Consider the following 57,671-nt stretch of genomic DNA (forward strand, 5'->3'; position numbering starts at 1 on the left):
ACACGTAGTATGGCGATTAATATTTTTATAAAATCATGTGCACATAATAACATATTTCCTCCTATCATTTTATATAATTTAAAATATAAATTTATTAATATATATGTTTCAATAAATTATATTCATTATAAAACTGCTAATTTGTTTAAAACTCATCTACTAACTACTATTAATATATAATTTTAATTGCAACTTAGGCATCTTCAAATAAATAACTAGTTAGTATACTAGTCTATTTTGACTTGTTATTTATTTTCACATGCCTTATATATTAAAAACCTAAAACTCATTATTTGTTAACCTTGTATTATGTCATATATATGCATTATAGTTTGATAATATTAGAAATATTATTTATATGATAAAATAGTAAAACAGCAAAATCTTAAACTTTGCTGTTTTCTAAACCCTCTTTTAATTACTTTTAATTACTTTTCATCTCTTAATTTTAATACTAACTTTTCAACAGTTTTTGCTGATACATAATCGTGGTCTTTTTTTACCAAAACTTTCTCACGACATTTCGAACATTTATGAATACAATCCTTTATTTCAAAACTTATCTCATTGTTCTTCAATTCTTTAACTAATTTATCATAATCTAAAGTATGCTTACAAACTTTAATTTTCCCCATTTCACGTCACCTCCACAAACAATATAATACAAGGTACAAGTCCCCCTGACATAGCTGAACTTATACATAAATCACATATAATTTATATATCCTAAATATTTTCGTATAACATGTACTTAAAAATTAAAAAATAATACTTATTTATGGTTTAATAAATCTTCAGCAAAACTTTTTGCATTTGCAAAATCTCCAGCATTTGGTCTACCTTTAGCTAGTCCACCAACTAATTTAAATGGCCCAAAAGTATCATAACCCTTACAATTAAAGCTACCTACTACATTAAAACCCTTATCTTCTAACTTTTCTTCAATAGACTTATTTAATTTAATCTTTCCCTGTCCACTTGTTGAAAAAACAAATGCTTTTTTATTATATACCTTTGGCAAATTATCCACTAGCTCTATTATGCTTTTATGTAATTTACTATAGTATATACCTGAAGCAAAGCCTATTAAATCATAATCATCTAATATATTTTCATTTACTTCTGATGGCTTAATTTTATCAGCATTCATAGTTTCTGCTATTACACTTGCAATTTTTTCAGTATTACCATGATGTACCGATGTATAAATTATTAAAGTCTTCAAATTTAATCCCCCTAAAATAGAATTTTAATATTATCTTTAAAGTCTTCTAAGCCCCTCAGCCTTATACCCATACTTTCCACTTAATGCATCATCAATTAAAGTAATTAACTTCTCCTTATCCTGTGGTAATGTTCCTCCTAAAGCTACATAATTAGATGCATGATTACTTCTAAAAATACAGTTTTGTACATGAATATTTCTAATAAGTTCTCTAGTTTCCATCATTACTTCCTCTGGATTTAAAAGTTTAAACTTTCCAGAATTAATACTATCATATATATCTGTGTTAGGCTCAACCATAAGCGTTAAAAGTCCAATGTAATCTGGATTTATATCATTAATAGCTTTTGCAGAATCTCTAGCATTTTCTTTCCATCTATATTTTCCTCCTATACCAGAAATAAAGGTGACTGAAAGCTTTATTCCACTATTTTTAACTTTTTGTCCCGCTTTTATTATTTCAAAAGAAGTTACACCCTTTTGTATTTCTTTTAATATTATGTCATTTCCGCTTTCAATCCCCATATATAATATCCCAATACCAAGAGATTTCAATTGTCTAAGTTCTTCAGAAGATTTTCTCAAAATATCCTTTGGTGCTGCATAAGCAGCAACCCTTTTACACTCTGGAAATAATTCTTTTATTTTAAGTAATATGTACTTTAAATTTTCCATTGAGAGTACCAATGAATCCCCGTCAGCTAAAAATATACGTTCTACATAATTATAATTTTCCCTAGCATCATATAGATCTTTATCTATTTCTTCTAGAGTTCTTATTCTAAACTTTTTATCTTTATACATACTACAAAAAGTGCATTTATTATGTGCACATCCTATAGTAACCTGAACTATTAGGCTATGTGCTTCACTAGGTGGCCTGTATACAATTCCTTCATATTTCATAGAAGTATCCTCCTTCTGTTAATATTACAATTTTTTCTCAAAGCAATAAAAAACACCTTTTTTGAATACTACTGTACCTACTACACTATATCCTTCTTTATCATATAGGCTACAAGCACGCTTATTATCAATAAATGTATCTAGTCGTATTGCTGAATACTTATTTCTTCTTCCGTATTCATCTGCATACTCTATAAGACTAGTTGCAATACCTTTTCCCTTATATTTTGGACTTACGCATAGTCTATGTATGACCAAATGCTTGCCAGCTTTATATTGCCAATCTAATTCAGCATATTCTTTATCCTGGTATTCATTTAATACAAAAAATCCTTTAATGATATTTTCATCTACATATATATATAGATTTTCCTCATTAATATCTTCAGTTATAATTTCTTCATTTGGGTAAATATCATCCCATTGGTATACTCCCTGATCTTCCATATCAGAAACAGCTAGTTTAATCACACTCATTATTTTTGGTATATCTTCAACTTTACCTTTTTTAATTTCCACTTAAAACACTCCCTAATATATCCACTGTACAAAGACTTATAAGTCCCTTGTCATGATATTATAATTATTCATCTATTATTATCTGTAATATTCTGAAAAATATTATTATTAATTATATATTAGGCACATTCAATAAATAACTAGTCAGTATGCTAGTCTATTTGACTTGTTATTTATTTTCATATGCCTTAGTTGAAAATAATTTCATATATTCATGTTGATAATTATATCATATATAAAGTTTTTATAATTTCATTATATATAATTATGCTGTATACATCAAATGTGCAACAACCTAAGTGTTATAATTTAAACATAATTTTCATGTAATATTGAATAAAATATAAATCATGCCTATAATTGAATTAGTATTATAATTTGGAAGGGAGAGTTTTAAAATGTTAAAATCCGACGCAAAAATAGGTTTTGTTGGAACTGGCGTAATGGGTGCAGCTATGGCTTCTCATATATTAGAAGGAGGCTACAAACTTTCAGTATATAATAGAACTAAAGAAAAAGCATCCGCTTTACTTAACAAAGGTGCAACTTGGAAAGATTCTGTAGCTGATTTGGCTAAAGACTCAGATATCGTTATATCTATAGTAGGTTATCCTAAAGATGTAGAAGAAGTATACCTAGGTAAAGATGGAATTGTTAATAATATAAAGCAAGGCGGTTATGTTATAGATATGACCACTTCAAAACCATCTCTTGCTAAAAAAATATATGAAGCTGCAAAAATCAAAAATATATTTGCACTAGATGCTCCTGTATCCGGAGGGGATGTAGGTGCAGCTGAAGGTACTTTATCAATAATGGTAGGAGGAGATAAAGAAGCTTTTGAAAATTTAAAACCAATATTTGGATTAATGGGGAAAAACATAGTACTACAAGGTAATGCTGGTGCTGGACAGCACACCAAAATGTGTAATCAAATAGCTATAGCTTCCACTATAATGGGTGTATGCGAAGCACTATCTTATGCAAAAAAATCTGGTCTTGACGCAGAAACTGTTTTGAAATCCATTGGAGCTGGTGGAGCTGCTAGTTGGCAGCTAAGTGCATATGCTTCAAGAATACTTAAAGGTGACTTTGCTCCGGGTTTTTATATTAAACATTTTGTAAAGGATATGAAAATAGCTTTAGAGGAAGCAGCTGAAATGGGGTTAGATACTCCCGCTTTAAGCCTTTCAAAAAAACTTTACGACAAGCTTATAGAACAGGGTAAAGAAGATCTTGGAACACAAGCTTTATATGAGTTATATTTAAATTAAAACATCTAAAATAGAGATAGAGCGCTTTCTTACTCTATCTCTATTTGATAAAAAAATTCTGTTGCTAATTTAAATTTGTAAAGATAAAAGCTTAGTGTAGATATCCTCAATTAAATTTAATCCGCCTCTATATCCTACATAAGTATGGTTTAATATAAGCCTATCCGTTATGGGAAGCCCTACACTCAAATGCAAACCATTTATCTCATTTGCTATATCCACATCCCATGAACTTCCTAATATTAAGGGATATGTATTGATTTCATATTTGCTCAATTTTTCATTTATAACTCCTCCATCTTGTGAAAAAGTAATATCAGAAATTATTCCCATATTAAAATCCTTAAAATATTCTGTAATCTTATCTTTAAATTGCTCAGGTACATCTTCGGTAATGAACTGGTGTCCTGGCAAAAGTCCCAGATCATTTACTAAGAACTTGCTTATCCCAAGTGCGTAGGAAGAATCATCTATCACAAAAAATTTCTTTGGTAAATCATATCTTGATGCCACAAGAAATTCACCAGAGCGAACTAGATAATAATAAAACTCTTCTTCCTTTTCCTTAATAACTTTATCCACTAATTCTTTATCAACCTCAGCGAACTCTGCTACTGTTCTTAAAAATTTACTAGTTTCCTCTCCACCTATGGGTAATACTGGATAATGTAAATATTTTGTTCCAAACTTTTTCTCCAAAAGTTTCGCTGCCTTCACACCTATCCATGGTGAAACTACAAGATTAAATTCTGCTTTTGGAATTTTATTTATTGCCTCTATTCCGCCACTATTATGACCAAATAATATGTTTGCCTCAAGTCCAATGCTTTTCAATAATTCTTTAATTTCATTTAAATCACCTTCCCAAAAAGGATCATGGGTAGGCACTGATGCAAATACATTTACAAGGCCTTTAATTTTCTCTTGTGAAGGTTTTAAATACTGTTTTATTATGGCCTCTAAAACCAATTCATGCCCTTTATAAGCATCGCCTTTAAATCCACCAGTTTCTACATGTACTATAGGCAATCCTCTTTCAGTAAATTCCTTCACTACACTTCCAACATCGTCTCCCACTATATCTGAAATGCAACCTGTAAGTACGACAAATAAGTCTCCATCCATTACTTTTAAGGTTCCTTCAATAAGCTTTTTTAACTTTTTTTCTCCACCAAACACTACATCTTTTTCAACTAAATTACTGCAAGGAATAGCATCTCCTCCTGAATATCCTGAACCTTGATGTCCTCCAGAGGAAGCCATGGCAGTAGTGAGTTTTGCACTACATCCTGGACCAGCATGAACAATTGGAATAGCTCTTTCAATAGCGATAACTGTCTGCTGAGCACCTAATGCACAAAAATGTCTAGGTTCTTGAAGTATTTCATTCATTAGCCCTCACCTCCTAAAAATTTAAAAGCATTTTGTTTTAGCCACCAATCAGTATAAGGAAGTTTACTATGTTTAGCAATGTTTTTTACAAGCATAGGATTACTTATAGTATCCAAAATAACCTCTCCATAATTTAATAATCCCTGATAACCTATTGCAAAATGTTCATCCCCCATTTCTAAAGATGGAATTCCTAATTTACTTGCCCATATTGTACTAGCATGTCTAGTAATAAATAAATCTGGTTTCAAATTATATAATGTATTAACTAATTCAAAGGATTGCTTATTACAAATTGATAATTTAAAATTACCATAATTCTCTACAACATGTTTAAGACTATCAGCTTTATCGTCGCCATTATCAAATTTAGCATCATGATGCCATGTGCATCCTCCTACAAGTTCCATGCCAAGTTCATTAACAATAGCCATCATACCATGGCCATGAGCGGCTCCAGCACCTATATATACCTTCTTACCTTTTAATTTTTTTCTTAACTCTTCTAATTTTGAAGCTATGCTCTTCTTTTCCTCTGCTATTAACTTTTCAACTTCTTTTTCCTTATGAACTACTTTCCCTAGTTCTCTAAACCAAGCATCCGTACCAGCAATTCCATAAGGTGGTGGTGACTTTACTTCTGGTACTCCAAAATGCTCCTCCAGTCCTGCTGCAAAATAAGTACCAAGGGTAGCACATATTTGGACAGTAGCTGCTGCTTCAGAAATATGTGATAGTTCTTCAATAGTAGTATATGGAACAAGATAATTAACCTTTAGTCCTAGCCTTTCGAAAAGTCCTGTAAAAATATCTTTTCCCTGAAAATTGATTATGTTAACTAAGTCATCTTTTTTCTTTACAGCTGGTTTTACTATTTTCCTAAGTATACCATGATAGGCTGCATCAAAACCCAATGCCCATATTTTAGATCTAAATCCTTCACAAATTATAGTAATAACAGGTATGCCTATTTCTTTTTCCATTTTATTGCATATAGATTCCACATCATCTCCAATTATTCCCGATGCACAGGTGGTAGTTACAAAAATTGCTTTGGGATTAAACCGTCTTTTAGCCTCTTTTATTGAAATTTCTAATTTTTTAGCGCCTCCATATATAGTATCTTTTTCAGTTAAATTTGTATTTATATAGTGTAAATTTCGAATTGGAAGCTTCCTCTTCTTTCTTCCTGATCTTCCAACCATATTTCTATTTGGTATATCTCCACTACACCCTGCTGGGCCATGCTCTACCACAGCAGCATCTTGTATATATACAAGCTGATTTTTCACTTGATTTGCACTGCAAGAAGTACACTGTGAAAATGATCTATCTTCATCTCTTAAACTGCCATCATGAGATTTTTTATATAGATCCTCAGCATCTCCACTATACCCTGAAACAGAACCCAACCTTTTTTCTCGGAGTGGCACAGCAGTATCTTTTAAATTAACACTCATATTTCTTCCTCTCTTTCTGTATTTAAAAATATAATTTCACTACATTTAAATTTTTAAGCATAAAAATAAGGCTTTGGGCAGAATATAGCATTCCGCACAAAGCCTCTGGTTTTCCAGTTAGCATTGTTTAAAACATCAAACATGTTAGTGAAAATATATCACAGCTTTTTATAAATGTCAATATTACATATATTTAATGTCCTTCTTACTTAATCCTCTTAAGTGTAATAAACCTATATGGTAATAAATTCTTGCCATTTTTTTGGTACTCTGTTTTTTCTACAACACTCCAAGCTTTATAATCTATATCCGGGAAAAAAGCATCTGCATTGAATTCCTTATCTATAGATGTTAAGTAAATCTTTTCTACATAGGGTAAAAGCTGCTTATATACCTCTGCACCACCTATAACAAAATACTCTTCATTTTTCTTTAATAAATCTAAAAGGTCTTCTATTGAGTTAACTACAGTTACGCGATTATCTTCTACCTTAAATGATTTATTTCTTGTAATTACGATATGATGTCTGTCAGGTAAAACTTTAGGTAAAGACTCAAAAGTTTTTCTGCCCATAATTATTGTATGTCCCGTAGTAATTTTCTTAAATCTTTTTAAATCCTCTGGTAAATGCCATAACAATTTGTTATCCTTACCTATAGCATTATTTTTTGCTACTGCTGCTATTATTGTAAACATTAGCCTATAACCTCCTAGAATCTAATAAATAACTTTAAATGATTTTTCTCCATTAACATTCTCTATTTTTTCTGAATATATTTCCTTTACCTTTATAAATCTATTCCCCTCTTGAATTTTTATTTTGAATGCATATATATTATCTTCTCCGCCTTGTACTTCAATTTCAACAGTTCCATCCTCACAATTTTTTACCCATCCAGTTAGATTAAAGTGATCTGATAAGTACTGAGTATGAAATCTAAAACCCACGCCTTGAACTCTTCCATAAACTTTAATAAAATATCTACTCATAAAATCCCCACTTTATAATTTTATTTTTGTAAACAAGCTTCCCAATTTATACCAGACTCTAAAATAGTAAAAGTTTTCTTATTACAGTCAATTTATGCCATAACATCATAAATTATAGTTATCAATAGTTAATTTACAGACTAAACTTATATTATTAAGGATGTTTTTCCCCTTCAATTAACTTTCACTTGCCCTTTTGTACCAAATTCCTTTTCTACATCATAAGGAAATTCAATATAGGCAGCATCTATTGTACCATGCTTTTTTATTACAGCATCAAATTCATAACTTTTCACTTTTAATCCTCTTCTCTCTTTAAATAATTTACTTTCTTTAATTGCAACATCTAATATTTTTACGTTTGGACATATTATTTCACTAGAGTCTAAACAATTATGTTCTATAGCAATCCATATTAGAAATTATAACATTAACTAAAAAGGAAATAATACCTATCAATTAATAACTAGCAATAAAATAAAAATAATTGAGGTTACTAAGATTTTTATTTTCTTAGTAACCTCTCTATTATTTATTCTCTTTTATTTTATCAATTCTTCTCATAATAAACTTTTCTATTTCAATAATAATAAATACTCCTATTCCCATTAATATAGGAAAAACCCAATGAGAAGGTTTCATATACTCTGTACCAAAAACTTCATTCATAAAAGGTATATATGTTATCGAAAGTTGTAAAATTATAAGCAGCGCTGATACTATAAATACAATTTTATTGGAAAAGAAGTCTCTATTGAAGGCAAATCTTCTTATAGTTCTACTATTGTATAAATGAAACATCTGAGTAATAACAATTGTATGCAGTGTTATAGTTCTAACCTCATTTAAATCATAGCCCCTATTTATAAGATTAACATTCATAAATAAAGTTCCTCCACCAATAAGTATGGATACAAATACAATTCTCCATATAAAATACCCGCCAAGGAGAGGTGCCTTAGAATTCCTTGGTGGCCTTTTCATAGCTCCCTTTTCCATTTTTTCAAAAGCTAATGCCATAGATACTGTTATAGAAGTAACCATGTTTACCCAAAGTATCTGTACCGGCGTAAGTGGTATAATTGTTCCAAACAAGATACTTGCCATTATGAGAAATCCTTCTGCTCCATTTGTAGGAAGTATAAAAAGAATTGTCTTTTTAAGATTGTCATATACCCTTCTTCCTTCTTCTACAGCATTGACAATAGTTTTAAAATTGTCATCCACAAGTACCATTTCTGAAGCATCTTTTGTAACTTCAGTTCCTTTTATACCCATGGCTATTCCTACATCTGCCCTTTTTAGTGCTGGTGCATCATTAACACCATCACCTGTCATTGCACAAATTAAACCTTTTCTTTGAAGAGCCTCTACAAGTCTTAATTTATGATTAGGACTTGTTCTTGCAAATATATTATATTTAACAGAAGCCTCTTTAAGTTCATCATCTGTCATATCTTCAATTTCTTTTCCTTCTAAAGCTTTATGGGAATTTTCAATACCCATTTGCCTACCGATAGCCTTAGCTGTATCAATATGATCTCCAGTAATCATCTTTACAGTTATACCAGCCTCAGTACATTCTCTAATAGCTTCTATAGCTTCTTCTCTAGGTGGATCAATTATTCCGGCTAGACCTAAGAATATTATTTCACCATTTAAGTCATCATGATCTATAGAATCTAAGCCATTGGATACCTTTTTATAAGCTGCACCAATAACTCTCTTTCCCGTACTTGCAAAGTCCTTCATTTTCTTTTCCCAGTATGACCTATTAAAATTTCTTTCTCCATCTTTACTAGCTTCTTTTTCAGCTATGTCAAATAATCTATCGGGAGCTCCCTTTATATAAACTATATTTTCTTCATTATATTTAACTAATGTTGCCATATACTTGTATTCAGAATCAAAAGGTATAGTAGCCTCTCTATTGAGATTATCTAATTTTATATTTGATTTTTCAGCTAATGTAAGTAAAGCTCCTTCTGTAGGATCTCCCTTCATAACCCATTCACCATTATTATCTTTTCCTAAGTGTGCATCATTACAGGTTTTAAAACATATAAGAGCATTTTTCAATATGTTTATATCTTCAATATTTACTTCTTTACCGTTTTCAATTATTTGTCCATCTGGTGAGTAACCATCTCCTTCAACATCATAATAGCTATCACTGGTAACTACTGCCTTTACTGTCATTTCATTTTTTGTTAAAGTTCCAGTTTTGTCGGAACATATTACTGAAACGGAGCCCAAAGTTTCAACTGAAGGTAAATTACGTATTATAGCTTTTCTCTTTGCCATATTTTCTACACCAATTGCTAAAATAATTGACAGAATTGCCGGTAATCCTTCTGGTATAGCTGCAACTGCAAGACCTATAACTGAAAGTAAAAGTTCTTTTGTTCCATAATCTCTAAAAAACAAACCAAAAATAAATATTAATATGGCTATAATTACAATAGAAATTGATACAGTTTCACCAAATTTTGAAGTTTGTTTAATAAGAGGTGTAGTTATTTTCTTTACATCAGCCATCATTTTATTGATTTTACCAATTTCCGTATCTTTTCCCGTTGCTATTATTACGCCAATACCCGTTCCCGTACTAACTGAAGTACCAGAAAACACCATATTAGTTCTATCACCAAGTACTGAATTTTCATCAATTGCATCAACATTTTTTTCTACTGAAGTGGATTCACCTGTCAATGCAGACTCTTGTACTTTTAAATTACTGGTTTTAATAAGTCTCATATCTGCTGGTATCTTGTCACCAGGATTTAAAATAACAATATCACCAATAACTAAATCTGATGAATCTATTTCTAACCTTCTACCATTTCTCATGACATGAGCCTTAAGAGATAGCATATTTTTTATTCCTTGAAGAGCTTTTTCTGCCTTATTTTCTTGAAAAAAACCTATGAGTGCATTTATAAAAACAACTGCAATTATTACTATTGTATCAATAAAATGTCCTAAGGCTGCTGTAATAACGGCAGACCCTAAAAGTACAAAAATAAGCACATCGTTAAATTGCATCAAAAACTTTTTAAAAGAGCTTTCTTTTTTTCCCTCTGGGAGTGAATTTTTACCTAATTTCTCAAGTCTACTTTTAGCCTCTTTTTCCGTTATTCCTTCTGAAATATTAGTTTCTAAATAGTCTATTACCTCATCAGAAACCATACCATGCCATTTTCTGTTTTCCAAGTCATAATTATGTTTCATAAATCATCCTCCTTTTAATTAAGATCCCCTTTCATTATGAATACGTTATAAATTTCTTTAAATTAATCACCCTCAAAACGCCCAAATTTACCATTTGTTTTTTAACCTTCAATAAATTAACATGTATTGATAGTTTATGATATTAATTTGAAATGTGTGAATTGAAAGATATAAAACCCCGTTAAGTTTTGTGAATTTTCTATCTATTTTAAAGTTAAAAAAAATATTCATACTATTTTAATTCTTATATATACAGAATTGAATGGTGAACTGATTTTTATAATTGTAAACTTATATTTTAGAATTTTTACAACTAAAATATTACAAATTAACAATTATAGATAGAAAAACTTATATACATAATAAGTTTTTCTATACTATTTTATAAAGTTTATAATATCAATATAACAAATTTATTAGGTTATTTCAAATTATTTTGAAAATTTAATTATTAATATTTGTTCATATTCTTCTCTTTCATATCTTCACTCAATCTTTTTTCCATAATATCTTTTATATCTTTTACTAGATGTATTGAAGCCTCTATTTCTATTTTTCTAATTGATAGACTTTCAATATTACATCCAATAGGTATGCCTTTATCTAATGCAAAATCTAATAATTCTTCAAATATACTTTTAGATAAGTCTATTGATTTATCTAATATGTCATTTGAATTTACTAAATCATTTTCTAGCCACTTTGGTATATTTATACCTAACCACTTCATAAACTCTAAAGTTTTTATAGACCCACAAGGTGTAAGTGTAAATAATATAGGCACCATGTCAATATTATTACCCTTACAATAATAAAAATAATCTGATAACAGATTTTTTGATGCTTCTACATTATAGATTACCTGGGAAACAAAAAATTTACATCCTCGTTTTGTTTTACTAACAATTCTCATATGTTCATCATTGTCTTTCGTATGCCTCTCTGGTATTATAATGCCTCCTAAAGTTAAATTCTCATCTAATTGGTCTTTTAATTTATAGGCTTCTGATAATTTTAGTTTGACCTCTTGATTCCTTGAAGCTGCGCCCACAAACACAGAAAATTTATCTTTTTGTATATCAGATGATATGGACTCTCTTAGTTCCTCAGCATTATATTTTCCAACGCAGCGATAAATAATTTTTTCTACATCCAATTCTTTTAGATACTCTTTGCTATATGTAGAAGGATCTATTGTTTCCAGAAATGGAAATGGTCTTTCCTCCTTTGATCTATCTGCTTCATCTTGTATGTCATATATAATCAGACCGTCAATATCTATCTTTTTTATTCTTTCCAGATGTTTTTGTGAAATCTCAGCAACTTTTTCTGGTGAATTATCTTTTTTTGGGTGGTGTTATAGAATAAGTTATTATTCCTGTATCTTTATTTAATATTTTATCTTTTAACATATTGTTCTCCTTTTCTATCTTAAAAATATTATAGATATTATTAAATTTAAATATCTTAAAAATTGTATATAAAAATTTTAGTTTTCATTTATAAATTAACTTTCCTATATATAATAACATATTTCATAAAATTTTATATTTTTATAATAATACAATTAACTTTATTAAATCATTTTTAATGGTAGAAATTTTAAAAGGTGGTGTCCCACAATCTGCAAAAATGTATTGTGAGACACTACCTTTCAATACTTAGTTTAATTTTTAGGATTTAATATATACTCTGATTAATTTCCTGCCATTATCATTACTTCTGTTGCCTTAATAACAGCACTAACTTTTGATCCTATTTTAATTCCAAGATTATTTATTGATGTAGTTGTAATTACTGCGGATACGATATGACCACATCCGATATCCACAATCACTTCACCTACTACATCACCTGCATTTACCTCAGTAACTGTACCAGGAAACTGATTTCTTGCACTAAAATCACTGTCGCTATCTCCTGTTTTTCTAATCATTACGGAAGTTGCTTTTATCACAACATTAACTCTTGATCCAACTCTAAGTCTGAGATTTCTTATTGATGTAGTTGTAATTACTGCGGACGCTAAATGATTACATCCTAAATCTACTAAAACTTCACCTACTACGCTTCCCATTTTTATGTCTGTAACTACACCTCGGAATCTATTTCTTGCACTTAGACCCATACCTGAATCTCCACTACCACTATCATTACCAACATTAGGTTCTTTAATAATAGGTTCATTTCTGTATGGATAGTACTCTTCATACATTCTTGGGTAATAATTTACAGGTTCACTATAATAACATCTTCTGCTATTGTAATACATTTTAAATCCTCCATTTATATTGTGTACATAATACTTTATACAATTAATATCTAACTTGTTCCATAATTTATATATTTTTTATACTCAGTTATATTATATAAAATTATAAAAAACACTCCTTATTAATAGAAGTGTTTTTTATAATTAATATACTTATTATATTTTATTATTACATTACATTTGAAACCATAAGTCGTCAGGATTATCACCAGTTCGCTGATCCTTATTTAGAGCATCTATAATTTTAACTTCTTCTTCAGTTAATTCGAAGTCATATACGCTAGCATTTTCTTCAATACGAGAAGGTGTATTAGACTTTGGTATTACAACATTTCCTTTTTGTAGGTGCCAACGAATAATTATCTGAGCAATTGACTTATTATGATGCTCTGCGATTATTCTAATAATAGGATCTTTAAGTACAGCACCTCTTCCTAGAGGACTCCAAGCCTCAAATGCAATATCATTTTTATCTACATAATCTTTAATTTTTGCCTGAGTTAAATATGGGTGGCATTCAACCTGATTAATAACCGGTTTAATATTAGAATTTTCAGCAAGTTCCTCTAAATGATGAATTTCATAATTTGAAACACCAATAGCTCTAACTAATTTTTCACTATATAATTTCTCCATTGCCTTCCACGTTTCAAAAAAACGTCTTTTACTTGGCCAATGAACTAGTAAAAGATCTAATTGATCCACACGTAAATCCTTTAAAGATTGTTCCACAGTACTAAGGGTACTGTCATATCCTTGATTATAATTAGCCACTTTAGTAGTTATAAATAATTCACTTCTTTTTACAGAAGATTCATCTAATATTTTTCCTAACAAAGCTTCGTTTTCATAAAATTGTGCAGTATCAAAAGCACGATATCCAACTTCTAGAGCCTTATTAATTGACTGATATCCTTTTTCTTCATCAGTAATTAAATATACTCCAAAACCATGTTGGGGCATTTTCACTCCATTATTTAAAGTTATAGTATCATTTATTGATTTAATCATAGTAAAACTCCTTCCTAATTATAACAAAAACTATTTATCTTGTATGAGTTAAATTATATTTATATAATGCATACAAGAGATATATGTAAGGTCGACGTCGACCTTACATATATTATATACATGAGTGAAAAAATTTTCAATGAACATTTTGTATATACTGGTTCCAATATCCAAATAGATATATTCCTATTTTTCAAAATCCTTATATAATAAGCTAGTTTGAATCCCATTATTCTTCTGGTACTTTCCCTTAGAGTATTTATCATAATTACCCTCTATAGAATGGTAATATATTTGACATATCTCAACATCCGCATATATTCTTATAGGCTGGATACAATGAATTTCTAAAGTCCAGTATCCGCAAAATCCAACATCTCCAAAGCCTGCTGTTACATGTACAAATAAACCAAGTCTACCCACTGAAGATCTTCCTTCAAGCATGGGAACAAATTTATCTGTTTCCGTATATTCTTTAGTTCTGCCAAGATAAAGTTTATTTGGCTCTAAAATTATACCTTCAGGTGGTATCATAATACTCTTAGCTTTATTTTCCTTCTTCATATCTAGAGTAAAATCTTCATATACCATTAATTCACTATGTAGTTTTAAATTATAACTATTTGGATTTAGTTGTTCTTCATTAAATGGTTCTATTACAATATCTTTACCCAGTTTATCTCTTATTTCTTTTCCAGATAATATCATCTTATTTTTTCTCCTTTGTCTACCTTATACTCTATATATCTACATCCAATTTTTCACGATAATTTCCAATACGATACAGTAAAAACAAGGTATTATAGTTTATTTTTATAATCTATATTTTAACATAACAAATTGCAAAATTATAGCACTTCAATTCATAGTGAATAAAAGTTCTTTGTTAGACTTTAAATTATTGCCATTCATCTTTAAGCAATCCAAAATAATTTTCATCTCTAAATTCTCCATTGAAATAAAATCGTTTTCTTAAGCAACCTTCATGTTTAAATGCTAATCTTTCAAGTATCATTTTAGAGCTTTTATTTTCATTATGTACTATTGCTTCAATTCTCTTCAAATGACTATTTTCAAATCCAAGCTTTATAATTTCATTAAGAGCCTTATGCATAAATCCTTGCTTCCAATAGGCTTTATTAAGTTCATAACCTATCTCTGCTCTAGTTGATTTATAATCAAAATTGTAAAATCCACAGGTACCAATAAGCTTATTGTTTTCTATATTAATGATTCCCCATCTTATTGATTTATGATCTTTATAATCATTAGCATATGTAAAAAACAACCTTTCTGTATCTTCAATATTTTTATGTGGTAACACATCATAATATCTCATTACCTCTTCATTGGAGAAAATCTCAAACATATCCCTAATATCATTAAAATTTAATTCTCTTAATATTATTTTATCTGTTTTTATTTCTGGGAATTCTTTGAATAAATTTTTTGTCATATTATTTTACCTCTCTTTTGTACAGCTATTTACTGTCAATTAATATTTAATAATTTTTTTACTTTAAGTATATAAAAATAAATAACAAGTCAAGTATACTAAAGAATAGTCCTTAACCTCTTTGATATATGTTTATAACAAAATACTTTAATTTCTACTAACTGTTCGTCTGGATAGAGTAAATAAAAAAAGTCCTGTTAGTACAATACCTGTTAGAGCTTCTGTACCAGTTAATAATCTAAATTGCTTTTTCGGAAGCAAATCTCCATATCCTAAAGTAGTAAATGTTACAATACTAAAATACAGTGAAGTATGAAAATCGGATTCTTTTATAACATCAAAATAAGAATATATAAAAGCATATATTACAATAGTAATCATTGAAGTTATAATTACTCGAAATGGCTTTTCACCATATCCAAATACCAATGAACATGCGTAGGAAAAAATCAACTGAAAAAAGCTTTTTATTTTTATTAAAATCCATAAAATTATAAATTGTAATAAATTATAGTTTCTATGAAGATACTTAATTAAAATTATGGAAAGACCACCCTTAAAATCTTTATAAAGTAATTTTCTATATTGTATACGTTCTCTAAAAGCAGCCCAACTTGCATCATCAATATTTCCTTCATTACTGAAATATTTTATTAATTTTCTATATATTGGTTGACTTTGTTCTGGATACTTTTCTAAAATTCTATATACAGGCAAAAAATTATTCCAACCAAAAAAATTATTTTTAGATAATCCCTTAACTGTAGTAAAATCATTATTGCTAAATTTAACATTAAAAAGTCTAGTACCCGTAAAGTCCGCATTATTTAAATCCACATAGCTTAAATAGCTAGATTCTAAATTTGCATTACCTAAATTTGCACTACTTAGAGAACCATAACTCAAATGTGATCTACTCAAATCAGCCTTATATAGATTGGCATTTGATAAATTTACACCGCCCCCAAAAAAGTTTTCCTCAATACTAGCACCACTTAGATATGCCCCCTCTAAAGAACCTTTATTGGAAATTTCTTTTTCAATGACATCTTTTAAATTATCTGCAAATCCAAAATACTCTCTTATTATATCTGCTTTATATTTCTCTTGTGTTTTTGAATGCCAAAAGCACATATCTGATCCTCTAAGCAGTTTCCTTCCACAATAACTATTAGTAAGGCTATAGTGATAACAACATCTATTTTCTGGAGGATTACCCCAGAATTCACTTAATCTATTAGCTAATTTTCTATAATCAACTGTAGTAATTGATGAATAGTACTTTCTTAGTAAATTTAATAAATTCATTATTTTTACCCTATCATTCCTTAAAAGCTTAATTTATTCCATAGTAGCAACACATAACTAGGAAATGTCACCTTATAGCTATTATGCCTTATTTCAGTAAAAATTATACAAAAAAACTTTAAAAAGCTGTGATATATAAATGTTATTTATCAAATACTCCACCCTGTTTAGTATTTTTAAATGCCCCTTGACTTTTTCCAATACTTTTGTCTGCTCTTTTAAGAGCACCTTGCTTTGAACTCTTTTTCTTTTTTTCTTCAATTATTTTTTTCATCATTTCAATATTTTTATCTGACATACTATCTCTCCTTTATATGTAATAATGTATTTGCGTTTAAATATAAATAATTCCTATATCACTTGTCACTATTTATATTAAGGCACATTCAAATAAATAACTAGTCAGTATGCTAGTCTATAATTAAACATTATAATATTTAATTTACCTACAATATACTAAGATTAATTATTACTTTTATACAATAGTATCATTTTATCCTATAATCTGCTATACTTATTCTCATATTAGAATAATAAAAAATATTAAGCTATCATTTTATAATATTAACAAAACTAAGGAGTACGCACTATGGAAAAAGATTATTTTAAAGATAGATCCTATGAATGCAAATTAGTAAACTCTATTAATATAGGTGACACTGTATATGTTTGTGAAAAATCCATGCAAAGATCTGCTTCTAAAATTGAAGATTTAGCAAAAGGAGTTGTCATTCGTAAACTTACAAGACACGATCATCCAAGAGGGATAAAAGTAGAAATCAAATCTTCTAATGGCAAGACAATTGTAGGGAGAGTTGTATACCTAGTCAGAGATAATAAAATTCTATACGGTAACAGAATTTGATGCATTGAATTCTAGACACCATCAAACTTTGTTGCCTTTATAGACATCTTATATCCTAAATTTATTATCTCAAACTCTCCTTCAACCTATTTATATTATTCCTAAATCTAAAATTTGTCTTTTCATCCTTACCCATTTCCTCCATAAGAGCATGAAATTTATCTATATCATATATACCTTTTTCAGTAAATATCTTATTTAAGACTTGCAATACCAAAAGAACTTCCTCCATTGCTTCTTCTGTAAATTCTTCTCTTGCCATTATATTTTTTAACAATTTCTCATTATCATTCATTAATCTCCCACCTTTTAATGAATTATTCTACACTAAATGGTAAATTCCTTCTTCATAATATTGAATTTAAACATAAACAGAGTTATTACATTAGAAATATTGCATTTCATAGTTATGTGATGAAAATAATAAAATCAGAGTAGACAATTATATAAAAAGAGAATCTAACTTTTAGATCTTATTATAACTAAAAGTTAGATTCTCTTTTATTGGTAAACTATATATTTTTATATAAAATATTAAATTATAAATCTTATTTTAACACATTTTCCTTCAAGTATTCAGTAAAGTTTCTCATTGAATCTGTATCCTTAAAATTAGCTTGAGCTCTCTTTGCATTTCCACCGCCTCTACCATTAAATTCTTTTAATTTTTCTTTAAATAATTTTCCGCATTCTACATCAAAAGAACCATTGTGAGCAAATAAAACCCTATTATCCTTTAAAGAACTTAGTACTAGAATATATTCTTCATTCTTTAGATGTTCATAAAGCTTGTCTAAGAAGTCAAAGCCCTCCTCTTTGTATTCCGCAACTATGTATTTTGAATCAGCCTTTTTTATTAGTTCCTGTGCTTCATTCTCAGCTATTTCACCATATAGATTTGAAATATTCTTTTTTAAGTTTCCTATTTCCTCTGTCTGACTCTTTACCTTATTTACAATTTCAGAATCTTCCACTGAGAATCCTCTGGCAATTTCTGTAACATAGTCATTCTTAGTCACATAATCTTTAAATGCTCTCCATCCACATTTAATATATATTCTAGTCATTCCCTTATTCTTTTCCCATTTTACTACTTTAATAGTACCTATTTCTCCGGTTCTCTGAACCTGAGTGCCGCAGCAAGCGCTATAATCTAGATTTTCTCCCATTTGTACCATTCTTATAGTTCCTTCAGCTTTAATAGCCTTTCTTAATGGAAGCTTCTCAGCTTCTTCCTTAGTTAAAAAATAAGTTTTTACAGGTTCATTTCTAAAAACATAGGAATTAGCTTCTATTTCGGCTCTCTTTATCATATCTTCTGTCATATCTTTAATTTTAATATCCATTGTTACATATTCTTCTCCAAGATGAAAACCTGCATTAGCAGCATGATATAGCTTAAAAAATGCTGCTGACATAAGATGCTCTCCTGAATGCTGTTGATTATGATCTACTCTTCTTTCAAAATCTGCTTTACAATCAACCATTTTATTAGTTGGTTTTTCTGGCATAACATGATATATTACATCATCCTTTTCATAAACATATTCCACCTTTATGTTATCTATATAACCTATATCAGAAGGCTGGCCTCCTCCTTCTGGATAAAAAGGAGTACTCTTTAATACCACTTCATATTTACCATCTTTCTCTATTATATCTTCTACCTGGCATTTTCCCTCACAAAGATATGGGTCCTTATAAAAAAGTTTTTCAGTTGTACTAGTCATATTCATTACTTCCCTTCATTTATATATTATAGCATTTTTACAATTCTACCATCATAGAATAAGTATAAATACTGTTCTTTAACTTCTTTTCCTGTTATTTTTGTAAGAGCCTTTGAATAATATTTCAGCTGATTTCTATATTTACTTACTACTTCATCTACATTTTTATCCGTTACATAGTCCGTCTTATAATCTACAAGCACTAAGCCATCCCCATCTTCAAAATAACAGTCTATAGCTCCTTGAAGCATTATAGTCTCATCTTCATAATTTTCCATAGGAATTTCTCTATACACATCAGAAGCACTCAATCTTATTACGAAAGGAACTTCTCTCCTTATATTTTCTGCTGATAGCATCCTTTCTCCCAAATCACTTTGGAAAAATCTTTCTATCTTTTCTACATCTACAGCATCTGCTTGCTTTTTAGTTATTAATTCTTTAAAAATCATTCTAGCTATTTGTTCCTTTATGCTTTCCGCTGTGAATGATAAGCTGAAATCTAATCTTTGCATTACCGCATGCATAGCTGTTCCTTTTTCTGCTGGTGTAAGACCCTTTTTTTCTTCTAAAAAATCAGGTCTTTTCTTTAGAACCGGTGGAAATATATTTCTTGAATATTCATCCTCAGAACTTTGCTGCCTTTTCAATTCTGTAACAGATACACTAGATGGTAATCCTTTGGAAATATTATATTTATATTCCCAGCTAAGTTTTCTGTTTATTTCCTCATAATAAGGAGTTCTTGGTTCTCTATTTTCTATTTCTGAAAGAATATTTTGAAGTATATCTATCTTACTTGATTTTTTATCTTGATCAACATTCCCCTCTTCACTAAAAGTATTAACTTTAATAAGTTCTTCATTTTTAGGCAATTTTATATTTACCTCTTCTAAGGAGTTAATATCTATATTACTTTGTTCACTATTATTCATATTTATATCATTACCCTTTATAGCTTCAGCTCTACTCCAAAGCTTTATGTCCCATTTTGACTCATCATAGCATTTACAGCTATCTTCTATAGATACATCTGCTTTTTCTCTTAATATTTCTCCATCTTCATGTTTCATAATAGCTGGGCATATCCAATCTAAATAGTTTCTTCCCCTTAGTATTATATTTTCTGATATTTTTTCTTCTTCATTATCCATATCAGCTGACCAGTTTAAAGCCGCTGCTGAAATATCTCTTACAGCACCTGTTATTATAAGTTTTTCTTTTGCTCTAGTTAATGCCACATAGAGTATTCTCATTTCTTCTGAAAGACTTTCCAATTTTATTTTTTTCTTAATTGCATTTTTAAATATAGTAGGATAAGATATTCTCCTCTTAAAGTTAACATAATCTGGACCTATCCCAAGGTTATGATGAAACAGTACAGATTTTGATATATCCTTTAAGTTGAAATTTTTACCGGTAGCTGAAAGTATAACTATGGGAAATTCTAGTCCCTTACTCTTATGAATACTCATTATTCTCACTACATTTTCATTCTCACCTAATATTTTAGCACTTCCCATGTCTTTACTACTTATTTTTAATTTGTTTATAAAGTTTATAAAGTTAAATAGCCCCTTATAGCTTGTATTTTCATAGGCTCTTGCCCTCTGAAATAGTATTCTTAAATTTGCCTGTCTTTGAACTCCTCCTGGCATAGCTCCAGCATAGCTATAATAGCCAGTTTCAGTATATAAATACCATATAAATTCGTCTATAGGCATATGTAAGGCTAAAGTTCTAAATTCTTTAAGTCCTCTTATAAAATCATAACATTTTTTAGCTAAAACCTTATTTATACTATTTTCTTCATCTAACTCTACATATTGTTCATTAATATGTTTAGTATTTTCCTCATCCTCTGCATAAATATCTTCAACATTATCTTGAATTCCATTATGAACATTGTTTAACTTTTCTTCATGATTCCCAAAAATATTATGATAAGCATCTTCATTTTCAGCATAAATCACCTCAGGACTTTCCTTAAAGAAATCATCATATTTAGTTGCTATAAATCTCATCAGTTCATAAAAATTGCTATTTCTATTTAAAGTTCTTATATCTATAATTTCTTCATCACTAAAAGAAGCTATAGGTGAACGCAGCACTGATAAAAGTGGTATGTCCTGAAGCGGATTGTCTATTATTTGCAAAAGCGAAAGTATTGTTTTAATTTCTGTAGTTTCAAAATAACCAGTTCCTGTATCTGCAAATACGGGGATATCAAATTTCTTTAATTCCTCCGTAAATGTTGGTGCCCAGTTTGACGTAGCACGAAGTAGTATCACTATGTCCTTATATTGAATGCTTCTGTAGTTATTAAGATTTTTATCAAAAACTGCATAGGGCTTATCTTTTTTATCTATAAGTTCTTTTATTTTTGCTGCTACCATTCTAGCCTCAAGCCTTATGTTATCAATATCCTCTTCTTGCTCCTCTGAATTTTCTTCGCTATTTTCCAATTTATCTTTACTTTTAATCTTATTTTTTTCAATTATATGAATCTCATTGTTACCTAGTTCACTAAATTCATCATTATCTACAATCTTAAATTCTGCTCCTGGCTTTAACTCCTCTCTTTCATCATAATTTAATTCACCTATGTTCTTTGACATTATAGCTTTAAATATGTAATTAGCTCCATCCACTACCATTTTTCTACTTCTGAAGTTCTTAAAAAGCAGTATCTTTCTATTCTTTGCTCCCTGTTCACTAGAATAATTAATATATTTTTCTAGGAAAAGTTCTGGCTTAGCCTGTCTGAATCTGTATATACTCTGTTTTACATCTCCTACCATAAACAGATTTGGATTTTCCATATTATTTCTGGATATAACCTTTAATATAACTTCCTGAACCATATTGCTGTCCTGATATTCATCTATTAAGATTTCTTCGTACTTTTCTCTAAGCTCAAGCGCTGCTTTTGAAGGTATTATGTTACCTTTTTCATCTTTATCCGTAAGTATTTTTAATGTAAGGTGTTCAAAATCATTAAAATCTATTATACCTCTGCTTCTCTTTTTCTTAATATATTCCCTATCAAATTCTATTACTAATTCTCCAAGACATTTCATCATAGGATAGAGCTCTCTAATGTGCTCTGCCATATTTTCTCCTGTGGAACTAAGTACTTCTTCTTGCATTTCTTTTATTTGTTTTTTGTACTTATCTCTTATCTTTTGTACTTGATCTTTTTTATCCTTATTTACATCTTTACCGCATCTCTTTAAGCTAGGAAAATTTACTATAGCTAAACAATCTATAAAACTACTCCATGAATTTTTAGAAGCTATGATTAAATCATTTACTATAGCCAAATCTTCTCTATAGGATTTATCATAAGGTAACAAAGTATCTTCTTTCTCTATAATATTTATTGCCTTTTCTATTATCCTATTTATTCCCGTAAGCTCTATATTTATATTTGACAGTATTTCCTTTGCCCAAATGGAATTTCCAAAGTCAAAATCTTCACTTATATTAAAAGCTTCTCCCATATTATGAAGCCATTGTTCTGGCCAAGGACTGCTCTTTGCAAAATTATAAAGAGAAAGTACCATTTCTATAAGAGCTGAATCATCTCTATTAGAACAATAACACTCTATTAAATTTAGAAAAATGCTATTTTCATCTTTCTCCTCATATTTTTTATCAAATAGCTCTTCTATGGCTTCATTCTTCAGCAAAATTGCTTCTGTTTCATCTGCTATTCTAAATTTAGGATCCAAGTCTATAAGGTGAAAATAATTTCTTATTACATTAAGACAGAAGGAATGAATAGTAGTTATTTTAGCTTTATTTAGTAGTATCAATTGCCTTTGAAGAAGTTTTGATTCCGGTTCCTCAAAAAGCTCTCTTGATATAGCTGCACCTATTCTCTCTCTCATCTCTGCCGCTGCTGCATTGGTAAAGGTAACTACTAACAATCTGTCTATGTCCACAGCATTCTTTTTATCTGTAATCATTTTTATTATTCTCTCTACTAATACTGCTGTCTTTCCTGACCCAGCAGCAGCTGCTACCAGCAGATTACACCCTCTAGTCTCAATAGCTTCTTTTTGTTCTTTCGTCCAGTTATTACCCACTATTTCTCCCCCTCCTCTTTCTTATTAAGAAGGTTCCAAACTTCTTCATCACTCTTATCTTGTACCACTCTATAACTATTGTCCTCCATAGATGTATCAAAGGAACATATGGAAGAATACATACAAAAATCACAGGGTACAGAATCTTTATTCTTACAAGGTTTAATACTTATATCTCCACTAAGCATACTTTCACAATTATTAGCTATTATATTTTTTACATGTTCCCTTAATAGTTCAAATTGATGTTTTGAAGCAGCTTGTGACTTTCCTAAGGAACCATCTTTGTTTATTCTAGCAGGAACAACTAAAGAATTACCTTGCATTTCTCTATCCATTTCTTTAATTATGTCTGGATCATCAATTAATAAACCTTTCATTTTAAATTTTTTCATTATTTCCTTTTCAATTTCATCATCACTTAAATCTTTACTACTCTTTATCATAGGATCATCTATTTTAAAATATAATACAGCTCCTGGAATAGGTTTCTTCTCTAGATCTCTTCCCTCTTCTGTAAGTATAGCATCAAGATAAAGTAAAAGTTGAATTTGAAGACCATAGTAAACATCTGAAAGCCTAAAAAGTTTATTTCCAGACTTATAATCTATTATTCTTATATAAGTTTCTTCGTCCTTTACTAGCATATCTATCCTATCTATTCGTCCTATTAATTTTATCTTTTCTCCAGAGGTAAGCTCCACCACTATAGGAGGATAACCACCATTCTCACTAAAGTCTATTTCATATCCCACAGGTTTAAAACCACTTCTCTTTATGTGGTTTGTTATTACAATAGCAGTTTTAGTAAGCACTCTTTTAAGCCTTTCCGTAAGATACTGATATCTAGCAGAGCTGTTTAATATAAAACTATTACTCTTTTTAACATTTTCCTCTACAATACTGCTTATACTTTCCTCGCACCACTGCTTTTCAAGGTCATCCCAAGAAAGCTGTTCAATCTTTACTTTTTCACTAAATTCATCTATTATCTTATGCATAAAAGTTCCTATATCAGGGTAACTAAGCTTAAATACTTTTCTTTCTTTTGCATTTAAACCATATTGAACATAATAGGCAAAGGGACACTGTGCATACCTCTCCATCCTTGATACATTTATATGCATATTATCACCATAAAGCTTTTTAGCCTTTTCACTATTGATAAGCTGCGTTTGATTTGTATAAGCCGCCCCACTAAAGGCTCTTTTACACTTTTCTCTCCAATATTCATAATTACTAAACCACTTATAAACATCTCTCCAAATTATAGCATCATCATCTTCATCTAATCTTTTTCTCAGCACATATATAAGCTTATTAAAAGCTGGTAATTTTGCATCTATAAGCTTCAATCTGTCTTCATCCGTTTCAGCAAAAATCAAATCACTTTCTTCAGTTATGTTTGGAAATATATTCTTTAATCTAGAAACTATTATAGAAGGTCTTAAACTTTTCCCCTCATAATCTGCCATAGGATAACTTATTCTAAGGTATTTCCCAGGAATTGTAAGCGTAGTATATACTAAAAACTGTTCTTCAAACGCAGCTGCTCTTGTATCCTTTGCCAGTTCTACTCCTCTTTCCCTTAAATTTTCTCTTTCCATATCACTTAGTATTCCCTCATCATTATTAACAGAAGGAAATACTCCATCATTTACTCCAACTAGATACAAAATACATATATCATGACTTTTTAATCTTTCTACACTTCCTACTAGTACCTGATCCGCTGATGGTGGTATTAATCCCATCTTATGTTCCCTAAAACCTATGGACATTATTTTAACAAATTCCTCTAGAGTAAGTGGAATTTCTCCCATCACTTCAACTGTCTGATCCAGTAATTCTATTATTATATTCCATATTTGACTATATTCATTGGCAAGGGTTTGTCTTCTATCTTTTTTAAATTTTTCAACTAAAGCCTCTACTTTTTCTGGAGCCTGTATTTCTGTTAAAAACTCAAATACAATTCTACATATTTCTTCTCCATTTTTCTTTCCTCTAGTATTTTTATAAAGCTTTTTTAAAGGTTCTATAACAATTTTCCTTATACCATTAACCTTATGCAAAAACTCCTCTTCTTCAATGGATATTTCATCTCTTCCAAACATAGAATCTGGTCTGTAATCCCAAAGTTCTTCCTCTAGCCACTTTTTCTTACCCTTTATTCCCGCTGCTAGAACATAGTTTTCAAGAATGTCTACTGATTCATTACTTACATTTGTAAGTCCCGTTTTTAAATACCTAAATACAGATTCATAGGACCAATTTTTAGTTAGTATTTCTATTACAGAAGTTATAAGTACAACTATTAGATTTCCTTCTATGTTTCTCTTTTCATCTATAAAGTAAGGAATTTCATATTCTTTAAAAATTGAAGCTATTATATTCTCATAATTTTGTAAGTCTCTTGTTACAACAGCTATATCTTTAAACCTATATCCTTTATCTCTACACATCTTTATTATATCTCTAGCTGTATTTTCTACTTCTGAATATGTATTTTGCGCTCTAAATAGTTTTATATCTACAGTTTTACTCTTATATTTTTCATAGGGAAAAGCAAATATATTTTTTTCTAAAAATGCAATTTCCTTGCTATCTTTAAATCTATGAAAGGGCTTTTTAGTAAGTACTATAGGTTTATCCAACTTTATATTATTATTTTTTATAATTTCTAAAATTCTATCTTCTGTTCCCTTAGTAAATTCAAAAATATCTGTACCATAGTTTTTTCCATCTTCATAATCACTAGTTAAAGCTATATTTACACGTTTAGCCTTTCGTGTAAGCTTTTCTATTATTTTATATTGTTGCGGTGTAAAACTAGAAAACTCATCAATCCAAATTTCAGCATTATTAAATATATTTGATTCATCAAGTTTTTCTTCAAGCACAGTTAAATCATCATCAGAATCTATATAATTTTTATGTAATAATATTTCGAATTCACCATATATTCTACTTAGATCCAAAAGTTTGTCTCTTAAATTCGTATTATTCTCCATATTTTCTGCAGTGTCTCTTAGAAATTCTGGTGTAATAGCATATCGCTTAAATTCACTTATAGAATCTGATATAGTATTTATAAACCCCTGCTGAGTTGCAGTTCCCCTAAATACCGTTAACTCTTCTAGGATTTTATCTACTATATGGAAAATCAGCATACATTTTCCTGCTGAATCCATATGTTGATGAGTAATTCCACCCACTTCATTCATTACCCTAAAAGCCATTCTTTTGAAACTAATAACTTTAACATTTAAATTTGATCTTTCCCCTATAGAATTTAAAACATTTTTTTCTGATTGAAAGGAAAATTGTTCCGGAACTAGATATATTAGAGGATATTCTACTTCCTTCTCTACTTTTTTCTTTATGTCCTCTATACAAAAATGACTTTTACCACTTCCTGCCCTGCCATATATAAATCTCAAACTCATAAATTCACATACCCTTCTAATTTCAAATATATGTATACTATACAAAAATCCTGTTGCCATTTAACTATTTATATTTAATTATATCCATATTTTAATCATATATCTCCATGTAAGGCACATTCAAATAAATAACTAGTCAGTATACTAGTCTATTTTGAATCCCACCGCGTCAACAGAACCCTAAGATAGTTCACTATCTTAGGAACCTATTTCCTTGTTGACTTCAAAATATACGTCGCATCTTTGACTTGTTATTTATTTTCATATGCCTAATTATTTATTATCTTTAATAAAATCATCTACATATATTCTATCACATTTTATTTGTTATTTCATTTTTAATAAAAAAAGCACTAAATTGAACCTCTTAGGGTTTAATTTAGTGCTTTTTTATAGTAACTAACCAATAATTAAATTTAGTTAATCTCTATTATTTATATATAGGAAATTTGTTACATAATGCTGTTACTCTTTCTTTTAATCCAGTTAAATCTTCATCTCTTTTTTCAATAGCTTCATTGATGAAAGCTGCTATCTCTTTCATTTCTTCTTCTTTAAAGCCTCTTGTTGTTACAGCTGCAGTACCTATTCTTACACCACTTGTTATAAAAGGGCTCTTTGTTTCAAATGGAATTGTATTTTTGTTTGCTGTAATTCTAACTGAATCTAAAAGCTTTTCTGCATCTTTACCTGTTATATCCTTGTTAGTTAAGTCTATAAGGATAAGATGGTTATCTGTTCCACCGGAAACCAATCTAAAACCATATTTTATAAGTTCTTCTGCAAGTACTTTTGCATTTTTTATTATTTGATTAGCATAGTCCTTAAATTCAGGTTTTAAAGCTTCTCCAAAACATACAGCCTTACCTGCAATGATATGCATTAACGGACCACCTTGCATTCCAGGGAATATTGTCTTATCTAACTCCTTAGCATACTTTTCTTTGCATATAATAGCTCCGCCTCTTGGTCCTCTTAGTGTTTTATGAGTTGTTGTAGTTACAAAATCTGCATAAGGTACTGGAGATGGATGTACTCCACCAGCTACGAGACCTGCTATGTGGGCCATATCTACCATTAAATATGCTCCTACTTCGTCACTTATTTCTCTGAATTTCTTGAAATCTATTATTCTTGAATAAGCACTAGCACCAGCTATTATCATCTTAGGTTTGCATTCAAGTGCTTTTCTTCTAAGTTCTTCATAATCTATAAGTTCAGTATCTTTATTTACTCCGTAACTAACTATATTAAATAATTTTCCTGAAAAACTAACTGGACTTCCGTGAGTTAAATGTCCACCATGACTTAAATCCATACCAAGAATTGTATCTCCTGGCTTTAATACTGAGAAATATACTGCCATATTTGCTTGAGAACCAGAATGTGCTTGTACATTTACATGTTCTCCACCAAATAATTCTTTCATTCTATCACGTGCTAAGTCTTCAGCTTGATCAACTATATAACAACCACCATAATATCTTTTTCCTGGATAACCTTCTGCATATTTATTTGTAAGATATGATCCCATAGCTTCCATAACCGCTTGACTTGTAAAATTTTCCGAAGCTATAAGTTCAATATTATTTTCCTGTCTTTCATGCTCTTTTTCAATTATTTCATATACCTTTTCGTCATTTGCCTTTACGTTTTGAAAATCCAATGTTTACACTCCCTTTATTGATTAAATGTTATTGTATTTTTCACTATAACTATGATTATATAATGGAAATACAAATAAAACAATAATAATTTAATTTATCCTACAAATATGATCAAATTATAATTAAAACCACACTTTAATTATCAATCTTTCAAAGTTAATATTAAGCTCTTTGTTTCTTATTATTTATGCTATAATATGTTTGTAAAATGAAAAATGCTATTAAGGAGATATTAATGGAGACCAATAAAATACTTGATTTAGCTGCCGAAGCTGGTAAAATAATGCTTGAAAATGGTGCAGAGACTTATAGAGTGGAAGAGACAATGATAAGAATATCTAAAGCTCTTGGAATAGTTTCTGTAGATGCCTATGCCACCCCAACTGTAATAATGCTTTCAGGTAAAAATGACAAAAATATAAATATTTCAATTGTAAAAAGAATAATAAGTAGAACATTTAATATAGATAAAATATCTAATATTAATAATCTTTCACGAACTATAGAAAGAAAAGGTTTTACTATTGATGATGTAGATAATGAACTTGTTTCTATAAAGAATAGTCCAATCTATTCAAATAAAATAACTCTATTGTCAGCCTGCTTTATTGGATCATTCTTCACAATTTTATTTGGAGGGGATTTTAAGGACTTTTGGTCAGCCTTTATTATAGCTGGAATAATTCAATTTTCTACATCCTTTCTATCTAAATTTAAAGTAGATTATTTTTTCATAAATATAGTAGGTGGTATGGAAGCTGCTCTTTTTGCAATTGTTTCTTATAAACTTGGTTTTGCTGTTCATTACGATAAAGTTATAATTGGTGATATAATGCTTTTAGTACCTGGTCTTGCCATAACTAATGCCATTAGAGATGCTTTAAATGGAGATTTGATTTCCGGTACTTCTAGAGCTATTGAAGCCTTTTTTATAGCAGTGGCTATAGCCGTAGGTACTGGTATTGTTTTCAAAATATGGTTTGACTTTTTAGGGGGTATCAGTATATGATTATGTATTCTATTTACTCATTTATAACATCTTTAGGATTTGCAATAATCTATAATGTAAAAGGTAAAAATGTTTTTTTGGCTGGTATTGGAGGCGGTGTTTCATGGCTTGTATATCTAATAGCACATCATTTATATAATTCTAATGTATTAGCACTATTTTTAGGTGCTGTAGCTGTTTCCATTTACTCAGAGGTAATGGCAAGGCTATTCAAAGCACCAGTAACCACTTTTATAATCTGTGGTATTATTCCTCTAGTACCTGGTAATGGAATGTATTACACCATGTATGAAATAATACTTGGTAATGTGGCAAAGGCTACTACTTATGGCATTCAAACTTTAGGTTCCGCAGGTTCTATAGCCATAGCTATTGCCATGGTATCATCCACATCAAAGCTTTTATTGATGAAAAAAAGAATATTCTCCTTAAATCAAAATAATCATTAGTATTTAGCTGATTCCACCGTTAATTTTATTCATAGATTCTAAATAAAATAAGGTTTAGTTCTATAATTTTTCTTAAATCATAGAACTAAACCTCTTATTATTTATTATTTTAAAATATACTTATTAAATTTCTAATTATATTTTCAGTAAAACAATTATTATTTCTTATTATAACATAGAAACCCCACCATGCCGTATGATGAACTTAAATGATAACCCGCTCTCGCAGGTGGGCACCGCCTTCTTGCTTCTTGTTCTTATTTAAACAAATAAGTATCATTCCACAAGGAGAGTTAGGTTCCCTGAAAAAAAGTGTTGGGTCAACATAAATTCACTTCTCGTACACAGTAGGGAAATATTCAATTGTTTCTACAATGTTATTATACTACAATATTATATTTTTTAGAATGGTAATTTACAATATTTATATACTTAAGCATACCGAAATAAATAAAAAGTTAACTATGTTAGTTATTCATTTGAAGATGCCTTATCTTCTTTTACCACACCTATACCCAATTCCTCAAGTTGTTTATCATCTACAAAATTAGGTGCTTCTGTCATAACGCAGGCAGCATTTTGATTCTTTGGGAAAGCAATAACATCCTTTATATTTTCTGTACCAGCAAGGAACATAATCATCCTATCAAGCCCATAAGCTAAACCGCCATGTGGTGGTGGACCATATTTAAAGGCTTCCAGTAAGAAACCAAAACTCTCCCAAGCACTTTCCTTAGTAAATCCAAGTACTTTAAACATTTTTTCTTGAAGATCAGTTTCATGGATTCTTATACTTCCCCCACCTAATTCTTCTCCATTTAATACTATGTCATAAGCCTTAGCACGAACTCTACCTGGGTCACTTTCAAGATATTGAATATCTTCATCCATTGGCATAGTAAAAGGATGGTGCTCTGCTTGAAATCTATTTTCTTCTTCATTGTAGGATAAAAGAGGGAATTCTGTAATCCAAACAAATCTAAATTCCTTATTATCCTTTAATATTTCTAATTCCTTTGCAAGATGTAATCTTAATTCTCCAAGAGACTTAAATACTACACTATTTTTATCTGCAACTATTAATATTAAATCATTAGTTTTAGCGTCCATAGTAGTTATTATGGATTTTAATTGTTCTTCTGTAAGAAATTTAGCTATTGGAGATTTTATTTCATTTTCTTTAACAGCTATCCAAGCAAGACCTTTTGCTTTAAAGGTCTTAACAAATTCTCCAAGCTTATCTATTTGTTTTCTTCCCATGGTTCCACAGCTCTCAGCTTTTATGGCCCTTACACTTCCGCCATTTGCTAATGCATCTTTAAATACTTTAAACTCAGTATCTTTAACTACTTCACTTAAGTCACTTATTTCCATACCAAATCTTAAGTCTGGTTTGTCGCTTCCATATTTTTCCATGGCAATTTTATAAGGCATTCTTTCTATTGGCGTTTTTACTTCCACTCCAGCTACTTCTTTAAATACTCTTTTTATAAGTTCTTCATTTAATGCTATTACATCATCTTCTTCTACAAAAGAAAGTTCCATATCTACTTGAGTAAATTCTGGCTGTCTGTTTGCTCTTAAATCCTCGTCTCTAAAACATTTAACAATTTGAAAATATTTATCAAAACCTGAAACCATTAAAAGCTGTTTTAAAAGCTGTGGTGATTGAGGCAATGCATAAAATTTTCCATTAAAATTTCTGCTTGGTACAAGATAATCTCTCGCTCCCTCAGGAGTACTTTTTCCTAACATAGGAGTTTCAACTTCCAAAAACTCTTTTTCATCCAAAAAATCTCTTATAATTTTTGCAGTTTTATGTCTTGTCATAAATATTTTCTGCATATCCGGTCTTCTTAAATCCAGATATCTATATTTAAGTCTTATATTTTCTCCTGCGTCCAAATTTTCCTTTATGTATATTGGTGGTGTTTCACTTTCAGATAGAATTTTTATATTTTCTCCAAGTAGTTCCACCATACCTGTTGGCATACTTTCATTCGGTGCTTCTCTTTTAACTATCTTGCCTGTAACAGCTATACAATATTCTGATCTTACAGTATCAGCTTTTGCAAAAGCATCCTTATTTATTTCTTCTCCAAACACTACTTGAAGTAATCCTGTTCTATCTCTCAAATCTACAAAGACAAGTCCACCTAGATTTCTCTTTTTTTGAACCCATCCCATAGCAGTAATTGTATTTCCTACATTACTTTCTCTAAGATCACCGCACATAACGGTTCTTTTGAGACCTTTTAATGCTTCTCCCATAGTACTTCCTCCTATAAAATAAAATTGTCAAATATAAATATATCATAAGTCTATTTAATTTTTTCTGCAATATCTTCTAAATCAGTTATGTCTATGTCTATTTGTTCTCCATCAATCATTCTCTTAAGCTTTGCTTTCTTTCCAATAAGTTCTGTTTCTCCAAGAACAATAGTATATGCTGCTTCAACTTTATTAGAATATTTCATTTGCCCCTTTACATTTCTAGACATGTGATTACACTCACATTTTATATTCTTTTCTCTTAAGGCATTTGCAATTTTTAGAGACTCAATTTTACTTGCTTCATCCATAGATGCAATATATAAATCTATATATTTAGCTTTTGGGATTTCTATTCCCTCTTCTTCTAATGTAAGTATAAGCCTTTCAAGCCCCATACCAAACCCTACTGCTGGCATTTCTGGTCCACCTACTTCTTGAATTAGCCCATCATATCTTCCGCCACCACAGACAGTAATGTCCTTATTTATAATTTCAAATACAGTTTTTGTGTAGTAGTCAAGTCCTCTTACTATAAGTGGATCTACCTTAAATTCTATTCCAAGAGCAGTAAGATAGCTTTTTAATTTATCAAAGTGTTCCCTGCAATCATCACATACATAGTCAAGTATAACTGGTGCACCTGCTACGATTTTTTTGCAGTTCTTATTTTTACAGTCTAATATTCTCATAGGATTTTTTTCAAATCTAGATTTACAATCATCACATAAATCATCATAATTTTCTTTTAGATATGCTTTTAAAGCATCGTTATAAGTTTTTCTACATTTTGGACATCCTATATTGTTTATATTTAATTTAAGACCTTTTATGCCAAATTCTCTAAAAGCTCTCATGGCAAGACTTATAATTTCTGCATCCAAAGAAGCTTCTTTAGATCCAAAAATTTCTATACCAAACTGGTGATGTTCTCTTAGTCTTCCCTTCTGAACATTTTCATATCTGAATACAGGTGTAAAATAATATAATTTAGTTGGTTGAGCTTCATTAAAAAGTGAATTTTCTACAAAAGCTCTTACTGCTGGTGAAGTTCCTTCTGGTTTAAGGGTTATACTTCTACCACCTTTATCTGCAAAAGTATACATTTCCTTTTGAACTACATCTGTAGTGTCGCCTACTCCTCTTTCAAACAATTCAGTACTCTCAAAAGCCGGAGTTCTTATTTCACGACAGGCATAAGTTGCTGCAATGCCTCTTAATTTATCCTCTATGTAGTGCCATTTGTAGGCATTTCCTGGTAACATATCCTTTGTACCCTTTGGTGCTTGAATTGCCATTTTATATCCTCCTCAATTAGTATAACTCATTTAAAAATTTTATTTTACTCTCAACTTTTTCTTCTATTCTTTTGATATATTCCCTTACATCTTTAACATTTGGAAATCTCTCTAATCTATTTTCCTCTAAAAATATAGTTTTAGAAACAGCATTGGCTCCTATTGCTATAATGGTTTGCCTCTCCTCAATCATCTCTATATTATAAATACATTCTCTTCCAAACTTTGAGTATCCTATATTCTCCATATTCCCCACCATATTTTTTTGCCTATACATATAATAAGGTTTAAGTTTTAAGTCTTTAGAAAGCTTTACTGTCTCATCATACATTTCATTAAGCTCATCTTGAGTTGCTATCTTCATATGAATGTTATTTAATATATTTTGATGTAGCTTTGATCCCCTTTTTAAGGACATACCATGTACAGTTAAGCTATCTGGACTTAACTGTAAAATTTCACTGCAAGTATACTTAACCTCTTCTAAACCTTCTCCTGGAAGCCCTACAATTATATCTACATTTATATTATCAAAACCTAGGCTTCTTGCAAGATTAAATTTATCTATTATATCTTTAGAATTATGACCTCTTCCTATAAGTTTTAGAGTAGCATCATTCATAGTTTGAGGATTTATACTTATTCTGTGAACTCCATATTTTTTTAATGTATTAAGTTTTTCTCTTGTAATACTATCTGGTCTTCCACATTCAACTGTAAATTCTCTTACATTATTACCCTTTATAAAACTATTATATATCCTAAACATAGTTTCTTCAAATTGTTTATTATTTATTGAAGTAGGAGTCCCCCCTCCAAAGTATACACATTCTATATTTAGATTCTTGCTTTTAATATATTTATATATATTTTCCATTTCATAATACATTGCCTGCAAATAGTCATCTACTATACCCTTACAGTTTTGTATTGTATCTGATATAAAACTACAATAAAGACATCTAGTAGGACAAAAAGGCATACCTATATATACGCTTACAGAATTATTATTTTTATTTACAAAATTCTCTTCTTTTTCAGCCACATCTATGCAAAGGTTAATTTTATCTTCCCTTGTTAGACTATGCTTTGCAAAGTATTCTTTTACTTCCTCTTTTGTTTTTCCATCTTTCATAAGTTTTAAAGCTATTTTAGTAGGTCTAATACCTACGAGAGTTCCCCAAGGAAGTTCTATATTTACATCTTTACTTAAGAACTTATACAATATTTTCTTTACATTCTCTTTTGAAGTTAATTTATCTTCAAACTTAAAATCTTCGCATAAGTCATTGTGTAAAATTTTAATACTATAATCTCCTACTATTACGTTATAATCATATTTATCGTCATTCACAAAATGTATTTCATCATAAAACAGATGAAATATATTATATATCTCATATTTAAATTTTTCATTAAGAATTTTTACATTTGCCATATTTTCTCCATTGGTTTTTAGCCTTAATTTAACAATTACTTATACTACAAAAAAGGATTATTATTTCTTTCAAAACCTATACTTGATTTTGGTCCATGTCCTGGATAAACTATTGTGTCCTCAGGCAAAGGCAATAGTTTATTCTTTATACTGCTTATTATTGCACCAAAATCTCCACCTTTAAAATCCGTCCTTCCAATTGATCTATGAAAGAGTGTATCCCCTGTAAAGATTGTATTACCTATTAAAAAGCACATACCTCCAGGTGTATGTCCTGGAGTTTCTATGCATTTAATTTCATAGTTTCCAAACTTAATTATATCACCTTCATTTAGAAATTTATCTCCATTTTCGTCTTTATTTCCATAAATAGGTACATTCTTATCTATTAGTTCTGAATCTTTCTCATTTATATAAACGCTACACCCAAATTCATTTCTAAGTTCACTAACTGCTCCTGTATGATCTGCATGTCCGTGAGTTAATAAAATCATTTTAACTTCAGCCTGTGAAGCTTTTATATTATTTATAAGCATCTGTGCATCACCACCTGGATCAATTACAGCTGCTTCATTAGCAACTTCATCAATTAAAATATAGCAATTAGCATCATAAATACCTGCTGGTATAATATTAATTTTCATAATTAGCCTCCTAATTTTTTGTTCTATATACTTCCATAACGCCTCTTAGTTTTTTTATGTTTCTCATAAGTATATCTAAATGACTTATATCAACTATCTTAATCTTAAAAGTCACAAAGGCTATGTCTCCTTTTACTGCCTTTGCACTCATAGATTGAATGTTTGTATCCATTGAATTCAAAATTTCCATTATATCTGTTAAAAGCTTTGGTCTATCATCTGCCTTTATCTGAATCTCTGCCACATAGGCTTCACTTCCATTTCCCCATGCAACTTCTACTATTCTTCTGCCATCTTGTTTTATCAAATTATTAGCATTTTCACAGTCTTTTCTATGGATAGATACTCCTCTTCCCTTAGTTATATATCCTATTATGTCGTCTCCCGGCACAGGATTGCAACACTTGGAAAATCTTACCAATATATCTGTTTCACCTTTTACAGTAACCCCAGGATTATAAGTTTTCTTTGCCTTTTCTTTTCTAGCTTCCTTACTTATATGTTCTTTTATATCCTTTAAAGCTGTTTCATCCGTATCCACTGAACTTTTACCAGTCATGCTTTCCTTTAATTTTGAAACCAATATAGAAGCTGAAGTGCTTCCAATGGCTACTGATACGTAGAGATCTTCAAGACTGTTAACACTATTTTTCTTTAAAATTTGATCTAATCCAATTTCTTTTATAAATTCCGCAAAGTTATAGCCTTGTTTCTTAGCTTCTTTTTCAACTACCTCTTTACCTCTACTTATATTTTCTTCTCTTTTAGCTTTTTTAAACCAAGATTTTATCTTAACCTTTGCTTGATTACTTTTCACACTATTAAGCCACTGTATATTGGGACCTTTTGTTATTCCCGATGTTAATACTTCAACTATTTCACCTGTTTTAAGTTTATAATCTAATGGTACGATTTTCCCATTAACTTTACCACCTATACATCTATTTCCTATATCTGTATGTATTTTATAGGCAAAGTCTACAGGGGTAGCCTCGGAAGGAAGATTAATTACTTTACCATTAGGAGTAAATACAAAAACCTCATCTTCGAACAAATCTATCTTAAAGCTCTCCATAAATTCTTCAGGATTAGTAGTTTCCTTCTGCCAATCTAGCATTTCTCTAACCCAAGTAAGCTTTGTATTAAAATCTGCTTTTACAGGTTCACTATCTTTACTATCAGCTTCTTCAGTTATACCTTCTTTATATTTCCAATGAGCAGCAATACCATATTCTGCAGTTTTATGCATTTCATAAGTTCTTATCTGTATCTCAAAGGACTTTCCCTGCGGTCCTATAACTGTTGAGTGCAGCGACTGATACATATTAGGTTTTGGCATAGCAATATAATCCTTAAATCTTCCTGGTATAGGTTTATACATTGTGTGCACAATTCCAAGTACTGTATAACATTCTCTTATATCATTAACTAAAATTCTTATAGCTGTTAAATCAAATATTTGATCTAATGTTTTGTTTTTATTAACCATTTTTCTATATATACTATAAAAATGTTTAGGTCTTCCATCTATATCCGCTAATATATTTGCCTCTTCGAGATTTTTATGTAAGTCCACTACTATGTCCTTGATATATTCTTCTCTTTCAACTCTTTTTTCTGATATATCATCTACAAGTTCATAATATTCATTTGGCTTCATATATCTAAATGCCAAATCTTCAAGTTCCCATTTTATCTTTGAAATACCAAGTCTATGAGCAAGGGGAGCAAATATATCTAAAGTTTCTTTCGCCTTTTCCTTTTGTTTTTTCACTGACATATATCTTAATGTTCTCATATTGTGTAATCTATCTGATAATTTTATTAATATAACCCTTATATCCTTTGCCATTGCAAGAAGCATCTTTCTTACATTATCAGCCTGTTGTTCTTCTTTTGTTTTATAACTTATTTTGCCAAGCTTTGTTACACCTTCAACTAAATCTGCTACTTCACTATTAAATTCCCTAGTAACATCTTCATAGCTGTATTCCGTATCTTCTATAACATCATGAAGAAGACCAGCAGCTATAGTATTTTGATCCATACCCATTTCTGCCAAAATACATGCAACTTCCTCAGGGTGTATAATATAAGGCTCTCCAGATTCCCTTTTTTGCTTTTTATGGGCATCTACAGCAAAGTTATAGGCTTTATTAATAAAATCTTTATCAACATTATAACAGTATTTATCTATTGTTTCCATTAACTTGCTCAGCATTCTGCTTTCTCTCCCTAAAATCAAAGGCTGGTTTAACAACCAGCCAAAATTATTTTTACTAATATTATATATTATAATGTCTTTTTTTGCAATTTAAAATTAGGTATATTAAAGTAAACGACAAGTGACAGATCACAGCTATATTTTGAATCACATGAGAAAAGCATAACCTTCTGATAGTGCGGATATCAGAAGGTTATGCTGACACAGTATAATACAGAATATACTAGTATACTTATTGGTTATTTCTTTAAAATAACGTGTATTATAATAGCTTAATTTGTCAAAAATCAAAACTCATATGTAATTAATGAATTTATGTCATATTTTTTTAGTTTTTCTCTACCTTTAAGCCCAGTAAGCTCTATTAAAAAATTTATAGAAACAATTTCTCCACCCATTTCTTCAACAATTTTTGTTACTGCCTCTATAGTCCCACCAGTAGCCAATAAATCATCTACTATAGCTATCCTTTGTCCTGGTTTTATAGCATCTTTATGTATCTCTATAACATCTTTCCCATACTCAAGACCATATTCCATACCTAAAGTATCACAAGGCAATTTTCCTTTTTTTCTTGCAGGTACGAATCCTGCATGGAGTACATAGGCAAGTGGCGTTCCAAACATAAATCCTCTTGCTTCTGGTCCTATAACTATGTCTATGTTTTCATTTTTTAGATTTTCAGCAAAAGATTCTATAACATATTTAAAGCCTTCTTTATCTTTAAGTAATGTAGTTATGTCTTTAAAACTTATTCCCTTCCTTGGGAAGTCCTCAATAACTCTTATTTTACTTTTTAAATTCATCTTTTATTCCCCCCTAAATCAATACCCAAAACCCAATACCTTTAATTTTGGGTAATACATATATCATCACATAATATTAATGTAGTATTATAAATATCCCTTTGAAACTTCTTTATTTAAATACTTAGCAATTTGAAGTGCCCTGCTACTATCATGAGTAGTAAAAAGCTCTATTGCAATTCTAGCATTATCCACTCTTCCTTCTACGATTCTCATAGAAATAATTGAACTTGCTAACCTAAATGCTGTAGTATTATTAATCTCATTTAAATTATTGATTTTCATAAGTGCTTTTATTCCATAGTTATTGGTAGTAGCAATATGATTTATACCTATATCTACTATGTTTTTATTTTCAGTTTTTATAGGAAATTCACTGGCAAGTGTGCCAATCATAGCTAAATCTACGTATTTATATACACCTTTAATTTTATAATATACAGAAATAGCTTCACAAAATTTAAATGCAATTCCTGCTGCTGATAAAAATTTAAAAGGATAATTGCAGAATTTCTTATTTGGATTTATAACTATAGTTTCTTCACAGGCACTATAAGCCTGATGATAATCAGTAATCACAACATCTATACCAAGTTGTTTAGCTAATTTGATTTCTTTTTTTGAATTACTACCACAACCTACTGTTATAAGTAAATCTACACCAAGATATTTTATGTAGTTGTTTAAAGATTCACTACTTATAGTATATTCTTCATCCATATCATCCGGTATGAAATATTCTACATCTGCATTAAGATACTTTAAAAGTAAAAATAGTATGGATATACCACATATACTATCTACATCGCCGTATCCATAGATTATTATTTTCTCTCTATTATTTACTGCCCTAATAACTCTATCAATAGCTTCCTGCATACCATCCAATAAAAAAGGATTATGAAATTTTGGCTGTTTTAAATAGTGAGCATTTTCTTGAATTATCTCCATAATTTATTCCTCCAGCTTTGTAGAAAACATAATATATTATATAGTATAATGCCTTATAATACAAATATTTTTTCAAATTTCATCTTAGGTACATTCAAATAAATAACTATTCAGTATGCCAGGCTATTTTCATATGGCTTATTCCCTCATATTATTACATACACAAGGTTAATTAACTACTAAAAAAATCGAAGCACAACCTAAAAGTCAGTTACTTCGATTTTTTAAACTTCATTAATCTATTTGACTAATTCTTTCTTTTTATCAATTCTATTTTTTAATAAATACCATATTGGACTAGCTATGAATATTGAAGAATAGCATCCTGAAACTATACCAATCAATATTGGAATAGTAAATTCTCTTACACTTGGAACGAATATATGTACGCAAGCTATTGTAACCACTGTAGTTGTAACAGTGCATATGGATCTTCCTACTGTTTGAGAGATACTTGTATCGGCAATTTCTATAGTGTCTTTTCCTCTCATCTTCTTCTGATTTTCTCTTATTCTGTCAAATATAACTATTGTATCAGCTATGGAATATCCTATTATAGTTAAAATTGCTGCTATAAAAGGTGTATTAATAGGAAGATTTCCTATAGAATAGACGCTCAATGTAATTAATACATCATGTAAAAGCGCAATTATAGCTGCTACACCAAATTTAAATTCAAATCTGTAAGCTATAAAACCTAACATGAGAATCATAGATACTACTAATGAGATTATAGCTTTTTTTATAAGGTCGTTTCCAACCGTTGCACCTATTCTATCTCTTTCTATCAAATCCGAATCCTTCAACTTATACTTATTTTTTATATCATTAAATAGTTTTGTTGAATTTTCATCTGAGATAGCCTCACTATTAACTCTTATGTCTAATTCTTTATTATTGGCCTTAGTAGTTTCAAATTCTTCAGTTTTAACATATTTTTTTATTATTTGATCTGCATCAGCCTTGTTAAAATCTTTGTTAATATTTATTCGAATAATTGTACCACCTTTAAAGTCTATTCCAAAATTTAGTCCTCTATAACATATAAATCCTATTCCAATTACAATTAGAATTATAGAAATGGTAAACCAAATTTTTCTTTTCTCAACAACTCTTAGCATTTGATTACCCCCTCTTTACTCCAAAATGTTCAGGCTTACTAATAAGACCTATGTTTATTGCCCAATTCATTAAATGCTTTGTTACAAACAATGCCGTAAATAAACTTATAATAACTCCTATTATAAGAGTTAAGGCAAAGCCCTTTACCACACCTGATCCTAGGAAGTACAACACAACACCAGCAATTATGGTATTTGTATTTGAATCCACTATGGAGGATAAAGCATTTTGGAAACCGGCCTTAGTAGCAGATTTTATGGATTTTCCAACTTTCAGTTCTTCTTTTATTCTAGCAAAAATCAATACGTTAGCATCAACTGCCATACCAACTGTTAATAGAAAGCCAGCTATACCTGAAAGCGTAAGGGTAGCACCTATACCTGAGAATACTAAAAGTACTAAGAATACATATAGCACTAATGCTATATCTGCCATAATTCCTGGACGTCTAAACCATATAAACATAAGCGCAAAGACTATTGCTATACCTATTCCACCAGCACGAACACTCATAGGTAATGCAGTAGACCCAAGGGTAGGACTTACAGTTTGAACCTGTACTGTTTTTAGTGTAACAGGAAGTGCACCAGCACTTATAATGTCTGCCTGACGCTTAGCTTCATCAAGTGTTGCTGACCCGCTTATTTGTGCTTTACCATCACTTATAACCGCATCTACTGTAGGATCTGTCAGTATATCTTCATCCATATAGATGGTAATTTTCTGACCTAAATATTTTTGTGTGGCATCTGCAAATTTTTTAGTACCACTATCACTTAACTGAAGATTTATTATTGGTTTATTTGTCTGTGGATCTGTACCTGGACTAGCACTTTTTACATCACTGCCCGTAAGTATTGTTGAATTGTCAGGGCCAACAAATTTAAGCTTTCCAGTTTTACCTATGTTTTTCAACACCTCATCTGGATTAAATTTACCTGGTACATTAACTCTTATCTTGTCAGTACCCTCTTTAGCTACACTGGTTTCACTTACACCCATTTTATTTACTCTTAAATCAAGCAAATTAATAGTTCTCTGCATAGTAGCATCTGATACATTTTTATCTGTAATCTGTTGAACTACTGATACTCCGCCTTGAAGGTCAAGACCTCTATTTATAGTTTCTCCAAAAGATTTTATCCTATAGGAGTCTCCTATATTTAGACCAAAGGCACCTAGATAGGCTAAAACTGCAATTACTACTACACTTAGTACAAAATAGACTGTACTTTTTTTCTTCATTTTCATCCTCCTTAGTTGACAATAATTTTAGCTATACAGTTTAAATTATAGTTGTATCTATAGAAATAGTCAATATTAGGTAATTGTTAACTTATCTTAAAATAAATAGTGATTTAGTATGCTGGTCTATTTTATCCTATTACTTATTTTCAGATGGCTTATTCCATAGTTTTTGCCTTTAATGCTATAGAACACTCAATTCTCTTCTTCTGCATTTTACAACCTATCTCATAAGGCACATTAAAATCCTTATTAAAATTATAGTTGTTTGCTTGACATCCACCACTGCAATAAAATCTTGCCCAGCAATCTATGCATTTTGGCTTATTATATATATGAGCTTCTTTAAAATCATTAGAAATTTTTTCATTTAAATTTCCATCAAATATAGTTCCTAACTTAAAGTCCTTATTTCCTACAAATTGATGGCAAGGATATACATCTCCATCAGGAGTTATTGCCACATATTCATGTCCTGCACCACAACCTGATATTCTCTTGTATACACAAGGTCCCCCTTGAAGATTTATATTAAAATGATAAAATTTAAATTCGTTTCCCTCTTTATGCCTTTTAAGCATTTCATCATATAATTTATCGTACTGCTGAAATATAGTATCAAGGTCTTCTTCTCTTATGGAAAGAGGATTATCATCTGGCAATACCACTGGCTCAATTGAAATTTCCTTAAAACCTAAATCTGCCATATGCTTTACATCTTCAAAAAAGTCTGTATTATTTCTTGTAAAAGTACCTCTTGCATAATACTGTTTATTTTTATCTCTCATATCTACCATCTTTTTAATTTTAGGTAGAATAGTGTCATAACAGCCACTTCCATCAGCTCTTACTCTAACATTATCATTAACTTCTTTTCTACCATCTATACTTAAAACTATATTTCCCATATTCTCATCAGCATATTTCATTATTTCATCATTTAATAGGGTAGCGTTAGTAGTCATAGTAAATCTTATATTTTTGTTATGTAATTTTTCCTGTTCTTTTGCATATTCTACTATTTCCTTCACTGTATCAAAAGCCATAAGAGGTTCGCCACCAAATAAATCCACTTCGATATTGTTTCTTGGTCCTGAATGTTCTATTACAAAATCAATAGATTTTTTACCAACTTCAGGCGACATTAACATTCTACAACCCTTGTATTCTCCTTCTTCTGCAAAACAATATTTACACTTCAAATTACAGTCATGAGCTATATTTAGACAGAGAGCTTTAATATATGATTTACCCTTTGTTGAAGTTCTTGCAATTTCTTCGTATAAATCCTTTGAATAAAGAACTTCCTCATCAACAAGTTCCTTTATTTCCTCATAAGCCTCAGCTATCTCTTCTTTTGAGTAAATACCAGAAAACTTATTAATAAGTTCTTCTTTAGTTTTTAAACCGTCCTCATCCAACAAATCATAAACTAACTTGTCTATTGCATGTACACTTCCTGTATTTACATCTATAACGTAATAATCATCGTCTTGAACAAATTTATGAATTAATGACAAATCATTTTCCTCCCTAGAAATAAATTTAAAGCAGTAACCAAGGCATCTAAAATAAACAACCAGCATACTTGCCAGTTATTTATTTGAAGATGCCTAAATGTTACTGCTTAAATTAAATTGATTATTTTTCACAAGCTAAATTTGCAACTGTACACGAAGTTTTACATGCTGATTGGCATGAATTTGCACACTCTTTGCAGCCAGGCTTTTTTAAGCTTTCTTTTATGTTTGATTTGTTAATACTTTTTATGTGTTTCATGAAAATTCCTCCATTCAATAAACTTACTTGCTCAATTATAACATAATAGCTCTTCTAAATAAAGACACTCTATATATTAATTCCTAGCATTCCAGCTAATATTCCTACAAATACACATAAACCGAGTCTTGATAAATCCTTGATAGTTAGCATAGCATCCCTGCTATCAGCAACAATAGCTACTAAGTAAAATATTACAAAATAAATTAGTGCTACCATAAGTCCGTTTAACCAGCCCTTTTTTCCAGTTTTCCTTGATGCATAAATAGCTCCATACATTACACTTAAAAGGGTAGCAATAATAATAAGTACTGAGGTAATACTTTCATCAAGTTGCACAAAATGGACCACTACTGCATATATAAGTAATATAGCAAGAGTCATAAAGAAGCCCATAAGTACACCTTCTATGACATTAACATATATTCCTTTTCTTCTCTTTTCCATAAAAACACCTCCTATCTATTACTATTTATGTAGACAAGAGGTGTTTTATTACTACTTACTTACTTTTTATTTGCTTGATTCAATTTCTTTTGACTCCTTGTTAACAACACCCTTTATAGCTGTCTTTAAAATCTTTATTCTTACACTGTCAGGACCAGATTGAATAATAATATAATCCTTTTGAATATTAATAATCTTTCCCATGATGCCACCAGTGGTTACTACTTCATCATTTACTTTAACAGCTTTCATAAGTTCACTGAATTTTTTCTTTCTTTTTCTTTCAGGTAAGAATATCATCATATAAAATAATCCAAGAACTATTACCATATAGATTATAATTACAAAATTTTGATTCATAATAACTCCTCCTTTCTATGCTCTTCCATCCCACATACTTAATTTTTCACTTTTAAATTCATCAAAATAATCACCATCAATAGCATTTCTTATGTCTTCCATAAGTTTATTGTAAAAATATAAATTGTGGAGTACACATAGTCTCATGGCAAGCATTTCTTTAGCTTTAAACAAATGCCTTATGTATGCTCTTGAATAGTTCCTGCAAGCAGGACACTGGCACCCTTCATCTATTGGTGAAGAATCCAATTGAAATTTTGCATTAAACAAATTTATTTTACCATATTTTGTGAACACATGTCCATGTCTTCCGTTTCTAGCCGGAAGTACGCAATCAAAGAAATCTACACCTCTTGCTACCGCTTCTAAAATATTGCTTGGAAGACCTACACCCATTAAATAGATAGGCTTATCCTGGGGTAAATGTGGAGTTACAGAATCAATAATTCTATACATTTCCTCATGAGTTTCTCCTACAGCAAGACCTCCAATAGCATATCCGTCTAAATTAAATTTTGAAATTGTCTTTGCATGTTCTATTCTTATATCCTCATAAATCCCACCTTGATTTATTCCAAAAAGCATTTGTTTTTTATTTATAGTGTGGTCAAGAGAATTAAGTCTATCCATTTCTATTTTACATCTCTCTAACCATCTGGTAGTTCTTGCCACTGATGCTTCTACATAATCTCTTGGTGATGGATTAGGAATACATTCATCAAAAGCCATAGCAATAGTAGAGGCTAAATTACTTTGAATTTGCATACTTTCTTCTGGTCCCATAAAAATCTTTCTTCCATCTATATGTGAACTAAAATATACTCCCTCTTCCTTTATCTTTCTTATACTGGATAAAGAAAAAACCTGAAATCCACCTGAATCCGTAAGTATAGGTCTATCCCAATTCATGAATTTATGTAGACCACCTAATTCCCTAACTACCTTATCTCCTGGTCTCAAACTCAAATGATATGTATTTGAAAGTTCTACCTGACATTTTATTTCTTTTAAATCCATAGTTGATACTGCACCCTTAATAGCTGCTAGTGTACCAACATTCATAAATACAGGAGTCTGTATAGCTCCATGAGGAGTTACAAATTCTCCTCTTCTCACTTTACCCGTTTTTTTCAGCAATTTGTACATTATGTTATTCTTCTCCTCATCTTAGGCACATTCAAATAAATAACTAGTCAGTATGCTAGTCTATTTTGAATCCCACCACGTCAATAGAACCCTCAGATAGCTCACTATCTGAAGAACCTATTTCCTTGTAGGTTTCAAAATATACGTCGCATCTTTGACTTACTATTTATTTTCATATGCCTTATCTAATAAACATAGCATCTCCAAAGCTAAAGAATCTATATTTTTCCTTTACTGCTCTTTCATATGCATTCATTACTATTTCTCTACTGGATAGAGCACTGACTAACATTATTAAGGTGGACTCAGGCAGGTGAAAATTTGTTATAAGTCCATCAACCACCCTGTATTTGTATCCAGGATATATAAATATATCAGTCCATCCTGTAGATTCCTTAACTCTTCCCTTTTCATCTCCAATGGTTTCAAGAGTTCTTGTAGAAGTTGTTCCTACAGAAATAACTCTTCCACCCTTTTCTTTTGTATCATTTATTGTATCTGCACTTTCTTTTGAAAGTATATAAAATTCTGAATGCATATGATGCTGTTCTATATTTTCAACCTTTACTGGTCTAAAAGTACCAAGACCTACATGTAAAGTTAAAAATACCGTTTTTATTCCCTTTTTTCTTATTTTATCTAAAAGTTCATTGGTGAAATGTAGACCCGCAGTTGGTGCAGCAGCAGATCCTTCATTTTTTGAATAAACGGTCTGATACTGCTCTTTATCTTTTAATTTCTCTGTTATATAAGGAGGAAGTGGCATTTGACCTAATTCATCCAAAATCTCTTCAAAAATACCCTTGTACTCAAATTTTATTATTCTATTACCTTCTTCTGCTACTTCCTTTACTTCTGCCTTTAGAATACCATCTCCAAATTCAAACCTGGCACCAACTTTTGCTTTTTTACCAGGTTTCACTAGTGTCTCCCAGGTATCCTTATCTATTCTCTTTAAAAGGAGTAATTCTATTTTTCCACCGCTACCTTCTTTAGCCCCTATGAGCCTTGCAGGAATAACCCTAGTATCATTTAAAACCAAACAATCTCCAGGATTCAAGTAATCAATTATATCTTTAAAAACCTTATGTTCAATTTCACCTTTATCCTTATTTAAAACCATTAATCTGCATTCATCTCTTTTTTCTGCTGGATGCTGCGCTATTAATCCCTCTGGTAAATCAAAATCAAAATCCTTAAGTTGCAAAAACTCCACCCTCTTTAAAAATTTAGCTATAATATATAAGGTATTTTCACATACCTTACTTATCTTTTTTATTGAATACGGAACACTGAGTATAATCTTTATCTACGTTCCTATTTCTCTTTAAATGCTTGTATGCTTTATCCGTTGCCACTCTTCCTCTTGGTGTTCTGGTAATAAACCCCTTTTGTAGTAGATAGGGTTCATATACCTCATCTAGGGTATCTAGTTCTTCTCCTATAAAATAAGCTAAGGTTTCAAGCCCTACTGGTCCTCCATTAAAGTTATCAACTATACCTTCAAGAATTTTATTATCTATTCTATCAAAACCTTCTTTATCTACTTCTAAAAGTTCTAAAGCTTTTTCTGCTGATTGAATATCAATAATACCATTTCCCTTAACTTCAGAATAATCTCTGACTCTCTTTAAAAGCCTATTGGCAATTCTAGGTGTTCCTCTTGAACGTCTAGCTATTTCAAGTGCAGAATCTTCTTCTATTTCTATCTTTAATATAGATGCAGATCTAACTATTATCTCTTTAAGCTCTTCATCTTCATAAAATTCCATAGGACACATTACTCCAAACCTATCTCTAAGTGGAGAAGTTAAAAGTCCTACTCTAGTAGTCGCCCCAATTAAAGTGAATTTAGGAAGATCTAGTCTTATGGATTTGGCAGCTGCACCCTTACCTATAATTATATCTAAAGCATAGTCTTCCATAGCAGGATATAGTATTTCCTCTACACTTCTGTTTAATCTATGAATTTCATCAATAAATAACACATCGAATTCAGATAAACCTGTGAGTATAGCTGCTAAATCCCCTGCTCTTTCTATGGCAGGACCTGATGTTATTTTAAGATTTCCTCCCATTTCCTTTGCAATAATATTAGCAAGAGTAGTTTTACCAAGTCCCGGGGGGCCATAGAATAAAACATGATCTAAAGCTTCTCTTCTCTTCCTGGCTGCCTTCACAAAAATGTTAAGTTTTTCTTTAACTTTATTTTGTCCTATATATTCTTTTAGCCTTTGCGGTCTTAAGCTATACTCTATATCAACATCTTCTCCTAAATCTACAGCACTTAGTATCCTTTCCTCCATATTCTCCCCCCTAATTCATTAAAAACTTTAAGCATTCTTTAATTATACTTTCTAAACTTTCAGATCTGTCTGAAGCATCTATTGCTTTTTCCGCTTCTTTTTCTGAATATCCTAGTGATATAAGGGCTCCCATAACTTCAGCCATCTTTTTATCCTGTTTGAAAATATCTTCTGAATTTTCATCATCTGTGGCTTTTAGCACAAATTCATCTGCTTCAATCTTGTCTTTTAATTCAAGAATTATTCTCTGTGCTATTTTTTTACCTACTCCCGGAGCCTTTGTTATTACTTTTTCATCTCCAGTTAATATGGCATATTTCAAATTATTAACCGTGCATATAGATAGAAGAGACAAGCATGCCTTGGCTCCTACTCCATTTATGATGAGCAGTCTATTAAACATACCTCTCTCTTCTTCAGTAAGAAATCCATAAAGCCCAATAAAATCTTCCCTTACTATCTGCTCAAGATATAGCAGTACCTCATCTCCAGTTTTCGGCATAGCAGACATTGTACTTCCTGACACGTATATTTTATATCCAATACCATTATTCTCTATAATAACATAATCTTTATCTATTCCAATAAAAATACCTTTTATATATGTATACAAACTTATCCCTCACTTTGATCAAACATGTTAAAACAAATAACAAAGCAATTATACTAGTATACTCACTAGTTATTTTTAAAGACACCTATCTTTAAAAGCTAATATATACTTTACCATTTTAATTATGTTAATTCAAGCTTCTAAGAAAATCATAAAATATAAAAAGAAAAAGCCCTTAGGCTTAGGATGTAAAGTCTGAAAGGCTATCTCTCGCTTCTTCTATTGTATCATATTCCTGTGAATCCTTATTAAATATCATTTCGTCTTCACCTTTGTGATTGATATTTCCACCGGTTTCTTCTAATTCCAATTCACCTTCATCATTTACTAAATAGATTTCAAAAGAGTCTCCATTGAGTTTTGGAACGAATTTACCAGGAGAGTGAACCTTTACACATACTATTTCATTACTTTTAGTTTCAATTTTAAATCCTTTTTCTTTAAAACTGTTATAAACATCCTTTACTGTTTTACCATCCATACCTTCACTAGTTGTATCAGAACGTTTTATATTATCTTCATTAACTTCATCGTTTCCATTTAAAGAGTTATGTTTTCTGTCTACGTATATAACCGGCAAGTCCTTTTTTATAACTGTATTATCTGTAGCTGGATCTCTTTTACTATTATTCATATTTACAGTCTGTATATTGGATTTATTGTCATTCTTCCCGTTCTTTAAATATTTTGTGTACAGATAAGACACATCTTTTTTTAATACACTCTTATATCCATAACAAAATGAAGCTGTAAAAACAAATAATAAAACTAAGATTCCCATTGCAATTTTTCTATTCTTATTCATATTAATCCCTCCTATAGAGGAATTATTGACAAATAGCCTTATTTTTAAACCTATAATAAATATTTTGGTAAATATTTGTTAATAGACTTCATTTACTATTTAATAACTAATGATTAGTTTGAAAATATTCATCAATACTGTGAAAACACTTATTTACCATGTACTCTATATCTTTTTCATTAATTACATAAGGAGGCATAAAATATAGTACATCTCCAATAGGTCTTAGAAGCAATCCATTTTTTAAAGCTATCTTATATATCTCATATCCTGTACGTTTCTTCCAATTAAACTTCTCTTTAGTTTTTTTATTTTTCACAAGTTCTAATGCCGTAATCATTCCAATTTGACGCATATCACCTACAAATGAATTTTTACCTGCTTTTTCAGTTACTAAATCCCTAATAATTCCAGACTTTATTTTATTATTCTCTATTATATTTTCTTCATTAAAAATCTTAAGGCTCTCGCATGCAATTGCACATGCCATTGCATTACCTGAATAAGTATGACTATGTATAAAAGCTTTTAATGTAGAAAAATCATCATAAAAAGCATTATATATATCCTCAGTGGTCATAACCACGGACATTGGCATGTATCCAGCACTTATACCTTTAGATAAGCACATTATATCTGGACTTATATCAGCATGATTACATGCAAACATCTTTCCCGTTCTGCCAAATCCAACTGCTATTTCATCTGCGATTAAGTGAACATCATAAAAAGTACAGGCTTTTCTCAGCTTTCTTAAATACATAGGAGAATAAATTTTCATACCAGCCGCACACTGAACCATAGGCTCAATAATTATGGCGCATAGTTCCTCATGATATTGTTCTAATGCCTTTTCCATATATTCAAAACATTCTGCATTGCAATTTGATCTTTCTTTCCCATATTTGCACCTATAACAATCAGGTGCTTCAACTCTAACAGTATCCAAAAGTAATGGTTTATATATTTTGCTATAAAGATCTAAATCCCCTACAGATAATGCCCCTATTGTTTCTCCATGATAAGCATCGGTTAAAGCTGCAAATCTAACCTTTTTAATTTTTCCCATTTGTTGATGATATTGAAAACTCATTTTTAAAGCTATCTCTACTGCAGAAGATCCATTGTCTGAAAAAAATACTTTTTTTAATCCTTTAGGTGAGATATTAGTTAATTTTTCAGATAATTCAATTGCAGGCTTATTTGAAAAGTGTGCAAAAATAACATGTTCAATTTCATTTAGTTGTTTCTCAATAGCTTTATTTATCCTAACATTACTATGTCCAAAAATGTTTGTCCACCATGAACTTATGCAATCTAAATAGGAATGTCCATCCACATCGTATAGATAACATCCTTTTCCTCGCTCTATTACTATTGGAGGTAATTCCTCATAGTCTTTCATTTGGGAACATGGATGCCATATATATTTTAAATCTTTTTTTTGAAATTCATTCATCTGTCCTGCCTCCATACTATCTCATACACTTAATTATTTCTTTAGGATTAAACACTTTTTCCGATAACTTCTTTATTTCTTCATGAAACTCATCACAATTTCCATCAATCAATGGCATAACTCCCAGTATATGAATATGTGTCATGTATTTTATCATAGAAATATTGTCATTACACAGCTCTGTATTTTCATATTTATTAATTATTATGCCTTTTATAGATATACCTACATTTTCTAGATATTTAACAGTTAAAATTGTATGATTTATAGTTCCTAATTCTGCACTTGTAACTAGGATTACATCCATATCCATTTCCTTTATTAAATTGTCTAAATTATATATTTGATTTTCTACATAGCTAATAGGACAAATTATGCCTCCACTGCCTTCACATATTATATAATCATATTTGCCTTTTAATTTTTCATATTTATCTTTTATTACTTTTACATCAATAGGTTTATTTTCAATTTTTGATGCCAAAAATGGCGATACCGCTGTTTTATAAATGTAAGGTGTTAAATCTTCATATTTTTCATTTATACCACTAATATTACATACAAACTTTGTGTCTCCTGGTATTAAAACTTCATCCTCTATTTCCGCCCCACTTAGTGCCGCTTTATAATAACATGTATTATATCCATTCTTACGCAACAGATATACCAGTGATCCTGTAACTAAAGTTTTACCTATATCTGTATCCGTTCCTACTATGTATATACCTTTCGTCATTTATTCAACCTCCATTATTATATATATTAATTTTCTTCCGCTATCCCATATAATAATACTCTTGTCCATAATTGTGATATTGTCACACCTAAAATGTCATACGTTTATCTATTCATTAACTTCAGTAAAACTACGGTAAGACCTTCCTAGATTCTTGTCCAAATTTCACTATAGGCTTCAATTTTAGTGCTAATGCTGATGCTGCCATGCTAACTAAAAGATCTCCTCCTACACAGATAACAAATCCATAAAATATAGCCCATTTAATTGTTTTTGCATCACCCATATATAAATTATAAATTATGTATAAATATATAACTCCAAATAAATATACAAAGAATAGTCCACTTAAAATACATATTAAAGTCTTTATAAAAGTTAATCTTTTAATTGTATAGGATACCTTTCCTATTACATATGCAGCAACTATAAAACCTATTAAATATCCAAATGTTGGTTTAAATATATAGTACAATCCCCCTCCTTCAGTAAAAATCGGAACACCCATAAGACCAATAATTACATATAAAATTTGCGATAGTGCTCCCAGTTTAGGTCCAAGTATTATTCCAGCCATAGCGCAGAATAAAAATTGAAGTGTAAATGGAACATAGGGTATGGGTATTTTTATAAATGCTCCTATGGCAGTCAGCGAAGCAAATATTGATACCATAACAAGTTCACGTGTTTTCAATTTGATGGCCTCCTTAAATCTATATTGTCAACTATATATCATATTTAAGTTAACAATATAAATTTACTATAGCATCTAAATTTTGTCAATATAAAATATTAAATTTAAAATGCCACATGTATAATAAAACAAGGTTAAAGAAATTAATCCTTAACCTTGTTTTATTACTTTTCTCCTATACCACATATCCAATTTTTATCTTCTTTCACATCTATCTTTATATTCTTATATCCTGCCTTTTTAAATAATTCTTCAAATTCTTTAGGGGTGTGCACTTCCATATTTCCTATTTTAATAAATTCATCATTTCTCTCTTTAAACTTTTCATCAGCATATATCTCATTTATTACAATTATTTTTCCTGATGGTTTTAAAACCCTTTTTATTTCAATAAGATTATTAACTATATCAGGCCAAAAATACATAGTTTCTACAGCTGATACCATGTCAAACTTTTCATTTTCAAAAGGAAGTTTCTCTACACTAGCATTTAAAATCTCAACTTTATCTTTTTCCATTAATTCTTTATTATATTCACTAGCCCAATTTACACAATCCTTTGAATAGTCAATTCCAAAAACCTTTCCTTTATTAGCTAAAGATGCAAGTCTATTTACGGTTCTTCCACCACCACAGCCTATATCTAGAATAATGCTATCTTCTTTTATCTCTATTTTATCAAGTCCCCAAGTTGTTAATTCAAAATGACTTTCATTCATACCTTCTACTACAAATTTTCCCATTTCACCCTTAGGTTTTCTACACTGATTTAATTTTTTTGCAATTTCACTCATAGATTAATTCCTCCTGTGATATATCATATAATAATCATTTTCATTTACAACTAAATAATACTCTATTATTTTAATTTGGTCAATTATCTTCATTGTTGATAATTAGACTATTACTATCAATTAATCTTGTTTTTAGTTTTATCTTTTCATGCATTAAAGGTTAATACCTACACCTCTAAGCGAAACGTAGGTGGGACTTTTCAATCAGGTCGGGTAGAGTCCCAACCTGATTTCCTGATATTTCAGATTGCTTAAACGAGTTCACTGAAATTGTAACATAAAAAAGCTGTTTAATTAAACAGCTTTTTTATAAAATATACTATACAATAAAATATTAAATTCTAATTACTATATTATAATTATTCTACAATTTCCCAAATATTTTTCATTTCCTTCACATATCCATACTCAATAATATCCTCATCTATTGTCTCTCGTTCTCTATTGTAATAGGATACTGGTATAGCTACTTCTAAGGATCCACGTTGTGATAACTTGCCCTCTAAATAGTTTTCTTTCATTTTATTAAAGTTTTGAACAAGTCTTATACCTAAATTAGTATCAGTATTATAGGTGGCCCTCCAAAAATCCTTACTAGTTACACTTTCTTTTAATTTAACTTTTACTTTCTTACAAGCCATGCTTATCCCTCCAGTATTAAAATTTATTACATTAATATTTATAATAATTAAATAATACGCTAAGTACAATATATTCCATAAAATAGTAATATCTATATATTTAGCTTATATTTATATTTTATGCATCTGATTCCAAAATTTTATAACTATATATTCTTATGTACTTTCTAAAGCTTATATAAAACGTTTACTATATATTATGATAATTAAATCAATTTGATAATTAAATCTTTAATTTTATATAGATAGACTTCTCAATTTTTTAATATTTTTATTTAATTTCTTTCCTGATTTTTAAATTTACACCTATACTATCAGCAATTTTTTTACATTGCTGTATGTGTTGTGGAGGAAGACAATCTACAACCGAAAGTTGTACATGTTCTACATATTTCTTAGATTTTTTAGTAAAGTCTAGAAGATCATCAAAAGCCTCTTCACCAAATCTACTATGACATATTTTATCATATTCTTTAGCATTTCTTGCATTTAAACTTACAGATATACTATCTATAAGGGATTTAAATCTTGGAGTAACATCATAATTATGAATTTTATTTGCCTGCCCATTAGTATTTATCCTTATATTCATATGAGTTTTTTCTTTAACCTTTTTACAGACTTCAAGTACCGTATCAAGTCTTTCAAGTGGCTCTCCAAATCCACAAAACACCAATTCTTTATATTTACTTAAATCTCTAGAAAAAATATCTTTTATTATTTCTTCTAAGGTGGGTTCTCTTTCAAGCCATAAATTATTTTGAAAAGCATCTTTAAGATTTCTCACACAAAAATCACAGGCATTTGAACATTGGTTTGTTACATTAACATAAAGATTATCTTTAATTTCATATGTAATGGTCATAGATTCACCCCTCACCTAATTAGTTAAAATAATAGCAGTTTTGCCTGTTTATATACCTATATTTATTCCTTAAAAATATTATAACATAATTATACTTTATATAATAATGTTCAATTATCTTATAATTCATCAATATACCTAATAATCCTCTATTTTCTTATATAATATCATTTCTAACTTAATAATTAATATCATTCCAATAAATAGTATAAAAGTCCTCATTCTATTTGAGGACTTTCTATTTTTGTACTCTTATTTAGCTTGTTTCAAGGCATCTTTTACTCCACTAATAATCCCCTGGCAGCTATACGTAGCTCCGGAAACTACATCAACCTCCGTTGATTGAGCTTTTATTATTTCGTTTGGTATCACCTTTATGGCTTGATCATAATATCCTGGTGTACCATCTGTTTGTTCAACTTTAACATCAGTAATTTTGCTGCTTTTAATTGTTACCGTAACTCTTGAACTAGGTTCAGTATTGCTAGAATTCCCTATATAAACTCCATCTTTATATTTACTTTTATTCACTAAACTATTATTCTTTGATTTATTTATACTTGCTGAAATACTCGATTCTACAGCCACATTATTTTTGTTTACAGCCGCACCAGCTACACTATTTCCAAAGTATACTGCTGAAAAACCAGCTATGGCAACTGAACTAATTAGTGCAGAATTAATATTCTTATTAAGCATATTTGTCTTTATATTTTTTCTCGGGCAAATTTCTACGCACTTTAAACAATTTATACACTCACCACCATGAACATTATTAACTTTATATAATGCTAACCCCATTGAGCAATTATCTGAACATAATCTACATTTACCACATTTTTCATTTGGCTTATTAATTTTAAATGGACTTATTTTAGACACTAATGTAAATATAGCACCTAAAGGACATAAATATCTGCAAAAAAATCTTTCAATGAATATAGATGCTATTACTATGAATAGTAAAATTATAAACTCTAAAATTAAGTTACTTGTAACTCTTTGGAAACTAATTATTCTAGCGAAAGCATCCCAAGGATTAGAAGTTTGAAAAAACTTACTTCCCATTGTCCATGAAAAAATTATCAAAATTAATAATATTATATACTTCACATATTTTAAAATAGAATCTACTTTTTCATCTAATTTAAAACTTACATTAAAGACATTCCTAAATATTCTGTGAATTATATCATTTAATGTACCAAAGACACAAATCCAACCACAGAAAAATCTTCCTAGAATTATAGTTAAAGCAGCAACTGTTATAAACTCAACTAAAGTAGGATAGGCTTGTATAAAATCAAAATTCCCTCTAATTATCATTAAATATATATTCTTTAATTCACTAAATACTAATGCAAACATACCTGGAAACAAAAGTAAAAATAATATTTGTAAAACAATTCTGAATATCTTTATTTTTTAATTTTTAAACCATAGCTATAATTTTTCTTTAACATTATTAGCATTCCCCACATTCCAATTATCTTTAGAAATACATTTTACAATAAACTGTACAGAGGTAAAAACTAAACTATATTCTTAAGAATAAAATCCCAAACAATTTATGTACGTTTTTTATTTTTATAATATTATACAACTTATAAAGTATTCCAATATGTTTACTTATATATTAGAAGTTTAACTTATTTTTGTCAAGTAAGTTTATTAATATAAATTCTTTATTTTTCTTTAATTCTAATCTAAAATATTTACTCTATAATCTGAAAATTTAGATCATGTTTTACAACAACAACAACAACAATAAGGACCACCCATAAACCGGGTGGTCCTTATTGTATAATTCACTATTAACGAATAAAATTCATAAATACCTTTTCTTCTCTTTCTGGTTCTTTAACTTTCCCCTTACCATTTTCAACCAAATTCATAAGCCATGCCATATTTTTACCAAGTACGCTCATAATTTGTACTCCCTCTTCATCCTGCATTGCTTCTCCTGGTGCTGTTCCGTTAATAACATTCCAATAATTTGAAGTAGGCATTAACATTTCAGAATAATTAATATAATTATTTAGTTGATTAAAAGTTGGAATTCCTCCTGCACGTCTTACTGCAACTACAGACGCACCAACTTTATGTCTTAACATACCATCATTTACGCTTGTAACATAAAACGCTCTGTCAAGAAATGATTTCATTGTTCCAGCAATTGCTGAATAATGTACTGGTGATCCTAAAATTATTCCATCTGCTTCCTTCATTTTTTGAATCCATTCATTAACTGGATCAGTAGATATGATACATCTTTCATTTTTATTTTTTACACAGTTATTACAGGCAATACATCCCCTAACAACTTTATTTCCTACATGAACGATTTCTGTCTCTATCCCTTCCTTTTCAAGTTCCCCTGCAAGTATTTTTATTGCATGATAAGTATTTCCCTCTTTATTAGGACTTCCATTAAAAGCTACAACCTTCATTTATTTTTCCTCCTCGTATTAAGCACCTTCAAAGAAATAACAAATTATTTATCTCATCTTTAATTTAGTATTTCTTTTAAACTATCTTCTTTACTTAAAAGAATAAGTGAATTCAAAATATAATACAAGTAGGCACTTTTTTGTAAGCTAACTTACCTTAAGGTAAGTTTTTACTGACTAAATCAAATACACATTTTATTTCTCTAGTAAATTAGCATAATACTTTATCAAATTAGGGTTATCCTATATTTAAAGACAACTGTAATATTTCT

At 29.9% G+C, this 57,671-nt stretch carries 52 protein-coding genes and 1 other RNA gene; 4 read left to right on the forward strand and 49 right to left on the reverse strand.

The features are described from left to right. Window positions 1-428: 428 nt before the first annotated feature. The 4 genes from RH99_RS01805 to RH99_RS01820 all read right to left on the reverse strand — a co-directional run bounded on the left by RH99_RS01805 (window position 429) and on the right by RH99_RS01820 (window position 2,650). Complete coding sequence (locus RH99_RS01805; protein ID WP_010233480.1) at window positions 429-635, reverse strand: hypothetical protein; 207 nt, start codon at window positions 633-635, stop codon at window positions 429-431. A gap of 137 nt (window positions 636-772) precedes the next feature. Beyond that, window positions 773-1,225: a flavodoxin family protein gene (locus RH99_RS01810; RefSeq protein WP_010233481.1), complete on the reverse strand. Its 453-nt coding sequence runs from the start codon at window positions 1,223-1,225 to the stop codon at window positions 773-775. Between the two features lie 36 nt (window positions 1,226-1,261). Next, window positions 1,262-2,131 carry a radical SAM protein gene (locus RH99_RS01815; RefSeq protein WP_010233482.1) on the reverse strand — a complete coding sequence of 290 codons (870 nt, stop codon included), beginning with the start codon at window positions 2,129-2,131 and terminating at the stop codon, window positions 1,262-1,264. 24 nt (window positions 2,132-2,155) lie between these two features. After that, a complete protein-coding gene (locus RH99_RS01820) occupies window positions 2,156-2,650 on the reverse strand; it encodes a GNAT family N-acetyltransferase (protein WP_010233483.1) in 495 nt (164 codons plus the stop codon). A gap of 398 nt (window positions 2,651-3,048) precedes the next feature. Here RH99_RS01820 and RH99_RS01825 point away from each other — a divergent pair, with 398 nt between their 5' ends. Further along, window positions 3,049-3,924 (forward strand): NAD(P)-dependent oxidoreductase, encoded by an 876-nt coding sequence (locus RH99_RS01825; protein ID WP_010233484.1) that lies wholly within the window; start codon window positions 3,049-3,051, stop codon window positions 3,922-3,924. 69 nt (window positions 3,925-3,993) lie between these two features. Here the strand turns inward: RH99_RS01825 and RH99_RS01830 are convergent, their stop codons facing one another. The 13 genes from RH99_RS01830 to RH99_RS19340 all read right to left on the reverse strand — a co-directional run bounded on the left by RH99_RS01830 (window position 3,994) and on the right by RH99_RS19340 (window position 17,343). Then, window positions 3,994-5,316: a nitrogenase component 1 gene (locus tag RH99_RS01830; RefSeq protein ID WP_010233485.1), complete on the reverse strand. Its 1,323-nt coding sequence runs from the start codon at window positions 5,314-5,316 to the stop codon at window positions 3,994-3,996. After that, the gene (locus tag RH99_RS01835) at window positions 5,316-6,776 is read right to left on the reverse strand and encodes a nitrogenase component 1 (RefSeq protein WP_010233486.1); all 1,461 of its coding nucleotides are present in this window, start codon (window positions 6,774-6,776) and stop codon (window positions 5,316-5,318) included. The genes RH99_RS01830 and RH99_RS01835 overlap by 1 nt, the downstream gene beginning before the upstream one ends. 205 nt (window positions 6,777-6,981) lie before the next feature. Then, entirely contained in the window at window positions 6,982-7,473 is a 492-nt protein-coding gene (locus RH99_RS01840) for a dihydrofolate reductase (RefSeq protein WP_010233487.1), read from the reverse strand. A gap of 21 nt (window positions 7,474-7,494) precedes the next feature. After that, window positions 7,495-7,767: an acylphosphatase gene (locus RH99_RS01845; RefSeq protein WP_010233488.1), complete on the reverse strand. Its 273-nt coding sequence runs from the start codon at window positions 7,765-7,767 to the stop codon at window positions 7,495-7,497. A gap of 173 nt (window positions 7,768-7,940) precedes the next feature. Further along, window positions 7,941-8,063, reverse strand: coding sequence for a DUF1905 domain-containing protein (locus tag RH99_RS18425; RefSeq protein WP_010233489.1), 123 nt, complete (start codon window positions 8,061-8,063; stop codon window positions 7,941-7,943). 232 nt (window positions 8,064-8,295) lie between these two features. Continuing rightward, on the reverse strand, window positions 8,296-10,998 hold the full coding sequence (locus tag RH99_RS01855; protein WP_010233490.1) for a cation-transporting P-type ATPase: 2,703 nt from the start codon (window positions 10,996-10,998) through the stop codon (window positions 8,296-8,298). 451 nt (window positions 10,999-11,449) lie between these two features. Next, window positions 11,450-12,154 carry a methylenetetrahydrofolate reductase gene (locus RH99_RS01860; protein WP_010233491.1) on the reverse strand — a complete coding sequence of 235 codons (705 nt, stop codon included), beginning with the start codon at window positions 12,152-12,154 and terminating at the stop codon, window positions 11,450-11,452. A gap of 540 nt (window positions 12,155-12,694) precedes the next feature. Then, complete coding sequence (locus RH99_RS01865) at window positions 12,695-13,270, reverse strand: TOBE domain-containing protein (protein ID WP_010233492.1); 576 nt, start codon at window positions 13,268-13,270, stop codon at window positions 12,695-12,697. Window positions 13,271-13,444: 174 nt separating this feature from the next. Continuing rightward, window positions 13,445-14,281 carry an aldo/keto reductase gene (locus tag RH99_RS01870; RefSeq protein WP_010233493.1) on the reverse strand — a complete coding sequence of 279 codons (837 nt, stop codon included), beginning with the start codon at window positions 14,279-14,281 and terminating at the stop codon, window positions 13,445-13,447. Window positions 14,282-14,467: 186 nt separating this feature from the next. Continuing rightward, complete coding sequence (gene dcd, locus RH99_RS01875; RefSeq protein WP_010233494.1) at window positions 14,468-14,989, reverse strand: dCTP deaminase; 522 nt, start codon at window positions 14,987-14,989, stop codon at window positions 14,468-14,470. 190 nt (window positions 14,990-15,179) lie between these two features. Further along, window positions 15,180-15,737, reverse strand: a complete 558-nt coding sequence (locus RH99_RS01880; protein ID WP_010233495.1) for a GNAT family N-acetyltransferase — start codon at window positions 15,735-15,737, stop codon at window positions 15,180-15,182. Window positions 15,738-15,884: 147 nt separating this feature from the next. Continuing rightward, complete coding sequence (locus RH99_RS01885; protein WP_010233496.1) at window positions 15,885-17,045, reverse strand: pentapeptide repeat-containing protein; 1,161 nt, start codon at window positions 17,043-17,045, stop codon at window positions 15,885-15,887. Window positions 17,046-17,187: 142 nt separating this feature from the next. Next, window positions 17,188-17,343, reverse strand: coding sequence for a hypothetical protein (locus RH99_RS19340; protein WP_010233497.1), 156 nt, complete (start codon window positions 17,341-17,343; stop codon window positions 17,188-17,190). Between the two features lie 291 nt (window positions 17,344-17,634). Here RH99_RS19340 and RH99_RS01890 point away from each other — a divergent pair, with 291 nt between their 5' ends. Continuing rightward, complete coding sequence (locus tag RH99_RS01890) at window positions 17,635-17,910, forward strand: DUF2196 domain-containing protein (RefSeq protein WP_010233498.1); 276 nt, start codon at window positions 17,635-17,637, stop codon at window positions 17,908-17,910. 64 nt (window positions 17,911-17,974) lie between these two features. Here the strand turns inward: RH99_RS01890 and RH99_RS01895 are convergent, their stop codons facing one another. The 5 genes from RH99_RS01895 to glyA form a co-directional block, all read right to left on the reverse strand. Further along, a complete protein-coding gene (locus RH99_RS01895; RefSeq protein ID WP_010233499.1) occupies window positions 17,975-18,205 on the reverse strand; it encodes a hypothetical protein in 231 nt (76 codons plus the stop codon). 253 nt (window positions 18,206-18,458) lie between these two features. Further along, window positions 18,459-19,640, reverse strand: a complete 1,182-nt coding sequence (locus tag RH99_RS01900; protein ID WP_010233500.1) for an alanyl-tRNA editing protein — start codon at window positions 19,638-19,640, stop codon at window positions 18,459-18,461. A 26-nt stretch (window positions 19,641-19,666) separates the two neighbouring features. After that, window positions 19,667-23,731 (reverse strand): helicase-exonuclease AddAB subunit AddA, encoded by a 4,065-nt coding sequence (addA, locus tag RH99_RS01905; protein ID WP_010233501.1) that lies wholly within the window; start codon window positions 23,729-23,731, stop codon window positions 19,667-19,669. Continuing rightward, window positions 23,731-27,180, reverse strand: coding sequence for a helicase-exonuclease AddAB subunit AddB (addB, locus tag RH99_RS01910; protein ID WP_010233502.1), 3,450 nt, complete (start codon window positions 27,178-27,180; stop codon window positions 23,731-23,733). Before addB ends, addA begins: the two co-directional genes overlap by 1 nt. A 430-nt stretch (window positions 27,181-27,610) precedes the next feature. Further along, on the reverse strand, window positions 27,611-28,846 hold the full coding sequence (glyA, locus tag RH99_RS01915; protein WP_010233503.1) for a serine hydroxymethyltransferase: 1,236 nt from the start codon (window positions 28,844-28,846) through the stop codon (window positions 27,611-27,613). 236 nt (window positions 28,847-29,082) lie between these two features. On the opposite strand from glyA, the gene RH99_RS01920 reads away from it, so the two are divergent. Both RH99_RS01920 and RH99_RS01925 read left to right on the forward strand, forming a co-directional pair. After that, window positions 29,083-29,856, forward strand: coding sequence for a threonine/serine exporter family protein (locus RH99_RS01920; protein ID WP_010233504.1), 774 nt, complete (start codon window positions 29,083-29,085; stop codon window positions 29,854-29,856). Next, window positions 29,853-30,305: a threonine/serine exporter family protein gene (locus RH99_RS01925; RefSeq protein ID WP_010233505.1), complete on the forward strand. Its 453-nt coding sequence runs from the start codon at window positions 29,853-29,855 to the stop codon at window positions 30,303-30,305. Before RH99_RS01920 ends, RH99_RS01925 begins: the two co-directional genes overlap by 4 nt. A 177-nt stretch (window positions 30,306-30,482) precedes the next feature. Here the strand turns inward: RH99_RS01925 and ssrS are convergent. The 27 genes from ssrS to RH99_RS02055 form a co-directional block, all read right to left on the reverse strand. Beyond that, a non-coding RNA gene (ssrS, locus tag RH99_RS18430) (6S RNA) lies at window positions 30,483-30,662 on the reverse strand. A gap of 114 nt (window positions 30,663-30,776) precedes the next feature. Beyond that, window positions 30,777-32,576, reverse strand: coding sequence for an aspartate--tRNA ligase (gene aspS, locus RH99_RS01930; protein ID WP_010233506.1), 1,800 nt, complete (start codon window positions 32,574-32,576; stop codon window positions 30,777-30,779). 50 nt (window positions 32,577-32,626) lie between these two features. Continuing rightward, window positions 32,627-33,874 carry a histidine--tRNA ligase gene (gene hisS / locus RH99_RS01935; protein ID WP_010233507.1) on the reverse strand — a complete coding sequence of 416 codons (1,248 nt, stop codon included), beginning with the start codon at window positions 33,872-33,874 and terminating at the stop codon, window positions 32,627-32,629. 16 nt (window positions 33,875-33,890) lie between these two features. After that, window positions 33,891-35,312, reverse strand: a complete 1,422-nt coding sequence (locus RH99_RS01940) for a coproporphyrinogen III oxidase (RefSeq protein ID WP_010233508.1) — start codon at window positions 35,310-35,312, stop codon at window positions 33,891-33,893. 44 nt (window positions 35,313-35,356) lie between these two features. Beyond that, window positions 35,357-35,956 carry an MBL fold metallo-hydrolase gene (locus RH99_RS01945; RefSeq protein WP_010233509.1) on the reverse strand — a complete coding sequence of 200 codons (600 nt, stop codon included), beginning with the start codon at window positions 35,954-35,956 and terminating at the stop codon, window positions 35,357-35,359. 10 nt (window positions 35,957-35,966) lie between these two features. Beyond that, complete coding sequence (locus RH99_RS01950) at window positions 35,967-38,177, reverse strand: RelA/SpoT family protein (protein WP_010233510.1); 2,211 nt, start codon at window positions 38,175-38,177, stop codon at window positions 35,967-35,969. Window positions 38,178-38,467: 290 nt separating this feature from the next. Then, window positions 38,468-38,986: an adenine phosphoribosyltransferase gene (locus tag RH99_RS01955; RefSeq protein ID WP_010233511.1), complete on the reverse strand. Its 519-nt coding sequence runs from the start codon at window positions 38,984-38,986 to the stop codon at window positions 38,468-38,470. 87 nt (window positions 38,987-39,073) lie between these two features. Next, window positions 39,074-39,937: a DHH family phosphoesterase gene (locus tag RH99_RS01960; protein ID WP_010233512.1), complete on the reverse strand. Its 864-nt coding sequence runs from the start codon at window positions 39,935-39,937 to the stop codon at window positions 39,074-39,076. Between the two features lie 239 nt (window positions 39,938-40,176). Beyond that, the gene (secF, locus tag RH99_RS01965; protein WP_010233513.1) at window positions 40,177-41,058 is read right to left on the reverse strand and encodes a protein translocase subunit SecF; all 882 of its coding nucleotides are present in this window, start codon (window positions 41,056-41,058) and stop codon (window positions 40,177-40,179) included. A gap of 4 nt (window positions 41,059-41,062) precedes the next feature. After that, entirely contained in the window at window positions 41,063-42,304 is a 1,242-nt protein-coding gene (gene secD / locus RH99_RS01970; RefSeq protein ID WP_010233514.1) for a protein translocase subunit SecD, read from the reverse strand. Window positions 42,305-42,462: 158 nt separating this feature from the next. Next, window positions 42,463-43,824 (reverse strand): thioether cross-link-forming SCIFF peptide maturase, encoded by a 1,362-nt coding sequence (scfB, locus tag RH99_RS01975; protein ID WP_010233515.1) that lies wholly within the window; start codon window positions 43,822-43,824, stop codon window positions 42,463-42,465. 121 nt (window positions 43,825-43,945) lie between these two features. Then, window positions 43,946-44,083 (reverse strand): six-cysteine ranthipeptide SCIFF, encoded by a 138-nt coding sequence (gene scfA / locus RH99_RS01980; RefSeq protein ID WP_010233516.1) that lies wholly within the window; start codon window positions 44,081-44,083, stop codon window positions 43,946-43,948. A 69-nt stretch (window positions 44,084-44,152) separates the two neighbouring features. Then, window positions 44,153-44,530, reverse strand: coding sequence for a TIGR04086 family membrane protein (locus tag RH99_RS01985; RefSeq protein ID WP_010233517.1), 378 nt, complete (start codon window positions 44,528-44,530; stop codon window positions 44,153-44,155). Window positions 44,531-44,596: 66 nt separating this feature from the next. After that, entirely contained in the window at window positions 44,597-44,890 is a 294-nt protein-coding gene (gene yajC / locus RH99_RS01990; protein WP_010233518.1) for a preprotein translocase subunit YajC, read from the reverse strand. 15 nt (window positions 44,891-44,905) lie between these two features. Next, window positions 44,906-46,036, reverse strand: coding sequence for a tRNA guanosine(34) transglycosylase Tgt (gene tgt, locus RH99_RS01995; protein ID WP_010233519.1), 1,131 nt, complete (start codon window positions 46,034-46,036; stop codon window positions 44,906-44,908). A 181-nt stretch (window positions 46,037-46,217) separates the two neighbouring features. Then, on the reverse strand, window positions 46,218-47,243 hold the full coding sequence (gene queA / locus RH99_RS02000) for a tRNA preQ1(34) S-adenosylmethionine ribosyltransferase-isomerase QueA (protein ID WP_010233520.1): 1,026 nt from the start codon (window positions 47,241-47,243) through the stop codon (window positions 46,218-46,220). Between the two features lie 55 nt (window positions 47,244-47,298). After that, on the reverse strand, window positions 47,299-48,342 hold the full coding sequence (ruvB, locus tag RH99_RS02005) for a Holliday junction branch migration DNA helicase RuvB (protein WP_010233521.1): 1,044 nt from the start codon (window positions 48,340-48,342) through the stop codon (window positions 47,299-47,301). Between the two features lie 10 nt (window positions 48,343-48,352). Further along, window positions 48,353-48,955 (reverse strand): Holliday junction branch migration protein RuvA, encoded by a 603-nt coding sequence (gene ruvA, locus RH99_RS02010; RefSeq protein ID WP_010233522.1) that lies wholly within the window; start codon window positions 48,953-48,955, stop codon window positions 48,353-48,355. 181 nt (window positions 48,956-49,136) lie between these two features. Further along, the gene (locus RH99_RS02015) at window positions 49,137-49,760 is read right to left on the reverse strand and encodes a hypothetical protein (protein ID WP_010233523.1); all 624 of its coding nucleotides are present in this window, start codon (window positions 49,758-49,760) and stop codon (window positions 49,137-49,139) included. Between the two features lie 106 nt (window positions 49,761-49,866). Beyond that, complete coding sequence (gene bioA, locus RH99_RS02020) at window positions 49,867-51,219, reverse strand: adenosylmethionine--8-amino-7-oxononanoate transaminase (protein WP_010233524.1); 1,353 nt, start codon at window positions 51,217-51,219, stop codon at window positions 49,867-49,869. 16 nt (window positions 51,220-51,235) lie between these two features. Beyond that, entirely contained in the window at window positions 51,236-51,955 is a 720-nt protein-coding gene (gene bioD / locus RH99_RS02025; protein ID WP_010233525.1) for a dethiobiotin synthase, read from the reverse strand. A gap of 130 nt (window positions 51,956-52,085) precedes the next feature. Continuing rightward, on the reverse strand, window positions 52,086-52,649 hold the full coding sequence (locus RH99_RS02030; protein ID WP_010233526.1) for a biotin transporter BioY: 564 nt from the start codon (window positions 52,647-52,649) through the stop codon (window positions 52,086-52,088). Between the two features lie 164 nt (window positions 52,650-52,813). After that, window positions 52,814-53,443, reverse strand: coding sequence for a class I SAM-dependent methyltransferase (locus RH99_RS02035; protein ID WP_010233527.1), 630 nt, complete (start codon window positions 53,441-53,443; stop codon window positions 52,814-52,816). 359 nt (window positions 53,444-53,802) lie between these two features. Next, window positions 53,803-54,084 carry a hypothetical protein gene (locus RH99_RS02040; protein ID WP_010233528.1) on the reverse strand — a complete coding sequence of 94 codons (282 nt, stop codon included), beginning with the start codon at window positions 54,082-54,084 and terminating at the stop codon, window positions 53,803-53,805. 271 nt (window positions 54,085-54,355) lie between these two features. Next, a complete protein-coding gene (locus tag RH99_RS02045) occupies window positions 54,356-54,949 on the reverse strand; it encodes a TatD family nuclease-associated radical SAM protein (protein WP_010233529.1) in 594 nt (197 codons plus the stop codon). A gap of 252 nt (window positions 54,950-55,201) precedes the next feature. Continuing rightward, window positions 55,202-56,317: a 4Fe-4S binding protein gene (locus tag RH99_RS02050; RefSeq protein ID WP_081504358.1), complete on the reverse strand. Its 1,116-nt coding sequence runs from the start codon at window positions 56,315-56,317 to the stop codon at window positions 55,202-55,204. 446 nt (window positions 56,318-56,763) lie between these two features. Beyond that, complete coding sequence (locus tag RH99_RS02055) at window positions 56,764-57,399, reverse strand: flavodoxin family protein (RefSeq protein ID WP_010233531.1); 636 nt, start codon at window positions 57,397-57,399, stop codon at window positions 56,764-56,766. Window positions 57,400-57,671: the final 272 nt, after the last annotated feature.

The sequence above is a fragment of the Clostridium arbusti SL206 genome (assembly GCF_000246895.1).
GTDB lineage: Bacteria > Bacillota > Clostridia > Clostridiales > Clostridiaceae > Clostridium_I > Clostridium_I arbusti.

Bases quoted from the DNA above. Each gene is read 5' to 3' on its own strand.
- tgt (WP_010233519.1), bottom strand. From the start codon at position 46,036: ATGTACAAATTGCTGAAAAAAACGGGTAAAGTGAGAAGAGGAGAATTT.
- bioA (WP_010233524.1), bottom strand. From the start codon at position 51,219: ATGAATGAATTTCAAAAAAAAGATTTAAAATATATATGGCATCCATGT.
- yajC (WP_010233518.1), bottom strand. From the start codon at position 44,890: ATGAATCAAAATTTTGTAATTATAATCTATATGGTAATAGTTCTTGGA.
- RH99_RS01960 (WP_010233512.1), bottom strand. From the start codon at position 39,937: ATGGAGATAATTCAAGAAAATGCTCACTATTTAAAACAGCCAAAATTT.
- RH99_RS01985 (WP_010233517.1), bottom strand. From the start codon at position 44,530: ATGGAAAAGAGAAGAAAAGGAATATATGTTAATGTCATAGAAGGTGTA.
- bioD (WP_010233525.1), bottom strand. From the start codon at position 51,955: ATGACGAAAGGTATATACATAGTAGGAACGGATACAGATATAGGTAAA.
- RH99_RS01955 (WP_010233511.1), bottom strand. From the start codon at position 38,986: ATGAATTTAAAAAGTAAAATAAGAGTTATTGAGGACTTCCCAAGGAAG.
- RH99_RS02040 (WP_010233528.1), bottom strand. From the start codon at position 54,084: ATGGCTTGTAAGAAAGTAAAAGTTAAATTAAAAGAAAGTGTAACTAGT.
- RH99_RS01845 (WP_010233488.1), bottom strand. From the start codon at position 7,767: ATGAGTAGATATTTTATTAAAGTTTATGGAAGAGTTCAAGGCGTGGGT.
- RH99_RS01855 (WP_010233490.1), bottom strand. From the start codon at position 10,998: ATGAAACATAATTATGACTTGGAAAACAGAAAATGGCATGGTATGGTT.
- RH99_RS02055 (WP_010233531.1), bottom strand. From the start codon at position 57,399: ATGAAGGTTGTAGCTTTTAATGGAAGTCCTAATAAAGAGGGAAATACT.
- RH99_RS01815 (WP_010233482.1), bottom strand. From the start codon at position 2,131: ATGAAATATGAAGGAATTGTATACAGGCCACCTAGTGAAGCACATAGC.
- RH99_RS01865 (WP_010233492.1), bottom strand. From the start codon at position 13,270: ATGTATTACAATAGCAGAAGATGTTATTATAGTGAACCTGTAAATTAT.
- RH99_RS02035 (WP_010233527.1), bottom strand. From the start codon at position 53,443: ATGAGTGAAATTGCAAAAAAATTAAATCAGTGTAGAAAACCTAAGGGT.
- RH99_RS01835 (WP_010233486.1), bottom strand. From the start codon at position 6,776: ATGAGTGTTAATTTAAAAGATACTGCTGTGCCACTCCGAGAAAAAAGG.
- RH99_RS02045 (WP_010233529.1), bottom strand. From the start codon at position 54,949: ATGACCATTACATATGAAATTAAAGATAATCTTTATGTTAATGTAACA.
- RH99_RS01945 (WP_010233509.1), bottom strand. From the start codon at position 35,956: ATGAAAATTAATATTATACCAGCAGGTATTTATGATGCTAATTGCTAT.
- secD (WP_010233514.1), bottom strand. From the start codon at position 42,304: ATGAAGAAAAAAAGTACAGTCTATTTTGTACTAAGTGTAGTAGTAATT.
- RH99_RS01805 (WP_010233480.1), bottom strand. From the start codon at position 635: ATGGGGAAAATTAAAGTTTGTAAGCATACTTTAGATTATGATAAATTA.
- RH99_RS01900 (WP_010233500.1), bottom strand. From the start codon at position 19,640: ATGACTAGTACAACTGAAAAACTTTTTTATAAGGACCCATATCTTTGT.
- RH99_RS01950 (WP_010233510.1), bottom strand. From the start codon at position 38,177: ATGCTGAGCAAGTTAATGGAAACAATAGATAAATACTGTTATAATGTT.
- RH99_RS01940 (WP_010233508.1), bottom strand. From the start codon at position 35,312: ATGGCAAATGTAAAAATTCTTAATGAAAAATTTAAATATGAGATATAT.
- RH99_RS01895 (WP_010233499.1), bottom strand. From the start codon at position 18,205: ATGAATGATAATGAGAAATTGTTAAAAAATATAATGGCAAGAGAAGAA.
- secF (WP_010233513.1), bottom strand. From the start codon at position 41,058: ATGCTAAGAGTTGTTGAGAAAAGAAAAATTTGGTTTACCATTTCTATA.
- RH99_RS02050 (WP_081504358.1), bottom strand. From the start codon at position 56,317: ATGTTTGCATTAGTATTTAGTGAATTAAAGAATATATATTTAATGATA.
- scfA (WP_010233516.1), bottom strand. From the start codon at position 44,083: ATGAAACACATAAAAAGTATTAACAAATCAAACATAAAAGAAAGCTTA.
- RH99_RS01870 (WP_010233493.1), bottom strand. From the start codon at position 14,281: ATGATTAAATCAATAAATGATACTATAACTTTAAATAATGGAGTGAAA.
- RH99_RS01885 (WP_010233496.1), bottom strand. From the start codon at position 17,045: ATGAATTTATTAAATTTACTAAGAAAGTACTATTCATCAATTACTACA.
- RH99_RS01830 (WP_010233485.1), bottom strand. From the start codon at position 5,316: ATGAATGAAATACTTCAAGAACCTAGACATTTTTGTGCATTAGGTGCT.
- RH99_RS19340 (WP_010233497.1), bottom strand. From the start codon at position 17,343: ATGTCAGATAAAAATATTGAAATGATGAAAAAAATAATTGAAGAAAAA.
- dcd (WP_010233494.1), bottom strand. From the start codon at position 14,989: ATGATATTATCTGGAAAAGAAATAAGAGATAAACTGGGTAAAGATATT.
- aspS (WP_010233506.1), bottom strand. From the start codon at position 32,576: ATGGGAGAAGCATTAAAAGGTCTCAAAAGAACCGTTATGTGCGGTGAT.
- RH99_RS01840 (WP_010233487.1), bottom strand. From the start codon at position 7,473: ATGTTTACAATAATAGCAGCAGTAGCAAAAAATAATGCTATAGGTAAG.
- RH99_RS01825 (WP_010233484.1), top strand. From the start codon at position 3,049: ATGTTAAAATCCGACGCAAAAATAGGTTTTGTTGGAACTGGCGTAATG.
- hisS (WP_010233507.1), bottom strand. From the start codon at position 33,874: ATGGCAATTCAAGCACCAAAGGGTACAAAGGATATGTTACCAGGAAAT.
- RH99_RS01880 (WP_010233495.1), bottom strand. From the start codon at position 15,737: ATGACAAAAAATTTATTCAAAGAATTCCCAGAAATAAAAACAGATAAA.
- ruvB (WP_010233521.1), bottom strand. From the start codon at position 48,342: ATGGAGGAAAGGATACTAAGTGCTGTAGATTTAGGAGAAGATGTTGAT.
- RH99_RS01890 (WP_010233498.1), top strand. From the start codon at position 17,635: ATGGAAAAAGATTATTTTAAAGATAGATCCTATGAATGCAAATTAGTA.
- addB (WP_010233502.1), bottom strand. From the start codon at position 27,180: ATGAGTTTGAGATTTATATATGGCAGGGCAGGAAGTGGTAAAAGTCAT.
- RH99_RS02015 (WP_010233523.1), bottom strand. From the start codon at position 49,760: ATGAATAAGAATAGAAAAATTGCAATGGGAATCTTAGTTTTATTATTT.
- RH99_RS01925 (WP_010233505.1), top strand. From the start codon at position 29,853: ATGATTATGTATTCTATTTACTCATTTATAACATCTTTAGGATTTGCA.
- RH99_RS01920 (WP_010233504.1), top strand. From the start codon at position 29,083: ATGGAGACCAATAAAATACTTGATTTAGCTGCCGAAGCTGGTAAAATA.